Origin of the sequence: Streptomyces sp. NBC_00090, from assembly GCF_045160815.1 — a bacterium.
Taxonomy (GTDB): Bacteria; Actinomycetota; Actinomycetes; order Streptomycetales; family Streptomycetaceae; genus Streptomyces.
In genome coordinates, this window is record NZ_CP108224.1 from 7763696 (window position 1) to 7819636 (window position 55941).

Below are 55941 nucleotides of genomic sequence, written 5' to 3' on the forward strand. Positions count from 1 at the left end.
CTGACAAGACGACCTTCTGACGCTGAGCAGGAAGTGGACAACGTGTTGCGTCGCCGCTCTCTTCGACTCGCCGCTGCTTCGGCTGCCCTTGGCCTGATGGCCTCAGTGGCCGGCTGCAACGCCATCGACGCAGAAGTCACCACGCTGAAGGTGATTGCCGCTGACTACGACCTCACCGGCGGTGACACGAAATCCACCGAGAACTACTGGGCCGAGCTGGCACGGGCCTACGAGGCCGAGCATCCCCGAGTCAGGATCGACGTGCGGGTCGAGCCCTGGTCGGACGTCGAGGGCAAGGTCGCCGACATGGTCAAGGAGGGCAAAGCTCCTGACATCGCCCAGATCGGAACCTACGCAGACTACGCAGCCGCCGGCAAGCTGTACTCGGCGGACGAATTGCTCGCCGTCCCCGTCCAAGCGAACTTCCTGCCCGCTCTGGCAGAAGCCGGGGAGCGGAGCGGGACCTTGTACGGGATCCCATTTGCCGCATCAACCCGATCGCTCTTCTACAACAAGAAACTCTTCTCCGATGCAGGAATTCAGCGACCTCCCACAGACTTTAAGGGGTTGGCTGAGGCGGTCGAGAAGCTCAAGGAGAACGACGTCCCTTATCCCATTGCGCTGCCATTGGCGCCGGAGGACGCTCAGTACGAACTGATGATGTGGCTCCTGAGCGGAGGAGGTGGATATACCAGTGAGACAGGTCGCTACACGATCGACTCGACCAGCAACATCAAAACCCTCGACTGGATCAAGGAAAACCTGGTCGAGAAGGGACTGACCGGCCCGGTCTCGCCCCGGGAGCTCAGACGTTCGGATGCCCTGGCCGCCTTCGTTCGAGGTGAGGTGGGACTGGTCAGTGCTCCTCCGTCGCTCTTGCGGGATGCCGAGAAGAACGGCGTTCGCGTCGGCAGGGTCACTCTGGACGGGCCGGACGGGAGGGAAGCGGTGGGAGTGGGCGCCGCTGACTGGATCATGGGCTTCAAGCAGAACGGGCACCGCGAGGAGATAGGTGACTTCCTAAACTTCGTTTTTACCGACAAGAACGTACTCGATTTCACCGGAAGAAGCGATCTGCTTCCCGTGACAGTCAGTGCCGGCGAGGCCATGGAGGAGGATCCGAAGCGCCGGCATCTCCGCGAGTTTCTGCAAAGAATTCCTGAATCCCGATTTCCGCCCATGAACAAGCCCTCATGGGCTCATGTCAGCAGGGACATACGGATGAGTATGGGAGAGGCCTTCACGCCGCGGACGAGCCCGGCGAGCGTCCTCGTGAAGATAAATCGTGATGCGGTACAACACGAAATGGGCAGTCGATAGGATCGACGTCCCGGCAGCTGCCCGCATCGGAGCCGCCGGTGCGGCGGACGGTCGGCTTGCCGTCGGCAGCCGCGCTCTCGCCGTCGCTCATGCCCTTCGCCTGGTGCGGTGGACAGCGGGTCGCCTCCTGGATCCCCCGCTTCGTGTGAACGGCAACGACCTTGTCAGGTCTACACCGGTGCGTGGACGCACGCGGACCCGAGCGCCGGGTACACGGCGGGCGACCTGTTCGGCACGGAGTCCTTCACCAACGTCACCGGAGCCAAGGCGGAGTTCAGCTTCACCGGCACCCAGGTCGGGTTCTACTCCGCGAAGGCGGAGAACCTCGGCATCGTCGCGATCTCGGTCGACGGCGGGCCCGCCACCGAGGCGGACCTGTACGCCCCTGCCGAGCAGTTCCAGCAGCGCGTCTTCGAACGGACGGGCCTGACCGGAGGCGAGCACACCGTGACCGTCCGGGTGACCGGCCGCAAGAACGCCGCCTCCGTCGACGCCTACCTCAGCCTCGACGCCATCGAGGCGCTCGGCGGGGATCCCTTCGCGATGGACGCGGCCGCCGTCGGCCTGATCGTCAGCGCCCGCGTGAACCACCCCGACCTCGCCTGGGGCAACTACGTGGACCCGGCGATCAGCCTGTCCGCCGGATGGACCGGCCCGGCCCGGGTGCGCCTGCTGGGGTGACGGCCCGCCCGCTACAGGCCGAGGTCGTGACCCGTCTCCGCGAGGTGAACGGTCATGGCCTCGGCCGCACCGGCCTCGTCGCCGGCCGCGACGGCGTCGAGGATGCGCCACCGCCTGGTGGAAGGCGAGATCGGCGGCGATGAAGGCCTCCGTGTCGGCGGCCTCGCGCATCGCGTCCAGCGCCCGCGCGGCATCCTCCGGCGAGCCTTCACCGGCCGCGACCTGTGCCGCGGCCCGCCGGGCCAGCTCCGCTTCGATCACCCGACGGGTGTCCAGCAGGTCCTGGAAGTCCATGGCGTCCTGGCTGAGGCGGAAGTCGAGGATCTGCTCCAGCATCATGTCTCTCCCGCTTCGCCGCAAGGCGGAGCGGCATCGGGTCGGATTCCCGCCGCCCGGCGCTGATGCAGCGGGCCGCTTCGGCGGCCTCGTAGCGCAGCCCGCCGTCGAGTTGTGGGCGGACGAAGCTGTCGCCTCGTGTGAGCCATTCAGCCTTCCAGTGAGGTCCTTGGCGATCGCCGTCGGAGCGTCGGAATGACCTCACAGTTTCGGCAGCAAGATCGAACATTCGGACGTTTGAAAGTGCTCGGACAGTAAAGAAGCTGAACTGATAACGGCTTTATGAGACGACGTGGGAAGGAATCATGGGCATCATTGCGTGGATCCTCATTGGGCTGTTCGCGGGCCTCATTGCCAAGGCGTTGATGCCGGGCAAGGACCCGGGCGGCCTCATCGTCACCATGCTCATCGGCATCGCGGGCGGCCTGCTCGGCGGCTGGCTCGGCAAGGTCATCTTCGGTGTCGACTCCATCGACGGCTTCTTCGATCTCTCCACCTGGATCGCCGCCATCGTCGGCTCCCTCATCCTTCTTGCCCTCTACCGGCTCCTCACCCGCAACAAGCACCGTCGTGCCTGACCCGGCACGTTGATCAGCCCACCACCCGAATCGGCTCCCCCTCCCGCTCGAGGGGAGAGCCGATTCGGGGGTATTCGTGATCGTGCCGAGGCAAGAACAAACCGGCTGCGTGCCCTGAGATCCGGTCTCGCCCCAGAAGAAAGCGTGCTCGTATCGCGCTGGATGAGCAGCTTGGGGCCGGCTCCGGTCGGGCCGGCTCTTCAGGAGGGTCCCGTCGGTCGCGCCACCCTCCCTTGGGCAGGCCGGGCGCTGGAAGACCTTCGAGGTCCTCTCGATGCTTTCAGCGGTTCCGCCGACTGCGGCGCATGAGGAGAAAGACGAGGGTGGCGATCCCCGCTGCAAGCAGTGGGGTCCATTTGGATCCTGCCGCGTGCGCCGCGCGTACAGCCTTTTCACGGACTACGTCGGGGGTTTTGTCGGCTGCGAGGTGGCCGGCTCGGTTTGCGGTGTCGCGGACGTGCGCTGCGGTTTGTGTCGCTGTGTGCAGGATCGGCTCAGGTGTCTTGCCCTTTGCCAGCTCAGCTGTATGGCCGGCCTTCTCGCGGACCTGCGTGGTGGCCTGTTTGGCTTTCGCGATGGTGTGTTCCTTGACCGCGGCAGCCTTCTCCTTGGCCGTGGTCTTGCCGTCGGCTCCGGCCGATGACTCGTCGACCTGGCCGGGTTCGCCCAGTGTGCGCTCGGCCTCCGGCGGCTCTCCAGAGGGGGACGAGGACTCGTTACCGTCGTGCTGACTGGTCATTGGTGTGCTTCTCCATCCCGGCCATAACAGCCACCGGCTTCGTTGCTGGTGCGAGCTGGCCCCGATCCTCAGGGTGAGCCAGCGGTCGAAGGGTCCCCCTTAATGATCGCGCGGTGAGTGGCTGAACGCGCGGCGCCGAGCTGGTGCTCCACTCCGTTCGGGCATGGCGAAGACACGGTGAGCCCGACAGCCACGCCTGTGGCCGCCGAACGGGTGGCGTTGGCCGTTCGCCTGTCGGATAGGGCCGGGAGGCGGCACGGAGGCGTGCTGTGCTGCCTGCAAGGCCCGACAGCCACAGGCGGGATTAGCGCGGACGCGCGGGGCTGTTCTGCCCGACAGCGACGGAGGACTGATGTCTCGTTTCCAAGACGGCCAGCGAACCGGAAGCACCATCCTGGCCCTGCTCTGCGCAGTGCTCCTGAGCCAGGCAGCACTGACCGATTCCGCCGATGCGGCCGCCCACACTTCGAGACCTCGCGTCGACTGGGACGCGATCGCCCAGTGCGAGTCGGGTGGTAACTGGCGTGCCAATACGGGCAATGGGCACTACGGCGGCCTGCAGTTCACCCGGTCGAGCTGGAGGGCCGCGGGTGGCCGTAGGTACGCTGCCCGAGCCGACCTGGCTACGAAATCGGAGCAGATCGCCACGGCCAAGAGGCTGGCTGCGTTGCAGGGTATGGGTGCTTGGACCTGTGCCCGCCGGTAGGGAACCGGTAGACGGCCTCACCGGCCTCGTACCCGTCGTGGGACGGAACGGGGGCGTGCATGTGCCGATCAGGTGCACTTCGATCGTCGCTGCGCCGACCGGTGTCCACCTCCGCCCCCCCGAGCTGGCCAGTCGGTCGGCTGGGCAGTGGGTCGGCTGGGCAGTGGTGCGTCCTACATGCAGAGCTGGGCCTGACGGGTACTGCTTTCCGGGCCGGCTTTGGCCTGTGAGTTTTCAGGTCCGGGGTGGAAGGAGAGGTCCCAGTGGGCCGAGGTCGAGGTTGAGGTCCTCCAGCGCGTAGCCGTGCTGGGCGCACAGGTCGGCCAGCCGGTCGTGGAGCGCCAGGAGCGTGGCTCCCAGCTCCTCCTCCTGTTCGTCCGTGAGGTCTCCCGCGTCCACGCGGCGCAATGCCTGGCGCTCGATGAGCTGACGCAGGAGTTCGACCAGGGTGAGGACGAGTTTGAGTAGGTCCTCTTCCACTGTGTCGCGGTCGGTGTACATGCGGTGAGCTGCGCGCGGGGGTGCGTCGTGCGGCGTGGGAGGCGCCTGAATAAGCCGGAAGGCTTGCGACATCGAGTCACCGACGTCATGGAGGCCGGGACCGGGGTGCGGCGACGGGTCGCGGTGCCGTTCGGGGTGTTCTTCACTCATCATGGCCGCCCTCCTGCGCCGCCGTGCCTGGGCGGTTCTCGGAGCTGACGGACACGATGAGTGCGCGCAGTGAGATCCGTACGAGATCGATGTCGGCGATCGACAGAACGATGTCGCCGGTGATGACCACGCCGCCGCTGAGCAACCGGTCGAGGAGGTCCACCAGCGCCACTTGGCGCCCGGGAAGCGGTTCTCCGTGCTCCGCGAGAGTCATGAGCCGTGCTCCTCGCCAGCGGCTGAGTGCCGGCGCTCGACCGGCGGCATGGCGAAGGAGTAGGGCGCCCAGGGCCCGGTCACTTCGACACGAATGCCATCGAAGACGCCGACAGCCGCTTCGATCGCGGCCCGGAACGGCTCCGCGTACGCGTCGGGGACGAGGTAGGCGTCGTTGAGCACGTTCTCGACGGGCCCGGTCAGGGTGCCGCGCTGGGTGGGGTGTCGCACGTGCTGCGAGGCGTATCGGGAGGCGACGGTTTCGATGATTCCGGCGGCCTCTTGCGCTTGGCCGTACACGGCTTCCTGGGTGTTGTGCTGAGCCCTACGGCGCTGGAGATATGCCTTGCCCGGAGTAGTGGCAGCGCCGGCGTCGGCGTCGGGTCCGGTGCCGGCCGGGGCTGCGGTGGGCGCGAGGTAGATTTTCACGCCGAATTCGGTGTGGGCGGTGAGCTGGGCGAGTCGTTCGGCGAATGCGTCGTGCTGCTCGGCAAGCGCCTGGCCGGCGCGGTCGTCGTCCTGGTAGACGGTGGCCATGCGCAGGGGAAGGACCGTGGTGTGGGTGGAGAGGGCCTGTACGACGTCGTGGTGGGCGCGGGCGACATCCTCGAGCCACTCCAGGTCCTCGAAGTGGTTCTTCAGCGCGCTCTCGTTGAAGTCACGCCGTGGTACGTGGCTGGTGGCGAAGGCCAGGGGCGGCGCCGGGCCGCCCGTGCCGGGTGGTGCGGTGACGAACAGGACAGGGGATCCGTAGATCCCGCGGAGGCCCATCAGAGCGTCTCGGAGGCCTGTCGTGAGCGGGGCCGCGGCGTAGACGTAGGTGAGGGCGTCGTCGGGTGTCGTCATGGCCTAGGCCCCCGTGCGGTCCCACCGCCCGTATCTCCCTCGGGTTCCTCACTGGTGGTGCGGGGTGGGAACTCTTCACCATCGAGGCGTTCACGGCGTAGGGCCTCCAGCTCGGCGCGCAGTCGCCGGTTCTCCTGCTCGAGGGGGCTGCCGGTGTGACGCGAGGAGAGCGAGGGGTCGTGCTCCCACCAGTCGATGCCCATCTCCTTCGCCTTGTCCACGGAGGCGACCAGGATCCGGAGTTTGATCGTCAACAGTTCGATGTCGAGAAGGTTGATGCGAATGTCCCCGGCGATGACGATGCCCTTGTCCAGGACTCTCTCCAGGATGTCGGCGAGGCTGGAGGTGCTCTGCCCGTATGGCATCGGGGCGGCTCGGGACGGGAAGGATCCGAGTCGGCTGGGTAGTGGCTCAGACACGATGACGGCCTCGCTTCCCCGTCAGGGAGATTGTCGGCGGAACTCTGCGATCTCCTCGAGCCGGTCGATCAGCTCGTCCTCCCGGCGGTCGAATGTTTCCTGGTCGATCTCGTCGTTCAGCAGTCGCCGCTCCAGGTCGGCGAGCTCGCGCCACACCGGGGCCGGGTCGTAGTACTCGTCTTCGGCCGTCTCCGCGACCTGCTGGGCGGCCCACACGACTGCCCGCACCGGCGCGATGGGAAGGGTGAGCAGGCCTGTCAACAGTCCCATGGTGAGTGTCCTCCTTCCGTTCTCCGTTCCGAGGTCGCCGGGTCACTGAACGAAGCTGTACGGGGGCAATGGGCCGGTGAGCCGGAAGTCCACGCCGCCCTCGATCTGTTGAGCGAGACTGGCCTCCGCCGCCAGGAAGTCTTCTGTCCGGTCATGGGGCACCAGCAGCGACAGATTGAGGAAGTCGGGGCTGGAGGGCGGATGGGTGGTGTGCTCTCGGCCGTAGGGAATCAGCGCTTGTACGAGTCCGGCGGCCAGCGAATCCTGGCGTTCCTGCACTTCGCGGGCGACCAGTTCCCCAAGCGTGAGGGGCAGCTGCGGGTCCTGCGCGCCGGCACGGATCCGCTCGTTGAGATCCCTCGCCTCAGGGGAATCCTGAAGGATCTGACGCAGCAGCTCGTCCTCGTCCGCCTGGGTTGCCCTCACGTGATACTCGGCGCAGCCGTCAAGTCGCGCGAGGGTGGCGATGTAGCTGTCCGTGTTCTCTTCGAGGGCCTGTTGGACGGTCTGATCGCCGGAGGCGAAGTAGCCGAACTGCAGCGGCAGTACCACGGCATCGGCCATGAGCGATTCCAGCACCTCCTGATGGACTTGGAGGTCCCTGCGCTTGGGCCGGATCTCTTCGGAGATGTCGCTGACCACCGCGCACAGGGGTCCGGCGGCGACGGTACGTACGGGTGAGGGGTGGGAGCCCACTCCGGTCACACCGTCAAGGCGGTGGGGATGGTCCTTACCGGTGATCGCGTACACGTAGAGCGCCATCGGTTACTCCCTTTCCCGGCGGACCGGGCGCCGGGCGGGACGCCGCTTCTTGGGGGCAGGCTCTTCTTCTGGCTCTTCCTCGGGCTCTTCCTCCGGTTCCTCCTGCTTGGCGGAGCGGCCGGTAATCGATTCGGTCACGGCATCGACTGCCCCGCCGATCGCGCCCTTGGCCTTGCCGCTGGCCCCGCCTTCCATCATGGTTCCGACGACCTCGGGGAGCTGGGCGGGTGCCTTTCGGCCTGCTTCGAGATCGAGCCGGTTGCATGCCTCGGCAAACCGCAGGTAGGTGTCGACGCTGGCCACCACGATGCGAGCGTCGATCTTGATGAGTTCGATGCCCACCACCGAGATGCGGACGAAAATGTCGATGACCAGACCGCGGTCGAGGATGAGCTCCAACACGTCATAGAGGCTGCTGCCACCCGTGCCGCCTCCGCTCCTGCTTACGCTGCTGCCGCTCTGCGGCACCATGGTCATGGCGCCTCCTTTCCCGGGCGGCCCGTCTTCAGGTCGGCCGGTCGATCATGCCTCGGCTGTATCGGCGGGTTCGTTCGTAGGACACCAGTTGCCCCTCGGGATCCAGGGCGACCTTGTAGCTGGCCATCACGCTGGTCGTGTCTGGGATGCGTTCCAGTTCCACCACTTCCACCTGTGCCTCCCAGCCGTCCTCGGTGGGCTTGAGCGACGAGACGGAGTCAGGGGGCCTCCCGAGGAGTTGGGCCAGTTGCCCAGCTGCGGAACGCATCGCCGAAGACGCGTTGAGAGCCCCTGACGGCCGCTTGGCGGAAGCGCGGCGTGCCGACGGGCGCTTCTGTTCCTCGGCGTCCTCAGCCGGTCGGGGGCGGACTCTCCTCGGACGTGTGGGTTCTGCTGCGGCCATGTGGTCACTCCACTGGGGGAACACCGCTCGCTGAAACTACAATGTCATCATATAGGGACATATCTCCCGTGTCGGGGGTAGGCGGTGTAGAGACCCCCCTGAGCGGAGCCGCTTCTTCGGCTGCCGGCGCAGAACGCCGCCGCACGGTCCGCAGGCCCGGACGGTATTCCTGGGCGGCGACGTACATCCCGCAAACGCCCTGATGAAGGGATACAGCTCATGCAGGACACGACCAAATACGCGCTTGCGGCCGCCGTGGCCGGGGGCTACGTACTCGGACGCACCAAGAAGGGCCGCCTCGCACTCACAGTGGCCACCTACCTCGCCGGCCGCCGCTTCGGCCTTGAGCCGCGTCAACTCATGATGGAGGGCCTCAGTAGGCTCAAGGAGACGCCCCAGTTCGCTGAAATCAGCGAACAGCTGCGGGGCGAGGCCCTGGACGCGGGCAAGAAGGCTCTGGGAGCCGCGGCAAATCGCAAGCTCGGCGACCTCGCCGACTCGCTCCACAACCGCACGCTCGAACTGACGAGCGTGGGCAAGAGGGAAGACGAAGAGGAACCCTCCGAGTACGAGGACGAGTACGAAACCGAGGGCGAGTACGAGGACGAGGACGAACAGGGCTACGCGGAGCCGGAGGCCGAGGAGGAGGAAGAAGAGGAAGAGGAAGAGGAAGAAGAGCCGGAGGAGGGGGAAGAGGAGGAAGCGGAGGAAGCGTACGAGCCGGAGGCGGAAGAGGAAGAAGCGGAGGAGCCGGAGGAAGAGGAAGAGCCTCAGGAAAAGCCCCGGCCCCGAAGGACACGGAGGCCGAGCGCCTCGAAATCCGCAGCGCCCGCCAAGAAGACGGCGGCCAAGAAGACCGCGGCGAAGAAGGGCTCAGCGGAGAAGCCTTCAGCCCGCTCCGCAGCCGCCAAGAAGGCCCAGCCGGCCAAGAAGGCCGCGCCGGCCAAGACCGCCGGCAAGAAGGCGGCCAAGACGGCGCCGGCGAAGAAGACCGCAGCGCGCCCGTCGGCACGTAAGACGGCGCCGGCGAAGAAGACCGCAGCGCGCCCGTCGGCACGTAAGACGGCGCCGGCAAAGAAGACCACAGCGCGCACACCCGCACGCAAGACGGCGACCAGGAAGACGGCGGCGAAGAAGACGTCAGGCCGCAAGCCGTCCACGCGGAGGTAGGCCATGGCACAGTCAGAACGCGCCAGCGCGCAAGAATCGAAGTCGGGACTGGACCAGCTGCTCGAAGAGCTGACGTCATTCCTGGGAGCCCAAGCAGAGCAGCTTGCGGACAAGGCGTCGGACAAGCTGGGGGAAGTGACCGATCAGCTCACGGACGTGGCGCAAGGCAACGGGAAGCTCTCTGACGTCGCCGGTGTCGGGGGGCGGATGCTGAAGGGCGACTCGCCCATGAAGGCGATGATGGGCCAGGGCCTCAGCGGCCTCAAGGACAAGGTGACCGGCGCCGCCTCCCAGATCTTCGGCAAGGGCAAGAAGGGCCGTAAGAGCGGCGGGAAGGTCATCAACATCGTCGAGTTCATCGACGTCGGCCTGCCGCTGCGCACCGTGTACGACCACTGGTCGCAGTACGAGGACTTCAGTGGCTTCGCCAAGGGCGTTCGCGACGTCTCGCGCAACGACGACACCACCAGCGACTGGAAAGTGAAGGTCGGGCCTTCGACGCGCGGCTGGAAGGCCACCGTCCAGGAGCAGATTCCCGACGAGCGGATCGTATGGACTTCCGAAGGAGCCAAGGGAAGCACCCGTGGCTGCGTCAGCTTCCACGAACTCGCTCCGTCGCTGACCCGCATCGTCGTGGTGGTGGAGTACTACCCCTCCGGATTCTTCGAGAAGACCGGCAACCTGTGGCGCGCTCAAGGCCGTCGCCTGCGCCTGGACCTCAAGCATTTCCTGCGGCATGTCTCACTCACCACCGACGAGCCGGAGGGCTGGCGTGGCGAGATTCGAGACGGCGAGGTGGTCGTCACCCACGAAGAGGCGCTGGAGGAAGAAGGGGAGAACGAAGAAGACGAAGACGAAGACGCGGGCGAGGCGGAAGGGGAGTACGAAGGCGAAGACGACGAAGAGGGCGGCGAGTTCGAGGAAGGCGAAGAGCCCGAGGAAGAAGAGCCCGAGGAAGAAGAGCCCGAGGAAGAAGAGCCGGAGGAGGAAGAGCCTGAGGAAGACGAAGAGGGACCCGACGGTAGTGACGACAAGGGCGAGGAGGAGTACGCCGAGGAGGACGTACCTGACGAGGACGACGAGGACGAAGCCGACGAAGCAAGCCGTCCGCGCCGTCGACGGTAGCGGGGCCGGAGGGTCGGGGGCCCGAGGGGTGCTGCTGAGAAGGGGCGACGTCAAAGTCGCCCCTTCTCAGCAGCACCCCTCGGGATCCATCGGCTGGGGGCCAATGCCTGCTTCGCATCGCCCGCCATCTGTTCGCGGGTCCCCTTCGCCTCCAGGCTTTCGTTGCCGACAACCTGGCCGGTGGTCCCCTTCGCTCCTGTCTGATCTCAACACGCCCCTGGCCACGCCTGTTTGTGCCGTGTGGCGAGACGGCGGGCATCGGGGCGCCCTCGAGAGCGACTGCGATCGGCTTGAACCGGCGCCATACCAAACACCCATGGCGGGATGCAGCGCTCTTCTAGTCGGCGCGGTGGGCTTTGTGAGGTCTTGCCCGCAGCTGCACCGTCGCGGGGAGGCGGATCTGGCCGGTGGATTGGCGAGCGCGTTCCAGAGGACCGTCGCCCAGCGCCTGGAGGACGGGGCCGGGCTCGCTGTCGGAACCAAGGGTGAGGTCGAGGTGGGCCTCCGGATGCTTGACCGAGCCGTCCATCCGTGCCCGGGCCTTGTGGACGCCGGGCTGTCGTTGGGCGTCAGCGGCCAGAGCCTCGCTGAGGGCGCGCTCGCGAAGTTCCACACCATCCACGGCGGGTGATCCTCCCAGGGGTATGTGGCCGGGGTGCGTGCGGCGTAGTTGTGCCAGCAGCCACCAAAGGGCGAGCAGGACGACGATGGCCAAGACGGCGATGACCACGGGCCACCACCATCCTTCATCCGTCCAGCGGGTGCGATCGGCGGTGTCGAGCAGGACGTCGTGGGGAGCGGTCAAGGGCCAGCCGTCGGGTGGCGTCAGCTCCCAGCGCCGGTACAGGTCGAGGCCGCCGGCCAGAATCAGGATGCCTGAGCCGAGCAGGACGATGCCGGTCAGGGCCAGCAGGACCCGGTTGACTGCGGATTGCCTCTTCATGGGATCCGTTCCTGTCTCTTGCTCGGCCGTGGTCCTTCAGGGACGAGTCACTTCCGGCGTGGGCGTACCCGAACGGAAAGCCCAGGGGGGCGGGCGAGGGCAAGCCGGTCGAGTTCCTCCCGCAGAGCGACCAGGAGATCGGCCTTTACGTCGACGGGGGCACGGAAACGCACGTCCGCCCGGGCCCCGATGCGGTGCTTGAAGACTCGGATCCTGGCAGCGCTGACGCCGGGGACGCGCATGGCGGCATCCCGCAGAAGGAGTGCCGCGGCGTCACGATCCAGCACGGCGTGCATCTGCCCGTCGGAGGTCCTGAGGGGCATTTGGTGACGCAGGCCGCGGGTGAGTGCCAGGACGACCAGCCAGAGGCCGAGGAGGCACATGACGGCCGCGCCGATCTGTATCCAGATGTCGTCCAGCGGGCGAGTGGCCAGTTCGTCGACCAGGTGCGTGCGCCATGCTGCGGCGGGTTGGCCTGCGCGGACCCTGACGATGTCGAACAGGAGGGTCCCGGCCGCAGCCCCGATGAGCAGGGCGGTCAGTGCGGCGGGTATCCGGCGTGCGGACCACCGGCGCCTGACGGTCGGCCTTGGGCTGGCCGGAGGCTGCTTCTCCAGCTGCCCCACCGTGCGGGAGGTGATCTCGTCGGTCCCGGTGAGCTGCTCCGTATCGGCCGGGGGGTCTTGGTCCCGTTTCATGCCGGCACTCCTTCCCGCTGTGCCTGCGGACCGGTTCACTGCACGCGTCGGTCTTCCAGGCCGCCGGAGGGAACCAGGTGCTCGATGGCGAGGGTGACTTCAGTGACGCGCATCCCGGTCAAATGGGCGACCCGCTCGCTGACGTAGTGCTGCAGCTCGCGCGAGGTACGGGCGAGGTCTGTCGGGTAGGGCAGGTCCAGTGTCAGCCCCAGCCGGGCTGTGCCGCTCCCGACGGTGACCGAGGCGTGCGGAGCAGCCAGCTTCACGTGAGCGGCTGACGTGTCCGTGTCCGTTTGCGCGGCCAAGGCCTCCCGCGCGGCGCGGGCCGCAATGCGGGCGACCACCTTGTCCGGGATCACCGTGGCGCCGCGTTCGGCAGCCGGTAGCGCCGGCCGGAGGGCTGCCGCTCCGCCCGGCGAAGCGGCGGCAGGCTGCGAGGTCACTGCCGGTCCCGGGAACGCGTGAAGTCGGAGAGCACCAGGTCACCCTGCAGCATGCTGCCGATCACCAGGCCCACCAGGCCCAGGAACGCCACGAGCAGGAACGCCCAGAAGCCGCCGAAGAATGCGGCGAAGCCCAGGGCCATACCGGCAAGCAGGCCCGTGATTGCTGCGCTCATCTCACTCACCTGAATTTCACGTCGATCGCTTCCTTGCCCGGCGGCGGAATGCCGTGGGCTGCGAGAGTCACTGCACGCGGCCCTCGCCTTCCTCGCCTTCCTCCTCGTCGGCCAGGTGGACGTCGTCGACGGTGATGTTCACTTCGACGACCTCCAGGCCGGTCATGCGTTCCACAGACGTGATGACGCTGGTGCGGACGTCGCCGGCGACGTCCACGATGGCAACGCCGTACTCCACGACCACGTCGAGATCGACGGCAGCCTGCCGTTCCCCCACTTCCACCTTCACACCGCGACTCATGCTGGGACGTCCGCCGGGGACCTTGTCCGTCACCGCCCCGAGCGTGCGGGCCATGCCGGAGCCGAGGCTGTGGATGCCTGGCACCTCACGGGTGGCCATTCCTGCGATCTTCTCGACCACGCTGTCGGCGATGGTCGTACGGCCCCGCGTCTCGGGCGCCGTTCCGGCGCCGGTGTGGCCCGTGAGGGCCTTGCCGGCAGTGCCCGACTCGCTCCCGCCCGCGGGGGGGTTGATGGTGTCCGACATGAGGACCTCCCCAGGGTGTCCTTCCGGGCGCCGGTGCGGTGCCCTCATGCTTTAGACACGCCGCATCGACATTCCTCACCCGACTCGCGTGACGCATGCACCGCATACCATCGAGAGTGCGTACGCAGGCCGTGACGCCCCTCTCCGGCAGAAAGCGAGCGGCGGATGCGCGATCGGACCAGATCCCCGCCCTCGTACGGGGCAGACCTCCCGCTGCGGCCGGCGCCGCAGCCGACCGCCGATGTCGCCGCGGACCAGGACAGTCCCAGCGACCTGGACGACAGTGTCCTGGCGGTACGAGCCTCCGAAGGGGATGAAGAAGCCTTCGCCGTCCTGGTCCGTCGGCACGGTGGCCGCCTGCTCGCCCTCGCCCAGCACCTGCTCGGCAACCGGGCAGACGCCGAGGACGCCGTCCAGGACTCCTTCCTCAGCGCCTGGAGACGGCTACCGGAATTCCGCCACGGCGCCTCGTTCGGCACGTGGATGTACCGCATTGTCACGAACCGTTGCCTCAACACGTTGCGTCACCGGCCCCGCCCTCTGCCCCTGGACGTCATCCCCGAACCCGCTGCCGCGGATGCGGACAGCTCACCGCCACGAGTGGCCGAGTCGGACGCAGCCACGGCTGCCCTGGCGCGAGCGCTCTTGGAACTGCGCCCCGAACTGCGCGTGTGCTGGGTCCTGCGGGAGCTGCACGGCCTGCACTACGAAGAGATCGCCCATGTGATGGGCAGCAGCGAACAAACGGTGCGCGGCAGACTCTTCCGCGCACGACGCGCTCTGACGGAGGCGATGCGCCCATGGCGCTGAACGACCCATACCTCACCCCCCACGACGAGCCCACGAACGTGGGCGCCACGAGGGCCGAAGCACCGCCGATCCCTGACGCCGAGCTGTTGGCCGGCGCCGAACCGCTGCCCTGCGGACGCCCCCTCGGGCGCGCCTGGGAGCAGGCCCGCGACCTCGCCGGCGCGGCAGACCCGCACAGCAGCAGCTGCCCCTACTGCCAAGAGGCCGTCGAAGGGCTGGCAGCCCTGGATCGGGCCACCCGTGCACTGCGGGCCGAGGAGCAGCCCGACAGCCACAGCCTCGCCAACCGGGTCGTCAATGCGGTCCGGGCCGAGGTACGACTGGGGGCGATGCTGCTGCTGGACGATCCCGATCACAATCTGCGCATCGCCGAGAGCGCTGCCGCGAAAGTGTTGCGCCGGGCGGCCGACACCGTCCTCGGCGCCCGCGCTGCCAGCTGCCGTCTCACCCCCGTACCGGGCGGCCACTCCATTGCCCTCACGGTGGCCACCGCACTCGACCAGCCGTTGCGGGAACAGGCTCAGAGGATTCGCCAAGCCGTCCTTTATGCAGCTGAGCACACCCTCGGTCTCGCCGTCACAGCCGTCGACCTGGACATCAACGCGGTGCTGGAACTCCCTCGCGTTCCGCGTGGCGAGCGCTTCGAGCTGAGCGAACGATGACCGTCTCCCACCGCGAGGACATTCAGCGGGCCGCAGCCGCAGCAGCCCTCGCGGTTCCCGGTGTCGTAGCGCTACAGCCCGCGCTCGCCGACCGGCTGGCTCTCGCAGCGTCCCGCGTCTACGACGCCACGACGGCAAGCACCGCCTCGCACCACGAGGTGGCCGGCATCCGCTGCCAACACACCCCGGAAGGAGGATGGCACGTGGAAGTGCGCTGCATCCTGCATGTTGACCGCCGAGTCGTCGTCGTCGCCCGGCAGGTGCGCGAGGATGTCCGGACCGCAATCACCGCCTCCGTGACCGGGCGTTGCGCAATCAAACCGGTCACCGTTCTGGTCTCAGTCACCCGCGTCGATTAGACCGTTCGCGCGCCCTGCCTGCCGTGCGCCACCGCACCATCCATCGGGCGGCAGCCGCCGCCGATCTGTCATGGTCAGAGTTTGAACGCGTCCTTGCCCTTTTCCTTTACATGACGGCCTTTGCCGCGGGCTTCCAGCGCGGCACCCTTAGCCGCAGTGGTTTCGTTGCCTAGGGCATGCGCTGCCTTCCTGACCGCCTTCCCGATCACTTGCTCGGCCTTGGCCTTGACCTTCTCGCTGGTGCTCATGTCCGCCCCTTTCTGCATACGCCCCTACCCGGGGCGGGGAAGAACAGGCATACGGCACAGATTCCGGTTGCCCTGCAGCTCGATGGCCAGGTCGTCGCTGGCTGTGGCACCCATGCAGGAGGCAGCCTCGGACCAGCGAGCGCGATGGAGCGGGGCGTCGGCCTCGGACCCGGCGCGCCACCCCGCACGGGCGTTATGGGTCTTCGTTCGGCGCGGGGTGGCTTCCCGGTCCGGAGGTCGGTCCGGCGAGGGGAGTGGGGGAGAGGTCGGAGAGTTCTTCCCCGGGCTCCAGGAGGGTGTCGGCACTACCCACGATCAGGGGGTCGGGCTGCCCGACCACGGCCTCGTCCTTCCGGTCGTAGGCGGTCTGGCAGAGCAGACTGCGCATGGCTTCCAGACGGGCGCGTCGCTTGTCGTTGCTCTTGACGACGGTCCACGGGGCATGAGTGGTGTCGGTCGCGCGGAACATGGACACCTTGGCGCGGGTATAGGCGTCCCACAGGTCCACCGAGGCCAGATCGGTGGGCGATAGCTTCCACTGGCGTACCGGATCGACCTGGCGGATCGCGAAGCGGGTGCGTTGTTCGCTGCGGGAGACGGAGAACCAGAACTTGATCAGGAGAATGCCGTCCTGGACGAGCATGGCCTCGAAGGCCGGGCACTGGCGCAGGAAGAGCTGGTACTGGTCGTCGGAGCAGAAACCCATGACCTTCTCGACGCCGGCGCGGTTGTACCAGGAGCGGTCGAAGAAGACGATCTCTCCCGGGGACGGGAGATGGGCGATGTAGCGTTGGAAGTACCACTGGCCCGCTTCCCGGTCGGTGGGCTTGTCCAGGGCCACGATGCGCGCGCCGCGAGGGTTGAGTCGCTCGGTGAACCGCTGGATGGTGCCGCCCTTGCCCGCGGCGTCCCGGCCCTCACAGATCACCACGACCCGGGAACCGGTCGCCCTGACCCAGCTCTGCATCTTGAGCAGCTCGATCTGCAGAATCCGCTTCTCCCGCTCGTACTCGCCTCGTCGGATCTTGCGGTCGTAGGGGTAGTTCTCCCGCCAGGTGCGGATCGGAGCGCCGTCCGCGTCGAGCAGCACGGGCTGCTCGGGACGGCTCGTGTCGACACTCAACCCGGTGAGCAGGTCCTCGCCCTCTTCCTTCGTCCGCTGATCGTCCATGCTCGGCACCTACCCGCTCACTCGCCGATCAGCGTCCCTTCTGCGTGCATCGTCCGGGTTCGAGCCCGGACGGAAGCACCGGGCCGACCGTGTGGCGTCGCTGCCGGGCGCGTGCTCCGAACCGATCCCCGTTGGAGTGCGGCCGGTCAGCAGCGGGAGGCGCGGCGGCGACGGTGAAACGGGGCAGGCCGCCACTTACGGGTCGCGCCTACTCTGGAAGGTACCCACGAGGCCGGAGGCAATCATGATCATTCTCGGGGTCATTCTGCTTCTCGTCGGGCTTGTGGCCAGCATTTCCATCCTGTGGACCATCGGGATAATCCTGATCGTCATCGGAGTCATCCTGTGGATCCTCGGGGCGGTCGGTCACGCGGTCGGCGGACGCCGTCACTATTGGTAGGCCACTCGGCTCCCGCGCTGATGCAGCCCCCGTAGTCCAGTTTCCATCGCCGCCATGCCACAAGGAGGGTGTAGCGCGATGCTCCTCTTGCTGATTCTGCTCAGCAGCGCCGTTGCGCTGATCATCATCGGCGCTGTCGTGGACGGGATGCTGTACCTGCTCTCCATCGGGGTGCTGCTTCTGGTCGTCGCCGTGCTGTACCTGCTCGTGCGCTCGGTATTGCGCCGTAGAAGCCGGCCCACGACGCTCTGACGGTAGATGCGGCCTCCACGTTCAAACGCGGTTCGGCCCGGTCCACGTTCCTGGCGGCAAGGACCGCGTCAAGGTCGCACGGGCACGCCCCGAACGAGTGGTCCGTGGAGCGCTTCGATGCGCCGCGGCGCGCTCGTCGTAGGTGATGTGTCGGTAGTCGCTGCCGAGATCGGCCCCTCAGCCAGTCGCTTGGGGGCGGCTACCTCTGATCCTCCGGGCCGTGAACTGCCTGCGCCGCAGCCATAGATCGGAGTGGGACTGCACGACTTGACGGGTCAGACCTTGCGCCACTTGGCGACGCCGAAGGAGAACAGTCCGAACAGCGCCAGGCCTACCGCCACGGCGAGCAGCAGCCAGCGGCCGGCCGGTGTGTAGGCGAAGGAACGGATCGCGTCGTCCATGCCCTTGGCCTCGGCCGGATCGAACTGGACGGCCGCCTTGAGGGCGAAGAAGCCGACCGCCGCGAAGACGAGGCCCCGGGAGACGCCGCCGGCGACTCCGGTGACGTTCATGAAGCGGCGCTGGCTCTTGGACAGCTGTGCCCACTTCAGGCGCTTGCGGTACGTCCGTAGTCCCGCGCTGCTCGCGATGCACACGCCCGCGACGACGATGCCGACCGCCACCGCGCCGACCCACCACTGTCCGCCCGGCAGGCCCAGCACCCGGCCGGTGACATCCTGGCTCTGCCGGTCGCTCGAACCCGCCCCGCTGCCCCGGTCGCCGACGGCGAAGGAGAACACGAGGAAGGACACGACCGCGTAGAAAACGAACCGGAAACCGGACATCGCCCGCTCGGTCGCACGGTCTCCGTCCGGTCCGGCGGCGCCGAACACGGCTTCCGTCAGGCGCCACAGCGCCATGCCGGCGAGCCCCACGCCGAGGGCCCAGAGCAGGACGGCGCCGAAGGGCGTGGAGGTGATCTGGGCCAGGGCTCCGCCCCGGTCGGCCTGCTCGTTCGTGCCCGTCCATCCGATGCGTACGGCCAGGACGCCGATCAGCAGATAGAGCACTCCCCGCGCAGCGAAACCCGTCCGGGCACCCGCCCGCACCGCGTCGCCGCGAGCCGCTCGTCTCGCCACCGCCGCAGCTGACCCCACTCCAGTCATATCGGGTCCTCCCTGCCTGGAGCTAGCGACTGCCCTGACCCGCGGGTCGCAAACCCTCCGCCGCCGGGTCGGGGCCACGCCTGCGTGTCGAGCCGGTCCTCCACGCAGCGCTGGGCGTACTCGACACCAAGGTCTGACCAGCCGGTGGGGCTGGGGCCGGTGTCGACCATTCGCATCGTCTGCTTCCAATATCCAGTCTCATTGGCCGCCGGCCAGTCGACGGTCGAGCCTGCTGGGATCTGGGCGGCTTTCGGAACAGATGCCGAGGGAATGATCCGCATCACGCAACCATCCAAGTAACCCTGGACATCAGCCCGATCGAGATCAGCACACCACCGCCGAGGTCATCCACCTCCGGCCGGCCCACACCCGCGGACTGCACCGCGAGCCGCACCCGGCCCGGCCCGGCGGCCGGACGCTCGGAGGGGCGGGAGGCCGCCGACCGGCCACCGACCGGCCGGGACGAGCCCGGAGCCGGCAAGATCGGGGGATCGGTGATGACGGATCAACGGTGGTTGCTAGCCTTGCGGGGCCTCGTCCGATGACCGCGGGAGTTCTTGTGAGTGGTGGGCCTGCTCAGGACCTGATGGGCACGGTGCGTGGGATCGACGCGCTGTTGGACCGCATGGGATTGCACCGCGAGGACGTGCTGAGAGTGGAGGGCGAGGGCGGGCTGTCGTATGCCTCCGGGCTGGCCGCGGAGGAGGTACGGGAGCTGCTGCGTGGCGAGCGGTCCGCTGAGCCCGGCCCGGGTGTGGACGTGGTCGAGGCGCGACACCGGCGCGTGGTCGAGCGGATCCTGTTCCTGCGCGCGACGCGGCTGCGCTCGGCCCCGGACGGCAGCAGACGGGCTCACTCCATCGCGGAGATAGCGGCCGGCGCGGGAACGAGTGCGCAGTGGCTCGACAAGATGATCAAGACAGGCAGGGCGCCGAACCTCGACCACGCCGCCGGGATCGCGGCATTCTTCGGAGAGAAGATCGAGTTCCTGGTGGCCGAGCCGGCCGAGGCGCTGGACCGGGTGTTGCAGCAGATCCACAAGGACCTGCTGGAGCGGACCGTGGAGCGCCAGGACCAGGATCTGCGGCGCCTGCGAACCGCTGGGACCGCAAGCGGGGTGGATCCCTCGCTCGGCGTTGTCGCGTACGCTGCCCGCGCTCTGGCCGACGTACCGGACGACACCGCCCAGCCCCTGATCGCCCTGATCGAGTCCGTCGCACGGCGTTCCCGGGAGGAGCGCGCCCGGGAGGCCCGCGCGGCCCTCGAGACCGGGGTGGGGCACAATGACGTCGATTGAGCGCGGCGGCGTGGAAACGACGTCTCACCAGCGATAGCGCGCAAGGAACGATGCATGGGGGGCTGTGCATCATCCGTTACGAGGGGACGGGTGGCACGGGGTGGGGGTCTCGCGAGAGATGAGGCGGTATCGCGACGCGCTGTTCATGGGTCTGCCGCAGCCGGCCCCCGATCGACCGGTGGAGCTGCTGAAGGCGTTCTGCGCGTGTGCGGCGCGGAGCAGCGGGCGCGAAGTACGCCTGATGCTCGAAGAGTTCCCGCCGGACACGGTGACGGGCCTGTGGCTGGACATGGGCGACCACGATCTGATCGTCCTCGAGGCGAACACCTCACCCCTGCACCAGGTCGTGATCCTGGGGCACGAGTTGTGGCACCTCAAGGAGGGGCACTGCGGTCATGGCGGCGCGGCCGGCGCGACGGCCGCGGCCCGCATGCTGGGGGACCGCTGGAGCCTTGCCGACGCAGTCACCCACGTCGCCGCCCGTACGGAGCCGGACCTCGAGGAGGAACGGCGTGCGGAACAGTTCGGCCGGATGCTGGCCGACCGGGTCAGGCCCTATCTGGAGCGCAGGCGTAGCACGGCCCCCTCCGGCGGAGTGCCCGGCCGCATCTGGGCTTCGCTCAGAGGATGACGGGCGAGAAGGCGTGAATCTCTACATCCCGGCCGCCGCGCTCGGCATCGTGCTGGTCGTCAAACTTCCCTCGTTGGTGAGGCGTTGGCCGAGCCCCGTGGTCCGCAGCGTCAACGCCGTGATCTTCCTGCAGGCCGCGGCGTTCTTCTTCTCGGCGCCCCCGACCATCGCGGTCGTCAACGAGTTGACCGGCGTCAGCAACTTCTCGGCGGTCCTGGTCTACTGCATCCTCTCCGCCTACGCGTGTGCCTGCCGGGTCCTCATGGAGAACTGGCGTGAGGACGTGGAGGTTCTCCCCCGCACCCGCCGCCGGGTCAGGCGTTGGATCTGGGGCCACGGTGTCGTGACCGTCCTGCTCATCGGCTGTTTCGCTTGGGGCGAGGCGCCGGTCGAACGGCAGCGTGACTTCGAGACGTATTACGCCAACACCCCCTTCATACGCGAGATGGTGCTGCTCTGCCTGTTCGCCGTCACCGCCGCTGCCGCCGCGGCGGCAGCGGCGTGCTGGAAGTGGGCGCGTGACATCCGCAGGGAGCTCCCCGAGCGGAAGACACCGGCCGGAGGCCTGCTGCGCATGGGGCTCACCGTCCTGGCCGTCGGCTTCCTGACCAACGTCACCTACGGTACGGCCAAGCTGGCCGCGGTCGTGGCAGCCTGGAGCGGCCGGGACTGGGAACCGCTCAACCGGGTGGCCATGTCCTTCGCCTGCCTCGGCACCCTCCTCGTCGCCGTCGGCTTCCTCATCCCCATCGTCGGACCCTGGATCACCTCACAGGTCTTCGGGCCGCTGCGGACTCTGCGCTCCCTGGGCCCTCTGCGGCGAACCATATGTCGCGACGGCGGTCCCCGTGGCCGGATGCGGCTCCCCACTGCCTGGTACGCGGGCCCCGGCCGGCGCCTCACGGACCGGATGACCGACATCCACGACCGGATGCTGGAGCTGGGGGCGTACTGTTCGGAGGAGGTACGGGCGGACGCCTACGCCCGGGCCCGCGAGGGGGGCAGGACGGAGGCCGAGAGTGTCGCCTTCGGCCTGGCCGCCATGTTCAGTGCGGCGGCGGACGCCCGCGCCCTCGGGATCCCCGCCGACAAGGAGCAGGGCGTGGCGGCGGTTCGGGCGCTACGGGCTGCCGAAGCCACGTACCGCGACCTTTTGGTCGGCATCTCCCGGGCTCTGCCGGCCGGGCCGTCATGCCGCACGGGGCTCCTGCCGGAGCGGCAGATTCCCCGAGTCCGGACCGGCACTCCTCCGGGCAGTCGCCGGACGGGGCCGCCGGCATGGAGGCCGCCTGGGCTGGACCGACACGCGCGCCCTTGAGGACGACCGGGTTCTGCCTGACGGATCCGATCCACGAGGCGAGGTCGTCGGTGCTCGCGGCGACGGCTCCCGTTTGGCCGCCGTACGCGCGGCGGAGGACCGCAACCTCCTGGTGTCGATCTCCCGGGCCCTGAAGGCGCCCCGCGAACGGCAACCCGTGGGAAAGGGCCGCCGCTCACGGAGGTTTCGTACGCCGCACCCGGCGACTCGCCCGGGACGGTCCGCGGGCGGGCACCCGTATGTCGTGCCGGACACGGCGGGGCCGCCGGTCACACCGGCGGCCCCGCGCTGTTTCACTCGGTCCTGCGATCGTCGGCTAGGACGCCGACGGGTCGTACGCCTCCAGTTCGACGAACTGCATCCGGTAGTGGCCGGAGGAGTCCTTGGAGAGGTTGGTGCCGGTCACCCGTATGTACCGGGCGTTCTGGGTCGGGAACGGGAACTGCTGGACGGCGTTGCCGGGCTTGGGGTAGCCGGTGCGCTGGGCCACCTTGGTCCAGGTCGTACCGTCCTGGGAGACCTCGACGGCGAAGTCGACGGGGAAGCCGCTGCCGGTGTCGGCGGCGCTGTCGTTGCGCGGGTAGAGGTTGATCCAGCCCACCGGCAGGGACGCGCCGAGGTCGACCTTGGCCCACTCCTGGTGGTTGGCCGTGAGCGTGTTGTCGCTGCTCCAGCCCTGCAGGCCGGGCAGTGCGGAGGGGTTGCCGTCGGTGAGCGCGGCGGCCGTCCAGCCGGGGCCGGCGTAGCTGCTGCTGGCGGTCACCGCCGCGCCCTTCGCGACGTTTCGGCTCTCCCGGGGCAGCGACTTGCCGCTGTACGCCCCCAGCCCGCTGAACTGCATGTGGTACTCGCCGCGGCTGTCCGTGCTCAGCTTCGTCCCGGTGATCCGGACGAACCTGCCCGGCCGCGGCTCGAAGAGGAAGTGCTGCGGCGAGGCATCGGGCTTGGGGTAGCCGGTGCGCTGGGCCACCTTGGTCCAGGTCGTACCGTCCTGGGAGACCTCGACGGCGAAGTCGACGGGGAAGCCGTTACCGGCGTTGGCCCCGTCCGTGCGCGGCCGCAGCGTGATCCAGTTGAGGCTCTGGAGGGTGCCGAGGTCGGCCGTCACGTGCTCGGTGTGGCTCGCGCCGGTGTCGTTCGCGCTGCTCCAGCCGGTGGCGGTGTTGTTGTCGACCAGGCCGCCCGGGCTCCAGGTCGCGTCCACGTAGCTGCTGCTGGCCGTGACCGCGGCGCCCAGGGCCAGGTTGGGCTGCGCCGAGTTGAAGGCCTTCTGGCCGTACACCTCGAGCTCGGCCAGCTGGAGCCGGTAGTCGCCGGGAACCGCCAGCTTGGTCGCGCTGACCTTGACGTAGCGCGCGTTGCGATTGTTGAACGGGAAGGGCTGGACGGCGTTCCCGGGGCGGGGGTAGCCGGTGCGCTGGGCGACCTTGGTCCAGGTGGTGTTGTTCTCGGACACCTCGATGGTGAAGTCGACCGGGAAGCTGTAGCCCGTGGACTCCGGTGTGCCCGTGCGCGGATAGAGGCTGACCCAGTTCACCGACTGGCGGGTGCCCAGATCCACGGTGACGGACTCGCTGTGGTTTGCGCCGGTGTTGTCGTTGCTGCTGAAGCCCTGCGACGCAGCGGTGGAGTCGCGCTTGCCGTCCACGATGTTGGAGCGGCTGAAGCCGTCGGCCTCGTAGCTGCTCGTTGACGTGACCGGGGCGCCCTTGGTGAGGTTGACGGCGGAGGAGAGGAGGTAGCGGCCGCCGCTCGCCTCCAGCGCGGCCAGCTGCATCTGGTAGCGGCCGAAGTTGTCCTGGGACAGCTTGGTGCCGGTCACCTTGATGTAGCGGGCACTTTGCGCCTGGAACCAGAAGGACTGGCCGGCGTCACCGGGCCGGGGGTAACCGGTCTGGCTGACGACCGGGGTCCCCCAGGTGGTGCCGTCGCCCGACAGCTGGACGGTGAAGTCGACGGGGAAGCCCATGCCGGTGTTGGCACCGTCGTTGCGCGGGCGCAGGTTGACCCAGTTGAGCGACTGGCTCGCGCCGAGGTCCACCGTCACGGATTCGGTGTGGTTGGCCAAGTACGTGTTGCTGCTCCACCACGTGGAGGGGTTCGCGTCGACGAGGGCGCCGGCGGGTCCGCTCGCGGCACTGCTGCTCGCGGTCACGGCCGTGCCCACGGCGAGGTCCGGGACCCGCGGATCGTAGGCCTGGTCGCTGAACGCCTCCAGCTCGGCGAACTGCATGTGGTAGTTGCCGAGATTGTCCTTGGAGAGCTTCGTGCCGGTGACCTTGATGTAGCGGATCTGCTGGGTGTCGAAGGGGAATTCCTGCGCGGCGGCGTCCGGGCGCGGGTAGCCGGTCCGCTGCACCACCTTGGTCCAGGTGGCGTTGTCCGGGGAGACCTCGATGGTGAAGTCGACAGGGAAGCCGGCTCCGCTGTTGGCACCGTCACCGCGCGGACGCAGGTTGATCCAGTTGACCGAGCGCGGTGCCCGCAGGTCGACGGTGACGGACTCGGTGTGGCTGACACCCATGTTGTCGGCGCTGCTCCAGCCGCCCTTGGTGCTGCCGTCCACCAGGCCGTTCAGGGTCCATCCGGAGCCTTCGTAGCTGCTGCTGGCCGTGACGGTCATGTCCTTGGCGAAGTTGAAGGCACCCGTCGCGAGCTTCTGGGGTCCGTAGACCTCCAGCTCGGCGAACTGCAGGTGGTAGTCGCCGTGCGGGTCGGTCGACAGCTTCGTGCCGGTGACCTTGACGTACCGGGCGTTGGCGGTTTCGAAGGAGAAGGACTGGTCGGCGTTGCCCGGCTTGGGGTAGCCGGTGCGCTCGATCACGCTGTCCCAGGTGGTGCCGTCCTCGGAGACCTCGATGGTGAAGTCGACGGGGAAGCCCATGCCGCTGTTGGCGCCGTCGTTGCGCGGGTACAGGTCGACCGAGTTCAGGGCCTGTCGGACGCCGAGGTCCACGGTCACCGATTCGGTGCGGTCGCTGTTGGGGCTGGCGGTGGTGGTGCTCCAGCCGTTCGAGCCGGGCTGGGAGTCACGCCGGCCGTCCACCAGGGCGCTCTTGCTCCAGCCGTCGGCCTCGTAGCTGGCGGTGGCGGTCACCTGGACGCCCTTGGCGAGGTTGGGACCGGTGTGGGTGGAGCCGGCGGTCAGCGGGGCGTCGAACGTGTAGCCGCCCTGGGTGGAACCCTTGCCGGGCCAGACGGTCAGGGAGTTGCCCTGTGCGCGGCCCCAGAGGTCGGGGCGGCCGTCGCCGGTCAGGTCGGTGCTGGAGGACAGCTCGGGGTAGGTGGAGGCGCCGGCCCCGGTGAGGATCTTCACGGGCTGGGCGGACTCGCCCCAGGATCCGAGGTCGAAGCGGCCGTCGGGCGTCTTCTTGCCGACGTACTGGTAGACGTCACCCGAGTCGTCCTGGCGCACCCACAGGTCGGCGATGCCGTCGCCGGTGGTGTCGCCGGGAGCGATCAGGGTGTGACCGCGCCAGCTGTTGCCGCCGATCTGGATGGGGTCGCTCTGCTCGTCCAGGTACCGGCTCTCGGAGCCGTAGTAGAGCCACAGCTTGTCCCCCTCGCGGACCAGCAGGTCGGCGAGGGCGTGGGTGCCGTTGAGGGAGCGCGGTCCGCCGGTGAGGTCGTCGATGGCCAGGATCTGGGTGTCGTCGTCGTGCCAGAAGTCCGTTCCGGGGCCCTGGCAGTCGCCTGCCTCGGCGGCGTGGCGCGGGCAGGCCACGGTGAGCTCGTAGGCGTCCTCGGGGCGCACGATGCCGTAGCCCGTGTTGGGGTAGACGTACAGCTTCTGCCGCTTGTCCACGTCGTCGTACCGGCGGACCAGGAGGTCCTCGATGCCGTCGTTGTCCCAGTCGCCGCGGTGGCTGATCAGGCCGCCCTGCAGGGCGGCACCACCGTAGGCGGCCGTGCCGAACTTGCCGTTGCCCTGGCCGAGGTAGCTGCGCAGGGTGCCGGAGGGGTCGAGCGACCAGGCGTCGGCGTTGCCGTCGCCGTTGAGGTCGCCGGGGCGGTCCTTGGCGCCGGTGCCGTTGGCGTACAGCAGGTACGCGCGCTCGTCCGAGCGGTTGCCGACCCGGTCCAGGCTGTACGCGTAGACGTAGCCGGGGCCGACGGCGGGCGGGGTGATGGTGACGGTGGCCGAACTGCCCGGCGCGCTGCTCACGTTGACGCCGCGCTCCTGCGGGTCCCAGCTGGTGCGGTAGCGGTACGCGACGACGTCGCCGATGCCGGCCGCGCCGAAGGTGAACTTACCGGCGGTGACCCGCGCCTTGCCCGTGACGGCGGGCCAGCCCGCGTCGCCGTTGGGGTACTCGGGAGAGGCCACCGTCGGCGGCTTGCTGGGCCGTTCGCGGTCCACCTCGAAGGACTTGACCGCGCTCCAGCCGGAGTACGCGCCGTCCTGGTCCTTCGCGCGAACCCGCCACTGGTAGGAGCCGGTGGGGATCTTCGCGTCGGGCAGGGCGAGGGTGGCGATGCGGCCGCGCTGGGCGGAGATGTGCTCGTCGACCACGGGGGCCTGGCCGGGCTGCCACACCTGGAAGTTGGCCTGGAGGTTTCCGGCGTCGGCGTCGTTGATGAGCGCGTGGACGCTGATGTTGGTGTTGCCGATCAGCGGGTTGCTCGGGTTGGTGCCCAGTTCCGTCGGGACGTCCGGAGCGGTGTTGTACTCGGTGGACAGGACGGCCGTCTTGGGGTCGAACTTCTTCCAGGCGAAGGTGTCGCTCTCGTTGGCGGCGTACATGCCCAGGGTGATCGAGTTGTCACCGGCCGCCGCGACCTGGCGGATCCTGTTGGTGACGTCGAACTCCAGGTTGCCCTCGGGGCAGTCGGAGCTGCCCTTCCAGCCCTTGGACTCGTTCTTCCAGTCCAGCAGCGTCTTCTGGGTCGGCTGGTTGTACCAGTTGGTGCCCGCGTGGATGCCGCCTGTGGTGTCCCAGAGCTGGACGACACGGGCCTGGCAGGACCAGGACCAGGTGTTCTTGATCCGGAAGGTGGACGCCTTCACGTCCTTGCCCTTGATGTTGGAGGTGTCCAGCTGGAAGAAGGAGCGGGACAACCCGTTCGTCTTGTTCTCGTAGCCGACTCGGGCTACGTCATTCGCGTTCCAGTACGAGTTGCCCTTGTACACCGCCGAGACCCGGGTCCAGTTCTGCCGCTTGCCCTCGGCCCAGGACGGGTCGATGAAGACGGGGTAGACCGTCTCGGGGTCGGTCAGCAGGTCGCGGTCGGGGGTGATCTCCAAGGACTGCCCCACGACCCGGGTGGTCATGAGCGCGTCCTTGGCGCCGGGGCCCGGCTCGAAGGGGTCGTCGGAGCCGTCCCCGGCCGCCGCCTGCGCCGTCCCGGCCGTACCGGAGCCCGTCGCGCTGATCTCGGAGGAGTCCCACATCATCGGCGCGGGGCTGACGAAGGCGGCCTGGCCGGCGGGGTTGCGGGCGTAGAGGTTGCCGGTGGTGTCGGCGGTGACGGAGAGCCCCACCGTGTCGATGCCGAGCTTGAGGGTGGCCAGGTCCGGATGCGCGGCCGCCGCGGGGGTCTTGACGACCAGCAGCTGGGAGAAGCCGTCGACGTCCGCCTTCAGCTGAAGGTCCACGTCCGGGAGGATGTTCGCGTACGTCGCGACGTTGCCGTCCAGGGTCGGCTTGGGCAGCGGCTTGGGCCAGCTCAGCTCCATCCGCCGGCCGTCCTCGGCGACATGGGCCATCGGGCCCGCGCCGCCGGAGAAGGACATGGCCACCGTGGCGGCCGTGGGAACGACCCGGCCGTCCGCGGCGAAGGTCAGGGTGGGGTCGGTGGGCACCCAGTCCTGGCCCACCAGAACCCGGACCGCCGATCCGTAACGGTCCACCGAGAAAGAGCCGTTGGGATTGGCCCAGGTGTCCGAGTTCTCGGTCCGGCGGGAGAGCAGCTCGACGCGCTTCCCGGTCGCCTTCGCCTGGGCCGAGGCCGTCTCCGCCTCGGTGGGTTCGGCCCCGGTGGGGGCGGCGTCGGCGACGGGGAGCAGGCGCGATGCCTGCGGTACCGGGGGCTGCAGGGCGGCGACGGCGCCCAGCACGGCGGTCGCCAGTCCGGCGGCCACGACCCGGCGGCCGAGGAACCGCAAGGACGGTCTTTCTCGCAAGGCAGACACCTACTGCTCCTTTGTGGGCTGATGTTGCAGCGGACCATGACCGCCCCACCATGGATTGCGCCGATCGCTTACTTTCGGCTGTCCCATATGGAGGTCATCAATTCCAGTTGTAATGGAATCAACTACGGTTGATCCGGCGGTGTTAGCGTACCTGCCTCCAACCATGTGGTTCAGCCTGGGAGTTGAAGTGAGAAGGTTCACAAGTCGTTCCGCGGGGGGCTCTCCCCGGGTACGCAGGCCACTGAGCTGGGCCCTACGGCCCGCTCTCGCCTCCACCCTGGTGATCGTCGGGCTCGCCCCGGCGGGCGCCTCAGCCGTGACCGCCTCGGGCTGGGCGCCGCCACAGCTCAAGCAGGCCTCGGCGATACCTGTCGGCCCGGCCAAGAGCGGCCACAGCGCCGCCCTCAGCAAGCCGGACCAGACGGCGCAGGCCCTGGCCGAGGCGGCCAAGTCGCGCCATTCGCATGCGAGTCACCTTCTGTCGAAGCCGTATTCCGCAGAGCTGACGGCCAGTGGCGCCGAGGCCACCGGGTCCTTCCCCGTCACCCTGGTCTCGCTCTCCGACCGGGCGCCCTACGCGGCACCCGCGAAGCCCTCGCAGCGCGTGAAGGTGACCGTCGCCGACCACAAGGCCGCCCAGCGCTCCGGAGTCCAGGGTCTGCTGTTCAGCATGGCCGGCACGTCGACCGCCCCGGGCCGGGCGAAGATCCGCGTCGACTACTCCGCGTTCCGGGGCGCCTACGGCGGCGACTGGGCCTCCCGCCTGCGCCTGGTCCAACTGCCGGGCTGCGCGCTGACCACCCCCGCCGTGCCCCGCTGCCGCGTGCGCACCCCCCTGCCCACGGTCAACGACACCCATACCGGCACTCTGACCACCACGGCCCCGGTGGCCGTGGCCCCCAAGGACGGGACCTCTTCCGCCCGTTCACTCGTCTCCAGCGCTGGGGCGACCGTTCTGGCCGCCGAGGCCGGCAGCTCCGGCACCAACGGCGACTACAAGGCCACCTCCCTGCAGGCCTCCGGTTCCTGGAGCGCGGGCAGCTCCTCCGGCGGCTTCAGCTGGACCTACCCCCTCGCCTTCCCCGCCGTGCCCTCCGGCCTGGCGCCCAAGCTGTCGTTGAACTACTCCTCGCAGAGCGTGGACGGCCGCACCTCCGCCTCGAACAACCAGCCAGGCTGGGTCGGTGACGGCTGGTCGATGGAACCCGGGTTCATCGAACGCCGCTACCGCTCCTGCAACGACGACATGGAGGGCGGCACCAACACCGAGAAGTCCGGTGACCAGTGCTGGTTCACCGACAACGCCACCCTGAGCCTCGGCGGCCGGACCACCGAACTCGTCTTCGAGCAGGGCAAGGGCTGGCACGCCCAGTCCGACAACGGCGAGCGGATCGAGAAGCTCACAGGCGCCTCCAACGGCGATGACGACGGCGAGTACTGGAAGGTCACCGGGACGGACGGCACCCAGTACTTCTTCGGGCTCAACCGCCTCCCGGGCTGGTCCGACGGCAAGTCCGAGACCAACTCCGCCTGGACCGTGCCGGTCTACGGCAACCACGCCGGGGAGCCCTGCCACAACAGCTCCTTCGACGCCGGCTGGTGCAAGCAGGCCTGGCGCTGGCAGCTGGACCACGTGGTGGACGTGCGCGGCAACGCGCAGACGTACTACTGGAACGCCGAGACCAACAACTACGACCGCGGAGCCGTCGCCGGCGCGGACAAGGGCACGCCCACCGCGTACACCCGCGGCGGCTGGCTCGACCGGATCGACTACGGTCTGCGCTCGGACTCCGTGTACTCCGCCCCGGCCATGGCGCAGGTGAAGTTCGACGTCGCCGACCGCTGCACCGATGAGTGCGGGCTGTTCGACAAGGACCACGCCGAGAACTGGCCCGACGTACCCGTCGACCAGAACTGCGCCGACGACGCCGCCCAGTGCGAAGGCCAGTACAGCCCGACCTTCTGGTCGAAGAAGCGGCTGACCGGCATCACCTCCAAGGTGCTGACCGGCGGCGCGTACAAGGACGTCGACACCTGGGCCCTGGAGCAGACCTTCCCGCCCTCCGGTGACGGCACCGCACGCCCGCTGTGGCTGTCCACCATCCAGCGCACCGGCCATACGAACGGCAGCATCACGCTGCCCAAGGTCACCTTCCTGGGCCAGCAGCTCGCCAACCGCGTCGACAAGCTCGGCGACGGGCTCGCGCCCTTCATCCGCTACCGCGTCTACCAGATCAACACCGACACCGGCGGCAGCATCGGCATCACCTACTCCGCCCCCGGCTGCACCGCCACCACCCTGCCACCGGCCGACGCGACGAACACCACCACCTGCTACCCGGTGAAGTGGGCCTTCGAGGGCGAGACCGCGAAGCTGGACTGGTTCAACAAGTACCTCGTCGAAGAGGTCGACGAGGGCGACAACCTGGCCGAGACCCCGGACGTCGTCACCCGCTACAGCTACCTCGGCGGCGCCGCCTGGGCCAAGGGCGAGGACGAGTTCACCAAGCCCGAGGACCGCACGTACGGAGACTTCCGCGGCTACGGCCTGATGCAGGTCCGCAAGGGCGACGGCCTCGACCGCCGTACCCTCACCGAGTCCCGCTTCTTCCGCGGGATCGACGGCGCGGAGGTCGCCGACTCGACCGGTGCCGTCGTCACCGACCGCCCCGAGTTCGCCGGCCAGACCCGCGAGACCGTCTCGTACGACGGGGAGGGCGGCGCCTGGATCAAGGCCACCTCCAGCGTCCCGTGGCGGTCCGCCGTGACCGCGACCCGGCAGCGGGACGGGCTGCCCGACCTGGAGGCCCGGTTCGGCGGAGTGGAGAAGGAGATCACCCGGGTCAAGACCTCCACCGGCGAACGCAAGGCCTCCACCACCCGTACCTTCGACTCCGTCGGCATGGAGGTCACCTCCGCCGACTCCGGCGACGAGTCCAAGAGCGGCGACGAGAAGTGCACGCGCACCGAGTACGCCCGCAACACCGGACTGAACCTGCTGTCACTCCCGGCCCGGGTCGAGACGGTGGCCGTCTCCTGCGACTCCGCCGTCACCCGCCCGGACGACGTCATCTCCGACAACCGCAACGTGTACGACGGCGGCTCCTTCGGCGGCGCGCCCACCCAGGGCAATGTCACCCGCACCGAGGTGATCAACCCCGACGGCAACGGCTACTCGCCCAAGGGCAGCACCACGTACGACGTGTACGGCCGCCCGACCACCGTCACCGATCCCTACGGCAAGAGCACCCGGACCGACTACACGCCGGCCACGGGCGAGGTCGCCACGAAGACGGTGGTGACCAACCCGCTCAACCATGTCGCCACTACCACCTACGAGCCGCTGCGTGCCCAGCCGATCCTCCAGGAGGACCTCAACAGGAAGGTCTCCACAACCCGGTACGACGCTCTCGGGCGGGTGACCAAGGTCTGGCTCCCCGGCCGCGCGGCCGCCACGTACCCGGACAGCCCGCACCTCTCCTACAGCTACCTGGTACGCACCGACGGCCCGATCGTCGTGGCGACCAGCACCCTCACGGAGACCAGCGGCTACCGCACGACGTACGAGTTCATGGACGGCCTGCTGCGCAGCCGGCAGATCCAGGAGCCCTCGCCCGGCGGTGGCCGGCTGGTCACCGAATCGTCGTTCAACACCCTCAACCAGAACTGGAGGAACTCCGGCAAGTACTACGCCGCCGGGGACCCCTCCAACATCCTGGTCACGGGGGCGGAGCTGAGCTACCCGGCCGCCACCGAGACCGTCTTCGACGGCGCCGGCCGCGTCACCGCCGTCGTCAGCAAGAAGTTCGGTGACGAGCAGAGCCGGATCACCACGATCGACGAGGGCGACCGGACCACGATCGTCCCGCCGGCGGGCGGCACCGCCAGGACCACCCTCACCGACAACCTGGGCCGGACCGTCGAGACCCGGGAGTACACGAACGCCGCACGCACGGCCTACGAGTCCACCCACTACGGCTACGACCGGCTCGGCCGCCTGGCGAAGGTCACCGACGCGGCTGGGCGGAACTGGACGTACGGCTACGACGTACGGGGCCGCAAGACCTCCGTCAAGGACCCGGACACCGGCACCACCCTGATCACGTACGACATCGGGGACCGGGAGACCGACACGAAGAACGCCCTGGGCACCGTCCATCACACCGACTACGACGCCCTGGGACGCAAGACCGCGGTCAAGGTCAACGGCGTGCTGACCACCGAATACGTCTTCGACACCGTGGCCAAGGGCAAGCAGAGCGCGGCCAAGCACTACGTCGACGGCCACGCCTACGTCTCCGAGGTGACCTGGTACAACAACCGCTACCAGGCCACGGCGTCACAGCTCACGATCCCGGCCGTGGAGGGCGCCCTGGCCGGCGTCTACAAGTGGACCGCCGGCTTCAACGCCAACACGGGCAAGCCGGAGTACTCCGAGGAGCCCGCGGTCGGCGGCCTCCCCAAGGAAAGGGTCGCGATCCGCTACGACGGCGACGGTCTGCCCGTCGCCACGACGGTCGGCGGTGCCATGCTGGCCGGTGCCACCACCTTCGATCACTACGGGCGGACCATCAGCACCGAGCTGGGCGAGGTCGGCAGGAAGGTCCGGCAGGTCAACGAGTACGACGAGCACACCGGCCGGCTGACCCGCACGGTCACGGACCGCGAGACCGCTCCGCAGCGCCTGGACGACACCCGGTACGGGTACGACCTGGCCGGGAACCTGACCAAGGTCGTCACCGCCTCGGGCCAGGACGCCCAGCTGACCACGGACACCCAGTGCTTCGGCATCGACGGCCTGAGCCGCATCACCGAGGCGTGGACGGCGAACGACGGCTGCGCCGCCGCCCCGTCGGGCACCACCGTCGGGGGCCCGGACGCGTACTGGACCTCGTACACGTACGACGCCATCGGCAACCGCAAGACCGAGGTGCAGCACAAGGCACCGGGCGGTCCGACCGCCGATGTCACCCGCACCTACGGCACGCCGGTCACCGGAAGCCGGCTGCCGTCCGTCTCCATCTCCGGCGGCCCGGACAACGGGAAGACGGAGGCCTACACCTACGACAACGGCGGCAACACCGTCCGCAGGCAGCTGCCGTCGGGCGACCAGGCGCTGGCATGGGACAAGGAGGGGCACCTGGCCAAGGTCACCGAAGGCGCCAAGACCACCTCGTACGTGTACGACAGCGAGGGACAGCGGCTGATCCGCAAGGACGCCTCCGGGTCCACGCTCACCCTGCCCGGCGGCACCGAGGTGCTGATGAAGCCGGACAACACGCTGGTGGGCACGCGCTACTACGCTCACAACGGTGGCACGGTCGCGGTTCGCAGCCAGGGCAAGCTGTCCTTCACCCTCACCGACCACCACGGCACGGGCACGCTCCAGGTGGACTCCGCCACGAACGCCGTCACCAAGCGGCGGACGACGCCCTTCGGGGCTGCCCGGGGTGCCCAGCCCGCCGGGTGGACCGGGGACCGGGGCTTCATCGGGGGCACGCGCGACGCGTCCACCGGACTGACCCACCTCGGGGCGCGTGAGTACGACCCGGCGATCGGCCGATTCATCTCCGCCGACCCGGTGATGGACCTCAGCGACACACAGCAGATCAACGGGTACGCGTACGCCCACAACAACCCGCTCGCCTCCAGCGATCCGACCGGTCTGTACGACCCCGACCTGAGGGACTACTGCCGGCAGAACCGGTCGGAGTGCGCCGGGGACCGCCTCAAGCAGGAAGAAACGGTGGACGACGAGTGGGAAGAGGTCGTGGAGCTCTTCAACGACCACCCGGAAGGCTCCCGGTGGGCGCCGTTCGAGGTCGGCCCGGGAGAGGACCGCGGCATCATCATGGTCCGCTTCTACATCCACACGAAGAAGGCCGCCCTGGGCATGCTCGCCGGCGACGACCGCGGAACGACCTCCGATGCGAACGCGCCGTACCGGATGACACTTCTGTGGGACACCGCCACGGGCCAGTGCCTGTTCACCATCACCGCGTCGGAGACACCGTCGAGGAATGTGGCCAAGAAGGTGGCCGCGGATCCGGGGAGCAAGGCGCCCTGGAAGTGGGAGACGGAGACCATCCCCGGCAGAATGATTCCGGCCCGCCCGATGGACGTCGACGGATACACCGATAACACCGTCATCAAGGGGCACAACGTCGTCAACCTGCACAATCGGGGGGCGAGTGTGTCCCCGGAGAAGCTCGACGTGGGCATCCACGCCGTCAACAGCCTCCTGAGGCTCTTCGCGGTGGACGCCAACCTCACGGTCGAGGCGACGAAGACGGACGTGAAGATCACGCGGACGGGCGACCCCTATCCGGACATGGAAGTGTTCCAGTACCGCAAGGGCATGACGCCACGGGTGATCGCCCATGACAGCATGGCCAGCCCGACCGGGCTGGACTCCATCCCCGCAGATCCGAAATTCAAGATCAACCGCTCGTGGGTGAACGGCCAATGCGTCAGCGGCTGCTGATCCCCGCCCGATGAACCAGCGGCCCGGTACTCCTCTCGTGGAGGGGTACCGGGCCGCTGTCATACGCTCCGGCTCACTCCACCGATTCCCGTCCGGGGTGAAGTGGTACTTCGTCTCCGCCTCGTCCTCCATCAGCCGTAGGCTGTTGCAGGAAACAAGGGGAGACGATGATCGACTACCGCAAGGCGACTGTTCCGGTGTGGACGCTGGCGACCGGTGACGTCCGGGTGCCCGCATTGACCGGAGAGAAGCCGATGACTGCTGAGCGTTTGAGTGAACTGCGCAGCGTGCTGGCCGCCCTTGCCGACGAGCCGATCGCCACACTTGAGGTGCATCCGCTGCCCGACAAGGTGGACCGTAGCCGAGGCATCCCGCTCGATGCCGTGAGTCCGCTGGCACAGCACTTGTCGCAGCTCGTCACGCAATCAGCGCGAGGTTCCTCTACTGCGGCTAAGGCGACCGCTGCAGGCGAAGGCCTGTATCGCATGGTGGTTCCAGCGAAGGTTGCCGCCCAGTTCGGTCAGGGCATCGTTCGCCCGATGGCGGCGAAGGCGGTGGCCGGTGGCATCCGGGGGCCACTCGTGAACTCAACGGGCGGCATCGTTGCCGGCGCTACCTTCGTGCCGGTCGGGAGAGCGGCAGCAGCAGGCACGGTCGGTGGGGCCGGTGCGACAGCCGGCGTCGCGGTCGCCGGCAGCGCGGCGCTCACCGTGGCCGCGCCGCTCGTGCTCATGGCCGTAGCGGTGGGAGTGAGCGCGAATGCCGACGGAAAGCGCCAGCAGGCCATCGAACGCATCACAGAACTGCTGGAGCAACTACACGAAGAGAAGCTCGAGGATGAGCACAGTGAACTCGACGGCTGCCGCGATGCCATCGACAAAGCCACTGCCATTCTGCTTGACCAGGGCAAGCTCGGTGCCTCGCTGGGACTGGACTCGGCAGTGCATGCCATCAATTCGGCGCTGGGCGCCGCTGACCGCCGCCTTGCCCGGTGGCAGAGCGCACTCGACAAACTGCCCGACGGCCAGGCCGTCGAGATCGGCACGCTGACCAAGTCGTTCCCCGGCATCGACGATCACGGCGGCGAGTTCCGAACCCACCTCGAACTCGCTGCCCTGGCCATTGCGCTGAAGCAGCGGGTCAACGTCCTGCAGGCCGTCGAGCACGCCCAGAACGACCCTGACAACTTGTTCGAGAACTTCACTCGCGCACTCAAGCGCGACCAACAGCGCCTCGAAGAAATGGAGTCGAGCATCGCCAGTGTCCTGCTGCGCTTGTCGGTGCTGGAGTTGGCACGCCCGCAAGGGTTGCGGCCTGTCTTCACGACCGGTGAAGTCGATCGCCTGATGGGCGCGATACACCGGATCCACCAGTTGGGTGATGGCGTCTCGGTCAACAGCCGCACGACGGACGTGGCGATCGAGATGGTCCGCGACAGGGACGGCTCGTTGGTCGTGTTCCCTGCGCTGCCCGCTCAGTCGTAGGCGCGCTCTGGCACCTTCAAGGTGGAGCACACGGAGTTGCATCGCCCCCTCACCGTTCTGGGAAGTACACCGCGCAGGGTGAGCGCAGCGCCTCGGGGATGCCCGGCGCACACCAGGCGGGGGCCGGACCCGCATCCGCATCTCCGTGTGTGGAAGAAGACGCCGTTTCATCCGCGGGGGTGTTCCGCGCGAGATCCATCCGGACGTGGCAGGATGCCGAGCTCGCCGCCGTCGACCACATGCACGGTCTCGGTTTCACCGACGCGCAGATGACGGGTGCCGGCGCCGATGGGGGCATCGACGTGATCGCCCGCGACGCGATAGCGCAGGTGAAGCACTACAGCCAACCGGTCGGTGTCGGCCCGTTCGAGAACTGCGGGGAGTGGCGGACTCGCACCGGCACCTGCTGTCCGTAGCCGTCGCGGACTTACCCTCCGATGCGGAACATCAGTGAGCGGGTGACTGCGTCGGTACGTCAGCGGGAAGATCTCCTGCCCGCAGGTGTTCCTTGAGGCTCTGCTCGGTGTTGCTGACGTGCATCAGGGCGGCGGCGCGGCTCAGTGAGGCGTCGCGGCTGGCGAGCGCCTGGTAGATCGCGTCGTGTTCCGCGAGGGTCCTGTCCGCGGCTTCGGCGTCGAGGCGTCCGCGCCAGATGCGGGCGCGCAGCGTGCGTCCGGAGATGGCGTCCAGGAGGGTGAGCAGCGCGTCGTTGCCCGTGGCCGAGACGACGGCGCCGTGGAAGGCTGCGTCGTGGGCGTTGAGTCGTTCGACGTCGTCCCGGGCGTCCCGCATCGCGTCGAGGTGCCGCCTCACCTCGGTGAGCTGCTCGTCGGAGATCCGCGTGGCCGCGAGTTCGGTGGCGGCCGGCTCAAGCAGGCGGCGGACCTCCATGAGGTCCTGCAACGCCCGCGAGTCGCCTTGGAGCAGCTCCACCGCTCCGCCGAGGCTCTCGAAGAGGAGGGTGGGCTCCAGGCTGGTGACGTAGGTGCCGTCGCCGCGCCGGATCTCCAGGACACGGGCGACGGCAAGGGCCTTGACCGCCTCGCGGGCGAGGTTGCGTGAGAGACCCAGCTGAGCGGCCAGTTCCTGTTCGGGAGGCAGTTTCGAACCCGGCGGCATGACTCCGGTGCGGATCAGCTCACGGATCCGCGCGATGGCCTTGTCGGTCAGCGACAACGCGAACTCCTTCGACGACGGTTCTCGGCGGGTACGTCCGGTCTGATCAGTCCTTGGGCGCGAAGGTCGTCCCAGAGGCTCTCGGGAACGTGCCGACGGTGAAGCTCCGTGTTGCGGGTCACCTGCGCGGCGCTTCTCATGCCCGGGGTGACGTTGATGATACTCGGGTGACTCCAGGCGAAGGCGATGGCGGCCGCCGGCAGCGTCGTACCGTGCGCGGCGCAGACCTCGGCGATAGCCCTGGCGCGGGTCAGCAGCTCGGACGGCGCGTGGCGGTAGTCGTACATCATGCCCTCGGTCGGCCGGTCCTGGGAGAGCAGCCCGGAGTTGAACACGCCGACCGCCACCACGCTCTTGCCGCGTTCCTGTGCCGCGGGCAGGACGTCGTCCAGAGCAGACTGGTCGAGCAGGGTGTAGCGCCCGGCGAGCATGACCACGTCGGCCGGGGTCTCGCGCAGGAAACGGGCGAGCATGGCCGACTGGTTCATGCCGACCCCGACGGCCCCGACGACTCCCTGGTCGCGCAGGTCCGCCAGGGCCGGCATGGCCTCGTCGGCGGCCTGCCTCCAGTGGTCGTCGGGGTCGTGCAGATACACCACGTCCAAGCGGTCCAGGCCCGTGCGCTGCAGGGTGGCCTCGATGGAGCGCAGTACGCCGTCGCGGCTGAAGTCCCATTCCCGGCGCAGGTCGTCCCGTACGACGAAGCCCTCGGTGTCGACGCCGCGCGGGTGTTCGTTGGGCACGAGCAGGCGCCCGACCTTCGAGGAGACGGTGTACTCGGCGCGGGGCCGGTGGCGCAGGGCCGCACCGAGCCGGCGTTCCGAGAGACCCAGGCCGTAGTGCGGCGCCGTGTCGAAGTACCGGATGCCGCCCTCCCAGGCCGCCTCGACCGCGGCGGCGGCGTCCACGTCGGGGGTGGTGCGGTACAGGTTGCCGAGGCTGGAGGCGCCGAAGCCGAGTTCGGTGAGCTCGACGGCGGTGTCCGTGATCTTTCGATGTTTCAAGGCGTGCTCCTGGAGTCGGGGTGCGGGAAGGTGTCGGCCGGGGCTCAGCGGCTGACCGAGGCCGAGCCGCCCGCGACGAGCGCTTCGACCTCGCGGATCGATGCCATGGAGACGTCGCCGGGCGTGGTCATGGTGAGAGCCCCGTGGACTGTGCCGTAGGCGAGCGCGCGCCGCACACCGTCGGTGGTGAGGCCGTTGCCTGTCCCGTCGCCCGCGGCCAGCAGCCCGTAGATCAGACCGGCCGCGAAGCCGTCTCCGGACCCGATCCGATCAAGGACCTGGAGGCCGGGCATCTCGGGGCCGGCGACGAAGCCGGTGCTGCCGGACCAGGCCGCCGATCCCCAGTCGTTCACGCCGGCGGACGGTACGCGGCGCAGCGTGGTGGCGAGCAGTCTGGCTCCCGGCAGCAGACCGGCCACGTCGGCGAGCGCGTCCGGTACCTCGTCGGGTGCGAAACGGACGGCGTCGGCGTGCGCGCCGGCCAGTCCCAGGGCACCCACGACGACGTCCGCGTGCCGGGCGAGCCGGAGGTCGACCTCGCGGGCCCGGGCGGCTCCGCCTCGGCCGTGCCAGAGACTGGCGCGGTAGTTGGGGTCGTACGACACCGTCACACCGTGCCGCCGGGCCGCGGCCATGGCCTCGTCCGCGACGTCCACGGTGGTGTCGGACAGTCCGGCGAAGACGCCCCCGGTGTGGAACCAGCGGGGCCCGGCGGAGAAGACGGCGTCCCAGTCGATGTCGCCGGGCCGGAGGCGGGAGACGGCCGTGTGCGCGCGGTCGCTGACGCCGAGTGCGCCGCGCACGCCGAAACCGCGCTCCACGAAGTTGAGGCCGTTGCGCACATCGCGGCCGGCGCCGTCCGCGGCGACCCAGCGGATCAGGGAGGTGTCGACTCCGCCTTGCAGGATCAGGTCCTCGACCAGCCGCCCCACCGCGTTGTCGGCCAGCGCTGTCACGACGGCGGTGTTCAGGCCGAAGCAGCGGCGCAGGCCGCGGGCGACGTTGTACTCGCCGCCGCCCTCCCACACCTGGAAGGTCCGGGCGGTGTGGATGCGGCCCTCGCCCGGGTCGAAGCGGAGCATCACCTCGCCGAGCGCGAGCACGTCCCAGGGGCGGCCGGTCATGTGACGCTCCGGGCCACAGCCAGAGCCGTCAGCCGCTGGATCTCCGCGTAGTCGCCGCGCTCCAGGTGGTCGGCCGTGGCCATCCAGCTGCCGCCGACCGCGAGGACCGCGGGAACGCCGAGGTAGGCCGGCACGCGGTCAGCGGTGATGCCTCCGGTCGGTACGAAGCGCATCCCGGGGAAAGGCGCGGCGAGAGCCCGGAGGGCCGCCGGCCCGCCCAGCGTCTCGGCCGGGAACAGCTTCACCGTGTCGAGACCGGCCCGCAGGGCCCGCATCAGCTCCGTCGCCGTCGCCACACCCGGTACGACGGGCACCCGCAGCTCCCGGCACTTCTCCACGACGTCCGGGTCGAAACCGGGCGAGACGACGAAGCGGGCACCGGCGGCCACGGCGCGTTCCGCCTGCTCAGGGGTGAGAACCGTGCCCGCGCCGACGGTGAGACCGCCGTGCGCCGCCATCGTCCTCAGGACCTCCTCGGCGTCCGGGGTGCGCAACGTGACCTCGGCGCACCTGGCCCCGCCCGCCGCGAGTGCCTCGGCGAGCGGGCCGGCCGTCGCGGCGGACGGCACGGACAGGACCGGCAGGAGCCTGGTCTCCGCGAGGACGGACGCGAAGTTGTCGGTCATCGGCCCAGCCATCCGCCGTCGACGGGCAGGACGGTGCCGTGGACGTACGCGGCGGCGTCCGAGGCCAGGAAGACGGTGGCGCCCGCGAGGTCGTCGGCGCCGCCCCAGCGCCCTGCCGGGATGCGGCCGAGGATCGCCGCGCTGCGGGCCGGGTCGTCCTGGAGCGCCTGGGTGTTGTCGGTGGCGATGTAGCCGGGGGCGATGGCGTTGACGTTGACACCGTGGGGCGCCCATTCGTTGGCCAGTGCCTTGGTGAGGCCGGCGATGCCGTGCTTGGCCGCCGTGTAGCCGGGGACGGTGATCCCGCCCTGGTAGCTCAGCAGTGAGGCGGTGAAGACGATCTTTCCTCGGCGGCGGGTCACCATCCCGGCGCCGATCGCACGGGTGAGGGCGAACTGGGCGCTGAGGTTGACCTGGAGGACCAGGTCCCAGTCCTCGTCCGTGTGCTCGGCGGCGGGTGTGCGCCGGATGGTGCCGGCATTGTTGACCAGGATGTCCACCGGCCTTTTCCGGCCGGCGAGTTCGGCGCCGAGGGCGCGTACGGCCTCCGGGTCGGCGAAGTCGGCGCGGATCGCCTCGAAGCCGCGACCGGCCGCCAAGACGTCCTTCTCCACGTCGCTGCCGGTCTCCTCCAGGTGGGCGCTGACGCCGATGACGTCCGCGCCGGCCCCGGCGAGCGCGCGGGCCATGGCGCGGCCGATGCCCCGCCGGGCGCCGGTGACGACGGCGAGCCGTCCGGTCAGGTCGAATGCCGTCATGCCGTGCCTCCGGGGGTGTCGTCGCCGCAGTCGACGAGGATCTTCATCACGTCGCCGCCGCCCTCCAGGGCCGCGAACGCGTCGGCCGCCTCGATCAGCGGAACCACCTTGCTGATCAGCCGCTCCACGGGGACGGTCCCGTCGGCGACCAGCGTCACCGCGCGCTCGAAGTCCGCGCGGTCGTAGAGCCGGGCGCCGACGAGCGTGAGTTCGCGCCAGAAGAAGCGGTGCAGGTCGATCTCGCGGGGCCGGGGGTGGATGGCCACGAGACAGAGCCGTCCGCGCACGCCCAGGACGTCGACGGCGGTCGTCACTCCGCCGGCCGCGCCGGAGACCTCGAAGGCGACGTCGGCGCCGGCGTCGCCGGTCCACTGCCGGACGGCCTCGGACACGTCGACGGCGGCCGGGTCGAGGGTCACCAGGCCCAGCTCCTGGGCACACCGTCGGCGGTGGGCGCTGAGCTCGACGAGCCGGATGTCCGCGCCGGCGGCCTGTGCCACCAGCGCGATGAGTACCCCGACGGGCCCGCCGCCGACCACGACGACCTTCTCCCCGGCGCGGACGTCGGCCCGGCCGACGTCGTGCACGGCGACCGCCGTGGGTTCGACGAGCGCGGCCCGGTCCAGGGGGAGCGAGGCGGGCAGGGGGACGAGGGTGTCCGCGGGTACGGTCCACCGCTGCTGCATCGCGCCGGGGGAGTCGATGCCCATGAAGTCGAGGTGCCCGCAGACGTGCCGGTGACCGGCGCGGCAGGCCGGGCAGGTGCCGTCCCAGCGCAGCGGCATCACGGTCACCGCGTCCCCCGGCGTCGGACCGTTCACGCCCGGCCCGACGCGCAGGACCCGGCCGGACATCTCGTGGCCGAGGACGGCGGGCCTGCTGACCCGGGCGTCCATGTCGCCGTGGAATATGTGCAGATCGGTGCCGCATATGCCGACGTAGGCGGGGGCCAGTTCTACTTCGCCGGGGCCGGGGGCGGATGTCTGCGCGGGTGCCGTGCCCAGGGCACGTGGGCCGGTGTAGTGGACTGCGAGTGTCATGGTGAGGTCAGGGTCCCTTCGGGGCGGACGCCGATGGTGAGCAGGAGGTTGGCGTAGGTGCGGATGTCGGCCGTGACGACGGTCAGGGCGAGATCGGGGGAACGTACGGCGTCGTAGAAGTCGAGGCGCCCGAGCGTGCCGACGGGGACGTGAGCCAGCCGGGCGCGGTACTCGGCGATCGCCGGCGGTTCCGGTGCCCCTTCCGGCGGCGCCATCACCTGCGCCGACTCGATGGGGAGTACGGGCAGCAGCGCGTCGAGCACGGTGGTGACGTCGAGCAGGCCCGGCGTCAGGTTCAGATGGACGGTTCTGGCCCGCTCGCCGACGGCGGTGCTCGCCGGGTAGTGGCCGTCGGTGATCAGGACACGGGCGCCGTGTCCGGCGCCGGCGAGCGCTTCGAGGATGCCGGGGTGCAGCAGTCCGGTCAGGAGCACGGCGTCCGCTCCTTCCGGACGGCGGGGGTGAGGCGGTAGAAGTCGGTCGCGGTGCCGGAGAGGACCGCCGACACCTCGGCGGGCGTGCGGTCGGCGAGGAGTTCCTCCACCGTGGCGGTCCAGCGGTTCCAGCCGCCCGCGAGGACGCACACCGGCCAGTCCGAGCCGAACATCAGCCGGTCGGGCCCGAAGGCGTCGAGCAGGACGTCCCACACGGGGCGGATGTCGTCGAGGGTCCACGTGGCGTGATCCGCCTCGGTGATCAGACCTGACAGCTTGCACCGCACCTGCGGGTGTGCGGCGAGCCGTCGCACGTCCCGCTCCCATCCGTTCAGCGAGCCCCGGGCGAGGGGCGGCTTTCCGGCGTGGTCCAGGACCAGCGGCAGCTGGGGCAGCCGCTCCGCGAGCCGGACCGCCTGGGGGAACTGGTCGCTGCGGATCAGCAGGTCGTACGCGAGACCGCGAAGGCCCACGGCGCGCAGCCCCCGTTCCACCTCCGGCCGCTGCAGCCAGCGGGGGTCCGGCTCGTCCTGGACGAGATGGCGTACGGAACGCAGATAGGGACCGCCGCGGTCGGTGAGCAGTGTGTCGAGCACGTAGCCGATCGCTGGGCAGGTGAGGTCGGCCCAGCCGACGACCGCCCGGATCATCGGGTCCCTGTCGGCCAGGTGCAGGAGCTCGCGGGTCTCCGTCACGGACGGCACGCACTGGACGACCACCGTGCCGTCCAGCTGTCGGCCCGCGAGGGGCCGGGTGGCTGCCGCCCGCAGGTCCTCGGTTGTGAAGTCGCGGCGGATCGGTGCGTGGCCGGGCGCGTCGAGCCAGGGCTGGGGGCGGCGTCGGAGGTCCCACACGTGGTGGTGGGCGTCGATGAGCCGTGGTGCGTCAGACACGGGCGGTCCAGGTGGGGCCGTCGGGGTAGACGTACTCCTTGAGGGACTCCGGGTGCATCTGCGCGCTCAGCCCGGGCAGTGTCGGCGCGAGGTAGTGCCCGTCGGCGATGCGGACCGGGTCGACGAAGTGCTCGTGGAGGTGATCGACGTACTCGAGGACCCGGTCCTCGACCGTCCCGGTGACGGCCACGTAGTCGAACATCGACAGGTGCTGCACCATCTCGCACAGGCCCACCCCACCGGCGTGCGGGCAGACCGGCACGCCGAACTTCGCGGCGAGCAGCAGGATCGCGATGTTCTCGTTGACGCCTCCGACCCGGGCCGAGTCGAGCTGCACGATGTCCACCGCGCCTGCCTGGAGCAGCTGCTTGAACACCACCCTGTTGGCGATGTGCTCACCGGTCGCGACCTTGATGGGACGCAGCGCGGCACGGACGGCGGCGTGGCCGAGGATGTCGTCGGGGGACGTCGGCTCCTCGATCCAGTAGGGGTCGTAGGGAGCCAGGGCCCGCATCCATTCGATGGCCGGCTGGACGTCCCATCTCTGATTGGCGTCCACCGCGATGCGGATGTCGGCGCCGACCGCCTCGCGGGCGGTCCGCATGCGCCGGATGTCGTCCTCCAAGGACGCGCCGACCTTGAGCTTGATCTGGGTGAAGCCCTCGGCGACGGCCTCGCGGGCCAGCCGGGCCAGCTTCTCGTCGGAGTAGCCGAGCCAGCCGGGAGTGGTGGTGTAGGCCGGGTAGCCCTTCTCCAGCAGGCGGGCGACGCGCTCCCGGCGGCCCGGCTCGGCGCGGCGCAGGATCTCCAGCGCCTCCTCGGGGGTGAGGGCGTCGCTGAGCCAGCGGAAGTCGACCTGGGCGACCAGCTCCTCGGGCGTCATCTCGCCGAGCAGGCGCCAGACGGGCTTGCCCGCCCGCTTGGCGGCGAGGTCCCACGCGGCGTTCACGACGGCGCCGGTGGCCATGTGGATGGCGCCCTTCTCCGGGCCCAGCCACCGCAGCTGGGGGTCGTGGACGAGGGTGCGGGAGAACGCCCCGAGATCGGCGCAGAGCTCGTCGACGGAGAGGCCGACCACATACGGGGCGAGGGCGGCTATGGCAGCGGCCTGGACGTCGTTGCCGCGGCCCGTGGTGAAGGCGAGCGCGTGCCCCTCCACCTCGTCACCGGCGTCGGTGCGCAGGACGACGTAGGCGGCCGAGTAGTCGGGTTCGGGGTTCATCGCGTCCGAACCGTCGAGATGCTCGGAGGTGGGGAAGCGTACGTCCAGCACGTCCAGGGCGGTGACGCGGGCGGATGCGGGCAGCGGGGAGGACATGGTGACTCCTTCGGGGGCAGGGCAGGGCAGGGCCTGCGACGAGTGGGGCGGCGGCGCGAGGGGGGCCGGCGGCCGATGGTCCGTGGGGCGGCGGCCGCCGGGCTCATTCCTGGACCTTGCCGCCCGTAATACGGGAGAGGGTGAGGGCGACCAGGATGATCAGGCCGTTGAGGGCGCCGATCCACTGGGCGGGTACGCCGGCCAGGGTGAGCACGTTCTGGATCATGAAGAGCAGCAGGATGCCGCTGAAGGCTCCGAACATGGTGCCCTTGCCGCCGTTGAGGCTGATCCCGCCGATGACGGCGGCGGCGAAGACGGTGAAGATGTAGCCGTTGCCCTGGGCGGAGGCGACGGAGGCGAGGCGCCCCGACAGCAGCAGTCCGGCGAGGGCGGCGAGCACGCTGCCGACGACGATGACGATCCACAGCACCCGGTCGGTGCGGATGCCGGCTGCCTTCGAGGCGTCGACGTTGCCGCCGATGGCGTACAGCGAGCGGCCGAAGCTCGTCCACCCGAGCACGACGACGGCCACGGCGAACAGCACCAGGCAGATCCAGATGGAGGCGGGCACGCCCAGCCACTGGGCGGTGCCGAGGTAGAGCATCGACGGTGGGAGCTGGAAGAACGTCTGCCCTCCGGAGACGCCGGTCAGGACACCGCGGAGCACGATCAACATGCCGAGGGTGACGATGAAGCCGTTGAGTCCGAAGCGGATGATCAGCAGGGCGTTGACCACGCCGACCAGGGCGCCCACGGCGAGCGTGACGGCGACGGCCCAGGCGCCCGGCAGGAGGCCGAGCCCGTGGCCCGCGCCGACCGGCACCACCAGCCAGGCGGCGATCCCGGGGGCGAGGCCCATCGTGGACTCCAGGGACAGGTCCATCTTCTTGACGATCAGGATCATCGTCTGCGCGAGGACCAGGAGGGCGATCTCCGACATGGTCTGCAGCACGTTGATCAGGTTGTCCGGCTGCAGGAAGACGGGGTTGACGATCTGGCCGACGATCGCGATCACCACGATCGCGGGGACGAGGGCGAGATCACGTAGCCGGGCCAGGGGGATCCGGCCGCCGATCAGGCCGGGTCGAGGGGAACGGACCTCGGCGTCCTTCGGCGAGGGCGTGCCCGTGAGGACGGTCTCAGGCATGGAGGTCCACTCCTTCCATCGCGGCCACGAGGTCGTGGTCGTGCCAGCCGCGGGCGATCTCGGTCGTGACCCGGCCCTGGAACATCACCAGAACCCGGTCGCACATGCGCAGGTCGTCGAGCTCGTCGGAGGCGATGAGCACACCGGCTCCGGATTCGGCGGTCTCCTCGACCTTGCCGAGGAGGAACTCCTTGGACCGCACGTCCACACCCGCGGTCGGGTTGATGAGGACGAGCAGCCGGGGGTCGTCGGCCAGGGCCCGGGCCATGACGACCTTCTGCTGGTTGCCTCCGGACAGCGCGGAGACGGGCAGGTCGGGGCCGGGGGTCTTGACGGCCAGTTTCTCGATCATCGCCGCAGCGAGCCGGTCCCGGCGGGTGCGGCTCAGGAATCCGTAGCGGCCGAGCCTGCCGGGTACGGACAGGGTGGCGTTGTCCGCGATCGACATGTCGGGTACGAAGCCCTGGTGGTGGCGGTCCTGCGGTACGAATCCGGCGCCGGCGGCCAGGGCCGCAGGCACGCTGCCGGGGCGGGGGCGCCGGCCGGCGATCGCCACCTGGCCGTTCTCCGCGGACCGCAGGCCCACGACCGTCTCGGCGACCTCCGTGCGACCGCTGCCGGCGGCCCCCGCGAGTCCGACGATCTCGCCGGCGCCCACCTGCAGGGTGACATCGTCGTACGCGGCGCCCCCGAGCCCCTTGACGCTCAGCGCGGCGGGCGCGGTGGCGTCGAGCGTGCTCCGCCGCTCCTCGCGCCGTTCCCCCGCCGCCTCGCCGGTCATGGCGGCCACGAGCTCGGTACGGGGCAGGTCGGAGACGGGCGCGGTCAGGATGTGACCGGCGTCCCGGAACACCGTCACCATGTCGCAGATCTCGTAGACCTCCTGGAGGTGGTGACTGATGAAGAGGAACGTCACGCCTTGCCGTTGCAGGTCGCGGATGCGGTCGAAGAGCCGGCTGATGGCGGCTCCGTCGAGCTGGGCCGTCGGTTCGTCGAGGATGATGAACCTGGCCCCGAAGGACAGGGCCCGGGCGATCTCGACGAACTGACGCTGCTCCACGTCGAGCTCACCCGCCAGGGTCTGCGGATCCACCTCCACCGACCAGGTCGACAGCAGGTCCTGCGCCCGTCGGCGTACCTCCCGCCAGCCGATGAGCCTGCCTCGGGCCTGTCCGTACCGGTTGAGGAAGAGGTTCTCGGCGACGGTCAGGGTAGGGATGATCGTCGACTTCTGGTAGACGCAGGCCACGCGCTCCCGCCAACCGTCCCGGTCGGCGAGCCGGGGTGCCGGGGCGCCGCCCAGGTTCACCGTCCCCTCGTCCGGTGCCTGCAGGCCGGTGAGCACCGACACCAGGGTCGATTTGCCGGCTCCGTTACGCCCGACGAGCGCGTGCGTCTCGCCCTGCCGGATGGTGATCCGGGCGCCGTTGAGCGCCACGGTGGGGCCGTACCGTTTGACTATGCCCGTCGCCTCGACGACGGGCGGGTCCGTCCGGACCCGTCCGCCGCCCGCAGGGGCGGGCCCGGGGGTGATGCTTCGCTCCCCGTCGCTCATGTCAACCGCCTTGTACTCGTGATCGTCGAAGCAGTCGGGTGCCGTCAGCCGAGGTTGTTGCCCCACAGGGACGGGTCGTCGCTCTTGAGGCTGGGGACGCCGCCGTAGGTGCCGCCGTCGGCGGTGACGAGGGGGGCGGAGAGCTGGTCCTCCAGCAGTCCGTCGCGGACCTGCACGATGGTGCTGTCGTGGTCGGTCCTGCCCGGCTTGAACGTCTTCCCGTCGATCGCGGCCTTCAGGTAGTGCAGGGCGTACTTGGCGTAGAGGTCGGCCGGCTGGGAGACGGTGGCGTCGATCCTGCCCTCGGCGATGGACTTGAGCTCCTCGGGAATGCCGTCGTTGGAGACGACGAAGACGTGCTTCTCGTCCTCGGGGCCGACCAGCAGCCCCTTCTGCTTGAGCACCTGGAGCGTGCCGGCCAGGGCGAAGCTGGACTGCATGTAGACGCCCTTGATGTCCGGGTGGGCGGTCAGGTCCGTCTGGAGCTTCTGCGCGGCGACGGCGCCGTCCCAGTTGGTGGCCTCGCCGAGGACGGTGATGCCGGGGTAGTTCTTCTTCATGCAGTCGTTGAACGCCTCGGTGCGGTCACGGCCGTTGATGGAGGCGAGGTCGCCCTGGAGCATCACGACCTTGCCCTTGCCCTTCAGCTTCGTCCCGAGGTACTGGCAAGCCTTCTCGCCGTAGGCCCGGTTGTCGGCGCGGACGACCATGAAGACCTTGCCGCTGTCGGGGCGGGTGTCCACCGTGACGACGGGGATCTTCTTCGCCTCCAGCTGCGCGAGGGTCGGCGCGATGGCGGCGGTGTCCTGGGGAGCCATCGCCAGACCCTTGACGCCCTGGCTGATGAACGTCTGGGCGTTGGCGGTGAGCTTGGCGACGTCGCTCTGCGAGTTGGTGGTCTTGAGTGAGAGACCGAGTTCGCCGGCGTAACGGGGGGTGTACGTGATGTAGGAGTTCCAGAAGTCGGTGTCGGAGCGGGGGTAGTCGACGCCGATGAGCGGCCCGCCGTTCGACGAGGCGGTCGTGCCGGCGCCGCAGGCGCTGAGCAGCGCGAGCGTGGACAGGACGGAGGTGGTGGTGATCAGGGTGCTTCTGAGTCTCATCGGTTCTTCCTCGCGCTGGTTCCCGAAGCGGGCGACGTCTCGCGTGGGCGTCAGCCGTGTGACGCCGACATGAAGAGATGGGATGTATATAACGATCCCCGATGGGCACGTGTCTACCCTTCGGCTCAATCCTTTCGAAGAATGAGTCCTATAGCGCCCGAATGAGACAGAGCCGGCAGGCGTGCTGCGCAAGCCATCCCATCAATTGGCTGCAAGCGCATTGACGCTCCCGAGAGGCGCGTGCTCCACTGGCGGCGCGCGGCTGGGATCGCGCAACGATGTTTACGCTCCCATGAAGGGTGAGCCTACGCGGACGGGACTCCGCCGGCTCAGCCTCCTCCCTCGCCGAGCCGACGCCTCGGCACTCCCCCCTCACCTCCTGCCGAAGGAGTCATGTCATGGCTTCCCCCGACGCCCCCCTCAACCGCAGAAGCTTCATCACGGCGGCCACACTGACCGCGGGCGCGGTGATGCTGCCCAGCATCCTGTCCACGAGAGCCGTAGCCGCCGTTCCGTCCCACGTCACGCTCCCGCAGCGAGGCATGTACGACACCGCGCCCGCCTCGGAGTGGACCGACGGCTTCGTCACCGGCAACGGCGAGTACGGCGCGGTGCTCCACGGGGCGCCGACGCTGGAGAAGGTCGTTCTCAACCATCACCGCTTCGTGCTGCCCAACGGCACCCGCGACGTGGCTCCGCCCCTGACCGCCGGCCGTCTGGGTGCGGCCCAGGACAAGGCGCTGGCCGGCGACTACTGGGGCGCCGCCGAGACCTTCGCGGACGGCTGGTCCCTGCGCTGGACCCAGAGCTTCCACCCCGGCTACGAACTCCAGCTGAGCACGCCCGGCGCGACCACGGCCAACGGCTACGCCCGGATCACCGACTTCCGCACCGGCGAGGTCACCCACACCTGGACCGACAGCGCTGGCGTCTGGAAGAGGCGCGTCTTCGTCTCCCGGGCGGACAAGGTCGTCGTCCACGAGCTGCTGCCCGCCGCGGGCCGCACCGTCGACACCACGATCAAGGTCAACACCGCGCTTGAGGGCGCCCCCGGCAACGTCACCTTCAGCACGATCGCGACGGCATCGAGCGGCGGCGGGTACCTCAATCTGCGCGGTACGTATCCGTCGGGTGAGGGCGCGTACGGGTACGAGGGCGTCACCCGGGTCGTGGTCACCGGCACCAAGGCCTCGGTCCAGGCCGGCGGGGGCACACTGGTGGTCTCCCGCGCGGCCAAGGTCGTACTGCTGACCAAGCTGGGACGCTACGAGAACGCCGGAGACTGGAACGCCAAGCCGCTGCACGCCGCTCTGGCCGCGCTGCCCGCCGACTACGCCGCCCTGCTCGGGCGCCACGCGCCGCTGCACCAGGCCATGTTCGACGGGTCGAGCCTGGACCTCGGCGTCTCCGCCGCCGACCGGCAGCTGTCCACGTCCGAGCTGACCTCACGGCAGAACAACAACCGGTGGACCGTCGACCTCGCCCTCCTCGAGCGGATGTACGACTCCGGGCGGTACCTCTTCGTCAGCTCCAGCGGCGTGCTTCCACCGCGCCTGACCGGCATCTGGGCCGGCAGCTGGAACGGCGCCTGGGCCGACGACTTCACCACCGACGCCAACGTGAACCTCCAGGTCGCCGGCGGCAACATCCTCAGCCACGGCAACGCCATGCAGGGGTACTTCGACCTGGTCCTGGGGCAGCTCGACGACTGGCGCAGGAACGCCACCAACCTGTACGGCACACGGGGCTTCCTCGTGCCGTCCCGTACCGACGGCGAGCACGGTCACATGCTCCACTTCAACGGCACGGGCTTCCCGGGCCAGTGCTGGACCGGTGGCGCCGACTGGATGCTGTACCCGCTCCTCGAGTACTACCAGGTGACCGGCGACAACGCGTTCCTCCGGGACAAGCTGGGCCCGGCCCTGATGGAACTCGCCCTGTTCTACGAGGACTTCCTCACCCGGACCGACTCCCAGGGGAAGGCGGTCTTCGTTCCGTCGTTCTCGATGGAGAACTCGCCCTCCAACACCGGGCAGATGTTCTCCATCAACGCCACCGGCGACATCATGGCCGGGCGCCACGCCCTGCAGGCCGCCATCGACGCGGCGAACACGCTGAACGTGGAGCAGGGCGGTGGGCAGGGCGTGTCCCGCTGGACCGCGCTCCTGGCCAAGCTGCCCGACTACACGGTCAACGGCGACGAAGCCCTGTCCGAGTGGTCCTGGCCCGGGCTGAACGACCGCTACAACCACCGGCACGTCCAACACCTCTACGGGGCCTGGCCCCTGCACGAGATCAACCCCGAGGAGGAGCCCGACCTGATGCGCGCCGCGCGCAAGGCGCTCAGGCTGCGCGGTGACGAGAACTACTCGGCCCACGGCAGCCTCCACCGGGCTCTCGCCTGGAGCCGGCTGAAGGACGGCGCGGCCGTCTACGACAACATCCGCAAGGTCCTCGGCAGCAACATGGTGTTCCGCTCGCTGGTGACCTCCCACAATCCCGACCTGCACATCTACAACACCGACGCCGCCAACGCGCTGCCGGCGATCATCGCCGAGTCCCTGCTCTACACCCGGCCGGGCCTGCTGGAGATCCTGCCGGCACTGCCCGAGCAGCTGACCCGGGGCACGATCCGCGGCGTGCGGGGACGCAACCGCGTCCTCGTCGAGAGCCTCACCTGGGACACCGCGGCCCGCACCGCCACCGTCACCCTCGTCTCCGACATCAGCCAGACCCTCGACTTCGTCTGCCGCCGCGGCATCACCTCGCTGTCCACCACCGCGGCCGTGACGTCCTCCCCGCTCGGCGACCACGCCAGGAAGCTGTCCCTCACCGCGGGAGTCCGGACCCAGGTCACCGTCGGCATGCTCACCGGGACCTTCCGGGTGGTGAACCGTGCCAGCGGCAAGGTGCTCGACGTCGCGAACCAGTCGACCGGCGACGGCGCCTCGGTCATTCAGTGGCCGTGGTCGGGCGGGACCAACCAGCAGTGGCGGCTGCTGCCCGACTACGACGGCACCTTCCGCCTGTCCAACGTCCACAGCGGCAAGGTCCTCGACAACCCCGGCACGTCCATGAACTCCGGCCATGCGCTGGACCAGTGGACGGACACCGACAGCCCCAACCAGTGGTGGAAGCTGGTGCCTTCCGGGGCCAGCGGCCACTACCACCTCGTCAACGGTGCGAGCGGTCTCCGGGTGGACGTGGAGAACGCCTCGACGAGCGACGGCGCCAAGATCGTCCAGATGCCCGCCAGTAGCTCGGCCAGCCAGGAATGGGCGATCGTCAGCCTCTGACAGCGGTCGCCTGGATGCGCACACGTACCGACCGCGGATCCAGGCAGACGCCGATGACCCCAGACGCGGTAGCGGCCCACCCGGCATGCCGGGTGGGCCGCTCCGTTCGTGCGGTGTACCTCGGGCATGCCCCGGAGCACCGCAATCACTCGCAAGCTCCACGAGGCCGTCGACCGGTGGCCTACGCGTACTCCTGAAGAACCCAGGGAAAGCTGATCGAACATGCGAATGGTTGTAATCTGCGGAGACAGCCCTTGACCTGCAATGAGCGGGCAGGGAGCAGATATTTCGGGAGTTTCTTCATGTTCCGGACAATGTCCAAGTCCAAGATCTGACTATTTGGCGTCGCCGCAGGTCAGGGGCATCATGTGCCCCCCTCAGGTCAGCAAACGGTCAGCATGTGTCCCGGACGTGTCCCCGCTTGCTGACCGCGACTATAGTGCGGCGCCTGAGCAGGTTCTTGGGCTGGAACGGATGGTGCGTGACATGGCCCGACAGCTCGCCCGCGGCATGGGGTCCTTCTTCAAGGACTGCGGCTGCGCGAAGCCCACCCGCTGCCCTCACCCGTACTCGATCCGTTTCCGCGACGCGCTCGGCAAGCAGCGCGAGGAGTCCGGATACGACACGCAGGACGCGGAGAAGAAGACGACGGCGCCGTCCGTGGCGGCGGCCCGCCGCGAGCTGGGTCAGCTGACGGTCGAGGAGTACGCGAAGCAGTGGCGGCCCCGGCAGCGCAGGATGACGGACTACTCCACCGGCTGGCACGTCGGGTTGTCCTTCGCGCTCGGACGGTGGGTCGCCCCCCGCCCTGCCCCAGGCCGTACTCGTCCTTCAATACGCGGCAGCGCGAGGTTGGAAAAGGCTCAATATCACCTAACGTAACGAAGCGCTACGAGTCCTCGGTGGCATTGGGAAAGTAGGACCGGAGTCAGGTGCCAGGAAACTGCAGGGCTCTCAAACGCGTGGCAACATGTGGATGGAAGCACCCGTGCCGCAGCCGGCGGAGGCAGGTGACCAGATGGAAGCCCCTTTGGCCTGTGCAGCAATGGTTCTACTGAACCGGGACACGGTTCTGGGCTGGACCGAGACGGCCTTGGCGCTGCTCGGAACGAGTCACCAGAGAATGGCAGCTGCTCGCGCTGTCGACATGCTTGAGCCCTGGCCTCAAAGCCACGACGGGCACTCGTCCGTAACCGAATGGAAGGCTGTTGTCAGACGCACCGGCACCACAGTGCGGTGCTGCACGACGCCTGTCGACGGGGCCGATCCCTCCCTGACCCTCCTCCAGCTACTCACCGAGTCGGACGCTGAACGCATCGACCAGGATGCGACGTTGCTAAGAGCGCTCTTCTCGCAAGCGAGGGTCGGCCTTGCGATTCACGATCGTCAGCTCAAGGTGACCAGAGTGAGCCTCACCCCTGAGTTCCAGGCTCGTCAAGGATCCATGCTGGAGCCAGCCGGAGGGCACGAACTGAGCCAGACGCTACTTGCAGATGACGCCGCAGAGATCAATAGCAGGCTCCGTGACGTGCTGGATACCGGCGAAGCCCTCATGGACGCGCCCCAACGCGCACGTCCACGCGACCAGCCCGACATGGAACGGTTCGTGTCGCTCTCGGCGATCCCTTTGAAAGACCCCAAGGGTTATCCCAGCGGAGTTGTCGCGACCTTCACCGACATCACCGAGGAACACAGAGCGAGAGAGGGACGACTGCTCATCGGTGACGCTGCGCAGCGTATCGGCTCCAGCCTGGCCCCGATCGCATGTGCACAGGAGCTCGTCGACGTCGTCGTACCTGCCTTCGCCGACGCCGCAGCAGTTGATCTCGACGGGTGCGTTCTCTCCGGTGAACAGCCAACCTCCGGACTCGCAGAGCGACCGATCAGGCGAGTAGCCAACCGCGGAGCGGCCGACCTGCTGCCCCAGCCACTCGTCCCCGGCGAGACACAAGGCATCGCCCTGCAGCCCTTGGGGAGTGAAGTGCCTCGGAGGGCAACGATCGTCATCGCTCTGCGAGCACGGGGACAGACACTCGGGCAGGTAGTGATGGCACGCCTCCCCAAGCGGCCGGCATTCGACTCGCTGGATACGGAGATCGCCGAGGAGATCATCTCCCGCACCGCCCTGATTATCGACAATGCCCGTCAGTACATCCGTGAACGCCGCACCGTAGAAATGCTCCAGCGCAGCCCCTTGCCCCCGCCGCCCGACGAGATCAGCGCAGCACAAGTAGCGCTATGCAACCGGCCGGCCGCAGACTCGGGCCGGGACGGCAGCGCATGGGCGGACGTCATCCCCCTTTCCTCGGCGCGCGTCGCCTTCGTCGCCGGCACGACCGTCGGGCACGGCATCGAAGCGGCCGCTGCAGCGGGCCGTCTGCGCACCACTGTCCAGACCCTCTCCGACCTGGACCTCACTCCCGAGGAGCTTCTGACCCACGTCGACGAACTTGTCCGCCGCCTGTATCCCACCAGCGCCCACATCACTGGACGCGAGGTGGGTGCGACATGCCTCTACGCCGTATACGACCCGGTGACGGGCTGCTGCACGATGGCAAGTGCAGGCCACCCCGCACCGGCGATCCTCACCTCTCGAGGCCCCACCACGGTCGCTCTCACCCCAGGACCCGCGCTCGGAATCGAAGGAGATCCCTACGAGCTGGTCGAGTTTGCCCGGCAGCGTGTTTCTCCTGCTCGCGGATCGGGCTGAAAATCTGAACGCGGGCAAGCTCCCCCAGAAGCTCGCGCAGAGCACAGGACTAGCCGATTTCCTCGAAACTATCATCGAGAGCCTCCCTGCGGTGAGGACAGGTGGGGGAGGCGTCGGGGTCGCTGCACGCCTGCGCTCGCTCGCGGAGGACAGCACGGCATCCTGGCAGTTCGAAGCCGATCCCTCGGTCGTAGGGCAAGCACGTGAGATGGTGGCCCAAAGCTTGGCGGCGTGGGACCTGGACGATCTGGCTTTTTCAACAGAACTGATCGCCAGCGAGCTGGTCACGAACGCCATCCGATACGCGGGAGGCCCCATCGGGCTACGGCTCATCAAAGACCGATCACTCATCTGCGAGGTGGCGGACCCCAGCCAGACGCAGCCGCACCTTAGGCACGCCAAGCTTATGGACGAGGGTGGACGCGGACTGTTCCTGGTCCACCAGCTCACCGACCAGTGGGGCAGTCGGTACACCAGCGCAGGAAAGACCATTTGGACCTCTCAAGACATCACCAACGCAACAGCCGCTTCGTAGCCGCTCCGGCCCGTTTGCTGGTTGGCACGCGGTCACTCAGCCAGCCATAAGAACTACCTCCAGGGTCCGTGGGCCATGGACGCCCTCTACCCGGTCCAGCTCGATGTCGCTGGTTGCGGATGGGCCGGAGATCCACGTCTGCGGACGTGCTGGATCGAGCCGCACCAGTGCCTGCGGCACCGAGGCGACCACCTGATCGGGCACACGTACCACGCAGACGTGGTGGTCGGGCATCAGCGTGATCCGTCGCCGACCCTGATCTGGTCCGCCGTCGAGCACGATGGTGCCGGTCTCCGCCACGGCGACCGCGCAGGCCGTTACCACGCTGTGCACCTGATTCAGTTCATGCGGCGTGCTGCTGGCCTCGTCAAGAACCTGCTCGACGGTCGCGGCGGACATCCAGGAGGGGTCCAGGCCCGAGGGAACGAGGGTTGATCGCGAGCCGTGGCCGGCAAGAAGAGTCGCGATCTTCACCGGCAGCTCCTGCGCCGTGCATCGGTGCACGATCGCCCGGTAGTCCGCCAGGTTCTCGGCGAGCAGCTCAATCTGCTCCTCGATGCCAAGTCCGCCGTGCTCTGTCAGGTAGCCACGACCGATGGCCTGCTCATACGGCACGTCTTCGCACGCGGGACCTGCCAGAGCCTTGCGAACCCGGGTGAGGATCTGCTCCTTGCTGCTCACTTCTCGTTCTTCTTCCCACTCTGAGTGCGCTGCCACCAACCCCTGAACGGTTCTGCTGGCATCTCGGGCAGATCGCGGCTCTCGGTCCACTGGCGGGCGCCGGGGCCGGGCAGCTTTCTGGGATGGAGTTTTCGGGTCTTCGAGGCGAGGCGTTCTCCGGCTGCGAGGGCGGCGGGGTGGTCGAGGACCCAGCTGACGGCCTTGATGGCGGCCTTCTCCAGGCGGTGGCCCTTGCCGCCCTCGCCAGCGACCCGTTCGCGCAGGTGCACCAGGACTTCGGGGATGTCGATGGCGACCGGGCAGACGTCGTAGCAGGCGCCGCACAGCGAGGAGGCGTACGGCAGCGAGGCGTCGACCTCGCTCGTGGTGCCCCGCAGCTGCGGGGTGAGGATGGCGCCGATCGGACCAGGGTAGACCGAGCCGTACGCGTGGCCGCCGGCCCGCTCGTACACCGGGCAGACGTTGAGGCAGGCCGAGCAGCGGATGCAGCGCAGCGCCTGCCGGCCGACCTCGTCGGCGAGGGCGTCGGTGCGGCCGTTGTCGAGGAGGACCAGGTGGAAGGCGCGCGGCCCGTCGCCGTCGGTCGTTCCCGTCCACATGCTGGTGTAGGGGTTCATGCGTTCGGCGGTGGAGGAGCGGGGGAGGGTCTGGAGGAAGACCTCCAGGTCCCGCCAGGTCGGTAC

The 55941-nt window shown here is 69.0% G+C and carries 53 protein-coding genes and 1 pseudogene (1 of these 54 running past the window's edge); 21 read left to right on the plus strand and 33 right to left on the minus strand.

Annotated features, from left to right (window positions below; genetic code table 11):
* Positions 1-96: 96 nt before the first annotated feature.
* On the plus strand, positions 97-1320 hold the full coding sequence (locus OG361_RS34545; protein ID WP_405859883.1) for an ABC transporter substrate-binding protein: 1224 nt from the start codon (positions 97-99) through the stop codon (positions 1318-1320).
* A gap of 108 nt (positions 1321-1428) precedes the next feature.
* Positions 1429-2001 carry a hypothetical protein gene (locus OG361_RS34550; RefSeq protein ID WP_405862743.1) on the plus strand — a complete coding sequence of 191 codons (573 nt, stop codon included), beginning with the start codon at positions 1429-1431 and terminating at the stop codon, positions 1999-2001.
* A 162-nt stretch (positions 2002-2163) separates the two neighbouring features.
* Here the strand turns inward: OG361_RS34550 and OG361_RS34555 are convergent.
* Positions 2164-2340: pseudogene (locus tag OG361_RS34555) on the minus strand (hypothetical protein); the annotation flags it as partial.
* 302 nt (positions 2341-2642) lie between these two features.
* On the opposite strand from OG361_RS34555, the gene OG361_RS34560 reads away from it, so the two are divergent.
* Positions 2643-2915: a GlsB/YeaQ/YmgE family stress response membrane protein gene (locus OG361_RS34560; RefSeq protein ID WP_405859885.1), complete on the plus strand. Its 273-nt coding sequence runs from the start codon at positions 2643-2645 to the stop codon at positions 2913-2915.
* 280 nt (positions 2916-3195) lie between these two features.
* On the opposite strand, the gene OG361_RS34565 is transcribed toward OG361_RS34560, so the two are convergent.
* Positions 3196-3654 (minus strand): hypothetical protein, encoded by a 459-nt coding sequence (locus tag OG361_RS34565; RefSeq protein WP_405859887.1) that lies wholly within the window; start codon positions 3652-3654, stop codon positions 3196-3198.
* 352 nt (positions 3655-4006) lie between these two features.
* Here OG361_RS34565 and OG361_RS34570 point away from each other — a divergent pair, with 352 nt between their 5' ends.
* On the plus strand, positions 4007-4360 hold the full coding sequence (locus tag OG361_RS34570; protein ID WP_405859889.1) for a transglycosylase family protein: 354 nt from the start codon (positions 4007-4009) through the stop codon (positions 4358-4360).
* Positions 4361-4594: 234 nt separating this feature from the next.
* Here the strand turns inward: OG361_RS34570 and OG361_RS34575 are convergent, their stop codons facing one another.
* From OG361_RS34575 to OG361_RS34610, 8 genes are all read right to left on the minus strand, one after another.
* On the minus strand, positions 4595-5011 hold the full coding sequence (locus OG361_RS34575) for a gas vesicle protein K (RefSeq protein ID WP_405862604.1): 417 nt from the start codon (positions 5009-5011) through the stop codon (positions 4595-4597).
* Positions 5004-5225, minus strand: coding sequence for a gas vesicle protein (locus tag OG361_RS34580; protein ID WP_405859891.1), 222 nt, complete (start codon positions 5223-5225; stop codon positions 5004-5006). The genes OG361_RS34575 and OG361_RS34580 overlap by 8 nt, the downstream gene beginning before the upstream one ends.
* Positions 5222-6070, minus strand: a complete 849-nt coding sequence (locus OG361_RS34585) for a GvpL/GvpF family gas vesicle protein (RefSeq protein ID WP_405859893.1) — start codon at positions 6068-6070, stop codon at positions 5222-5224. The genes OG361_RS34580 and OG361_RS34585 overlap by 4 nt, the downstream gene beginning before the upstream one ends.
* On the minus strand, positions 6067-6435 hold the full coding sequence (gene gvpJ, locus OG361_RS34590) for a gas vesicle protein GvpJ (RefSeq protein WP_405859895.1): 369 nt from the start codon (positions 6433-6435) through the stop codon (positions 6067-6069). Before gvpJ (OG361_RS34590) ends, OG361_RS34585 begins: the two co-directional genes overlap by 4 nt.
* A 75-nt stretch (positions 6436-6510) precedes the next feature.
* Positions 6511-6759, minus strand: coding sequence for a gas vesicle protein GvpG (locus OG361_RS34595; protein ID WP_405859897.1), 249 nt, complete (start codon positions 6757-6759; stop codon positions 6511-6513).
* 42 nt (positions 6760-6801) lie between these two features.
* Positions 6802-7521, minus strand: coding sequence for a GvpL/GvpF family gas vesicle protein (locus tag OG361_RS34600; protein WP_405859899.1), 720 nt, complete (start codon positions 7519-7521; stop codon positions 6802-6804).
* Positions 7522-7524: 3 nt separating this feature from the next.
* Positions 7525-7998, minus strand: coding sequence for a gas vesicle protein GvpJ (gene gvpJ, locus OG361_RS34605; RefSeq protein WP_405859901.1), 474 nt, complete (start codon positions 7996-7998; stop codon positions 7525-7527).
* A gap of 28 nt (positions 7999-8026) precedes the next feature.
* Positions 8027-8401: a gas vesicle protein gene (locus OG361_RS34610; protein ID WP_405859903.1), complete on the minus strand. Its 375-nt coding sequence runs from the start codon at positions 8399-8401 to the stop codon at positions 8027-8029.
* A 219-nt stretch (positions 8402-8620) separates the two neighbouring features.
* Between OG361_RS34610 and OG361_RS34615 the strand changes: the two genes are divergently transcribed.
* A complete protein-coding gene (locus tag OG361_RS34615) occupies positions 8621-9571 on the plus strand; it encodes a histone protein (protein ID WP_405859905.1) in 951 nt (316 codons plus the stop codon).
* A 3-nt stretch (positions 9572-9574) separates the two neighbouring features.
* A complete protein-coding gene (locus OG361_RS34620) occupies positions 9575-10696 on the plus strand; it encodes an SRPBCC family protein (protein ID WP_405859907.1) in 1122 nt (373 codons plus the stop codon).
* A 337-nt stretch (positions 10697-11033) separates the two neighbouring features.
* Here OG361_RS34620 and OG361_RS34625 read toward each other — a convergent pair whose 3' ends face one another.
* The 5 genes from OG361_RS34625 to OG361_RS34645 all read right to left on the minus strand — a co-directional run bounded on the left by OG361_RS34625 (position 11034) and on the right by OG361_RS34645 (position 13503).
* Positions 11034-11639 carry an alkaline shock response membrane anchor protein AmaP gene (locus OG361_RS34625; RefSeq protein ID WP_405859909.1) on the minus strand — a complete coding sequence of 202 codons (606 nt, stop codon included), beginning with the start codon at positions 11637-11639 and terminating at the stop codon, positions 11034-11036.
* A gap of 47 nt (positions 11640-11686) precedes the next feature.
* A complete protein-coding gene (locus tag OG361_RS34630; protein ID WP_405859911.1) occupies positions 11687-12337 on the minus strand; it encodes a DUF6286 domain-containing protein in 651 nt (216 codons plus the stop codon).
* A 35-nt stretch (positions 12338-12372) separates the two neighbouring features.
* A complete protein-coding gene (locus OG361_RS34635) occupies positions 12373-12780 on the minus strand; it encodes an Asp23/Gls24 family envelope stress response protein (RefSeq protein WP_405859913.1) in 408 nt (135 codons plus the stop codon).
* Entirely contained in the window at positions 12777-12956 is a 180-nt protein-coding gene (locus tag OG361_RS34640) for a DUF2273 domain-containing protein (protein WP_266976499.1), read from the minus strand. Before OG361_RS34640 ends, OG361_RS34635 begins: the two co-directional genes overlap by 4 nt.
* 67 nt (positions 12957-13023) lie before the next feature.
* The gene (locus OG361_RS34645; protein WP_405859915.1) at positions 13024-13503 is read right to left on the minus strand and encodes an Asp23/Gls24 family envelope stress response protein; all 480 of its coding nucleotides are present in this window, start codon (positions 13501-13503) and stop codon (positions 13024-13026) included.
* 165 nt (positions 13504-13668) lie between these two features.
* On the opposite strand from OG361_RS34645, the gene OG361_RS34650 reads away from it, so the two are divergent.
* From OG361_RS34650 to OG361_RS34660, 3 genes are read left to right on the plus strand one after another with little or no spacing between them, the layout of a single operon-like run.
* A complete protein-coding gene (locus OG361_RS34650; RefSeq protein ID WP_405859917.1) occupies positions 13669-14313 on the plus strand; it encodes an RNA polymerase sigma factor in 645 nt (214 codons plus the stop codon).
* Positions 14304-14975: a hypothetical protein gene (locus OG361_RS34655; protein ID WP_405859919.1), complete on the plus strand. Its 672-nt coding sequence runs from the start codon at positions 14304-14306 to the stop codon at positions 14973-14975. The genes OG361_RS34650 and OG361_RS34655 overlap by 10 nt, the downstream gene beginning before the upstream one ends.
* Positions 14972-15334, plus strand: a complete 363-nt coding sequence (locus OG361_RS34660) for a hypothetical protein (RefSeq protein WP_405859921.1) — start codon at positions 14972-14974, stop codon at positions 15332-15334. Before OG361_RS34655 ends, OG361_RS34660 begins: the two co-directional genes overlap by 4 nt.
* Positions 15335-15408: 74 nt before the next feature.
* Here the strand turns inward: OG361_RS34660 and OG361_RS34665 are convergent, their stop codons facing one another.
* Positions 15409-15582, minus strand: a complete 174-nt coding sequence (locus OG361_RS34665; RefSeq protein ID WP_405859923.1) for a hypothetical protein — start codon at positions 15580-15582, stop codon at positions 15409-15411.
* Positions 15583-15775: 193 nt separating this feature from the next.
* Positions 15776-16753, minus strand: coding sequence for a polyphosphate kinase 2 (gene ppk2 / locus OG361_RS34670; RefSeq protein ID WP_405859925.1), 978 nt, complete (start codon positions 16751-16753; stop codon positions 15776-15778).
* Positions 16754-16997: 244 nt separating this feature from the next.
* Between ppk2 and OG361_RS34675 the strand changes: the two genes are divergently transcribed.
* Both OG361_RS34675 and OG361_RS34680 read left to right on the plus strand, forming a co-directional pair.
* Positions 16998-17153 carry a DUF6131 family protein gene (locus tag OG361_RS34675; RefSeq protein WP_405859927.1) on the plus strand — a complete coding sequence of 52 codons (156 nt, stop codon included), beginning with the start codon at positions 16998-17000 and terminating at the stop codon, positions 17151-17153.
* A gap of 78 nt (positions 17154-17231) precedes the next feature.
* Positions 17232-17405 carry a hypothetical protein gene (locus OG361_RS34680; RefSeq protein ID WP_405859929.1) on the plus strand — a complete coding sequence of 58 codons (174 nt, stop codon included), beginning with the start codon at positions 17232-17234 and terminating at the stop codon, positions 17403-17405.
* Between the two features lie 275 nt (positions 17406-17680).
* On the opposite strand, the gene OG361_RS34685 is transcribed toward OG361_RS34680, so the two are convergent.
* Positions 17681-18511, minus strand: a complete 831-nt coding sequence (locus OG361_RS34685) for a DUF1206 domain-containing protein (protein WP_405859931.1) — start codon at positions 18509-18511, stop codon at positions 17681-17683.
* Positions 18512-19097: 586 nt separating this feature from the next.
* On the opposite strand from OG361_RS34685, the gene OG361_RS34690 reads away from it, so the two are divergent.
* From OG361_RS34690 to OG361_RS34700, 3 genes are all read left to right on the plus strand, one after another.
* On the plus strand, positions 19098-19808 hold the full coding sequence (locus OG361_RS34690) for a hypothetical protein (RefSeq protein WP_405859933.1): 711 nt from the start codon (positions 19098-19100) through the stop codon (positions 19806-19808).
* 118 nt (positions 19809-19926) lie between these two features.
* Positions 19927-20439, plus strand: coding sequence for a toxin-antitoxin system, toxin component (locus OG361_RS34695; protein WP_405859934.1), 513 nt, complete (start codon positions 19927-19929; stop codon positions 20437-20439).
* A 13-nt stretch (positions 20440-20452) separates the two neighbouring features.
* Complete coding sequence (locus tag OG361_RS34700) at positions 20453-21757, plus strand: DUF6545 domain-containing protein (protein ID WP_405859936.1); 1305 nt, start codon at positions 20453-20455, stop codon at positions 21755-21757.
* A 316-nt stretch (positions 21758-22073) separates the two neighbouring features.
* Here OG361_RS34700 and OG361_RS34705 read toward each other — a convergent pair whose 3' ends face one another.
* A complete protein-coding gene (locus OG361_RS34705; RefSeq protein WP_405859938.1) occupies positions 22074-27890 on the minus strand; it encodes a discoidin domain-containing protein in 5817 nt (1938 codons plus the stop codon).
* Between the two features lie 280 nt (positions 27891-28170).
* Here OG361_RS34705 and OG361_RS34710 point away from each other — a divergent pair, with 280 nt between their 5' ends.
* The 3 genes from OG361_RS34710 to OG361_RS34720 all read left to right on the plus strand — a co-directional run bounded on the left by OG361_RS34710 (position 28171) and on the right by OG361_RS34720 (position 36274).
* Positions 28171-34374: an RHS repeat domain-containing protein gene (locus tag OG361_RS34710; protein WP_405859940.1), complete on the plus strand. Its 6204-nt coding sequence runs from the start codon at positions 28171-28173 to the stop codon at positions 34372-34374.
* Positions 34375-34541: 167 nt separating this feature from the next.
* Positions 34542-35858 carry a hypothetical protein gene (locus tag OG361_RS34715; RefSeq protein WP_405859942.1) on the plus strand — a complete coding sequence of 439 codons (1317 nt, stop codon included), beginning with the start codon at positions 34542-34544 and terminating at the stop codon, positions 35856-35858.
* Positions 35859-36007: 149 nt separating this feature from the next.
* Positions 36008-36274 (plus strand): restriction endonuclease, encoded by a 267-nt coding sequence (locus tag OG361_RS34720; RefSeq protein ID WP_405859944.1) that lies wholly within the window; start codon positions 36008-36010, stop codon positions 36272-36274.
* A gap of 31 nt (positions 36275-36305) precedes the next feature.
* Here OG361_RS34720 and OG361_RS34725 read toward each other — a convergent pair whose 3' ends face one another.
* The 12 genes from OG361_RS34725 to OG361_RS34780 all read right to left on the minus strand — a co-directional run bounded on the left by OG361_RS34725 (position 36306) and on the right by OG361_RS34780 (position 48036).
* Positions 36306-37034 carry a FadR/GntR family transcriptional regulator gene (locus OG361_RS34725; RefSeq protein ID WP_405859946.1) on the minus strand — a complete coding sequence of 243 codons (729 nt, stop codon included), beginning with the start codon at positions 37032-37034 and terminating at the stop codon, positions 36306-36308.
* Complete coding sequence (locus tag OG361_RS34730; RefSeq protein ID WP_405859948.1) at positions 37025-38038, minus strand: aldo/keto reductase; 1014 nt, start codon at positions 38036-38038, stop codon at positions 37025-37027. Before OG361_RS34730 ends, OG361_RS34725 begins: the two co-directional genes overlap by 10 nt.
* A gap of 44 nt (positions 38039-38082) precedes the next feature.
* Positions 38083-39162, minus strand: a complete 1080-nt coding sequence (locus OG361_RS34735; RefSeq protein WP_405859950.1) for a PfkB family carbohydrate kinase — start codon at positions 39160-39162, stop codon at positions 38083-38085.
* Positions 39159-39788 (minus strand): bifunctional 4-hydroxy-2-oxoglutarate aldolase/2-dehydro-3-deoxy-phosphogluconate aldolase, encoded by a 630-nt coding sequence (locus tag OG361_RS34740; RefSeq protein WP_405859952.1) that lies wholly within the window; start codon positions 39786-39788, stop codon positions 39159-39161. Before OG361_RS34740 ends, OG361_RS34735 begins: the two co-directional genes overlap by 4 nt.
* On the minus strand, positions 39785-40546 hold the full coding sequence (locus tag OG361_RS34745; RefSeq protein ID WP_405859954.1) for an SDR family oxidoreductase: 762 nt from the start codon (positions 40544-40546) through the stop codon (positions 39785-39787). The genes OG361_RS34740 and OG361_RS34745 overlap by 4 nt, the downstream gene beginning before the upstream one ends.
* Positions 40543-41586 carry a zinc-binding dehydrogenase gene (locus tag OG361_RS34750; RefSeq protein WP_405859956.1) on the minus strand — a complete coding sequence of 348 codons (1044 nt, stop codon included), beginning with the start codon at positions 41584-41586 and terminating at the stop codon, positions 40543-40545. Before OG361_RS34750 ends, OG361_RS34745 begins: the two co-directional genes overlap by 4 nt.
* Entirely contained in the window at positions 41583-42020 is a 438-nt protein-coding gene (locus OG361_RS34755) for an RbsD/FucU domain-containing protein (RefSeq protein WP_405859958.1), read from the minus strand. Before OG361_RS34755 ends, OG361_RS34750 begins: the two co-directional genes overlap by 4 nt.
* Positions 42011-42913: an amidohydrolase family protein gene (locus OG361_RS34760; RefSeq protein WP_405859960.1), complete on the minus strand. Its 903-nt coding sequence runs from the start codon at positions 42911-42913 to the stop codon at positions 42011-42013. The genes OG361_RS34755 and OG361_RS34760 overlap by 10 nt, the downstream gene beginning before the upstream one ends.
* Positions 42906-44231 (minus strand): L-fuconate dehydratase, encoded by a 1326-nt coding sequence (locus OG361_RS34765; RefSeq protein ID WP_405859962.1) that lies wholly within the window; start codon positions 44229-44231, stop codon positions 42906-42908. The genes OG361_RS34760 and OG361_RS34765 overlap by 8 nt, the downstream gene beginning before the upstream one ends.
* Positions 44232-44334: 103 nt before the next feature.
* On the minus strand, positions 44335-45378 hold the full coding sequence (locus OG361_RS34770) for an ABC transporter permease (protein ID WP_405859964.1): 1044 nt from the start codon (positions 45376-45378) through the stop codon (positions 44335-44337).
* Positions 45371-46933, minus strand: coding sequence for a sugar ABC transporter ATP-binding protein (locus OG361_RS34775; RefSeq protein WP_405859966.1), 1563 nt, complete (start codon positions 46931-46933; stop codon positions 45371-45373). Before OG361_RS34775 ends, OG361_RS34770 begins: the two co-directional genes overlap by 8 nt.
* 44 nt (positions 46934-46977) lie before the next feature.
* A complete protein-coding gene (locus OG361_RS34780; protein WP_405859968.1) occupies positions 46978-48036 on the minus strand; it encodes a sugar ABC transporter substrate-binding protein in 1059 nt (352 codons plus the stop codon).
* A gap of 398 nt (positions 48037-48434) precedes the next feature.
* Between OG361_RS34780 and OG361_RS34785 the strand changes: the two genes are divergently transcribed.
* The 4 genes from OG361_RS34785 (at position 48435) to OG361_RS34800 (ending at position 54577) form a co-directional block, all read left to right on the plus strand.
* Positions 48435-51332, plus strand: a complete 2898-nt coding sequence (locus OG361_RS34785; RefSeq protein ID WP_405859970.1) for a glycosyl hydrolase family 95 catalytic domain-containing protein — start codon at positions 48435-48437, stop codon at positions 51330-51332.
* A gap of 486 nt (positions 51333-51818) precedes the next feature.
* The gene (locus OG361_RS34790; RefSeq protein ID WP_405859972.1) at positions 51819-52214 is read left to right on the plus strand and encodes a hypothetical protein; all 396 of its coding nucleotides are present in this window, start codon (positions 51819-51821) and stop codon (positions 52212-52214) included.
* Between the two features lie 94 nt (positions 52215-52308).
* Positions 52309-54042 carry a SpoIIE family protein phosphatase gene (locus tag OG361_RS34795; RefSeq protein WP_405859974.1) on the plus strand — a complete coding sequence of 578 codons (1734 nt, stop codon included), beginning with the start codon at positions 52309-52311 and terminating at the stop codon, positions 54040-54042.
* The gene (locus OG361_RS34800) at positions 54014-54577 is read left to right on the plus strand and encodes an ATP-binding protein (RefSeq protein ID WP_405859976.1); all 564 of its coding nucleotides are present in this window, start codon (positions 54014-54016) and stop codon (positions 54575-54577) included. Before OG361_RS34795 ends, OG361_RS34800 begins: the two co-directional genes overlap by 29 nt.
* A gap of 36 nt (positions 54578-54613) precedes the next feature.
* Here the strand turns inward: OG361_RS34800 and OG361_RS34805 are convergent, their stop codons facing one another.
* Together OG361_RS34805 and OG361_RS34810 are read right to left on the minus strand one after the other, a co-directional pair.
* Positions 54614-55258: a lactate utilization protein C gene (locus OG361_RS34805; RefSeq protein WP_405859978.1), complete on the minus strand. Its 645-nt coding sequence runs from the start codon at positions 55256-55258 to the stop codon at positions 54614-54616.
* Positions 55255-55941 carry the final stretch of a LutB/LldF family L-lactate oxidation iron-sulfur protein gene (locus tag OG361_RS34810; RefSeq protein WP_405859980.1) on the minus strand. The gene runs 756 nt beyond the window's last position, so 687 of the gene's 1443 nt are visible here — the last part of the coding sequence; the start codon falls outside the window, past its right edge — the gene reads right to left on this strand; it ends in the stop codon at positions 55255-55257. The genes OG361_RS34805 and OG361_RS34810 overlap by 4 nt, the downstream gene beginning before the upstream one ends.

Excerpts from the sequence above, each read along its gene's own strand:
- OG361_RS34575 (WP_405862604.1), bottom strand. The coding sequence starts at position 5,011 with ATGAGTGAAGAACACCCCGAACGGCACCGCGACCCGTCGCCGCACCCC.
- OG361_RS34660 (WP_405859921.1), top strand. The coding sequence starts at position 14,972 with ATGACCGTCTCCCACCGCGAGGACATTCAGCGGGCCGCAGCCGCAGCA.
- OG361_RS34580 (WP_405859891.1), bottom strand. The coding sequence starts at position 5,225 with ATGACTCTCGCGGAGCACGGAGAACCGCTTCCCGGGCGCCAAGTGGCG.
- OG361_RS34685 (WP_405859931.1), bottom strand. The coding sequence starts at position 18,511 with ATGACTGGAGTGGGGTCAGCTGCGGCGGTGGCGAGACGAGCGGCTCGC.
- OG361_RS34745 (WP_405859954.1), bottom strand. The coding sequence starts at position 40,546 with ATGACGGCATTCGACCTGACCGGACGGCTCGCCGTCGTCACCGGCGCC.
- OG361_RS34645 (WP_405859915.1), bottom strand. The coding sequence starts at position 13,503 with ATGTCGGACACCATCAACCCCCCCGCGGGCGGGAGCGAGTCGGGCACT.
- OG361_RS34715 (WP_405859942.1), top strand. The coding sequence starts at position 34,542 with ATGATCGACTACCGCAAGGCGACTGTTCCGGTGTGGACGCTGGCGACC.
- OG361_RS34795 (WP_405859974.1), top strand. The coding sequence starts at position 52,309 with ATGGAAGCACCCGTGCCGCAGCCGGCGGAGGCAGGTGACCAGATGGAA.
- OG361_RS34740 (WP_405859952.1), bottom strand. The coding sequence starts at position 39,788 with ATGACCGACAACTTCGCGTCCGTCCTCGCGGAGACCAGGCTCCTGCCG.
- OG361_RS34610 (WP_405859903.1), bottom strand. The coding sequence starts at position 8,401 with ATGGCCGCAGCAGAACCCACACGTCCGAGGAGAGTCCGCCCCCGACCG.
- OG361_RS34665 (WP_405859923.1), bottom strand. The coding sequence starts at position 15,582 with ATGAGCACCAGCGAGAAGGTCAAGGCCAAGGCCGAGCAAGTGATCGGG.
- OG361_RS34600 (WP_405859899.1), bottom strand. The coding sequence starts at position 7,521 with ATGGCGCTCTACGTGTACGCGATCACCGGTAAGGACCATCCCCACCGC.
- gvpJ (WP_405859901.1), bottom strand. The coding sequence starts at position 7,998 with ATGACCATGGTGCCGCAGAGCGGCAGCAGCGTAAGCAGGAGCGGAGGC.
- OG361_RS34565 (WP_405859887.1), bottom strand. The coding sequence starts at position 3,654 with ATGACCAGTCAGCACGACGGTAACGAGTCCTCGTCCCCCTCTGGAGAG.
- OG361_RS34770 (WP_405859964.1), bottom strand. The coding sequence starts at position 45,378 with ATGCCTGAGACCGTCCTCACGGGCACGCCCTCGCCGAAGGACGCCGAG.
- OG361_RS34570 (WP_405859889.1), top strand. The coding sequence starts at position 4,007 with ATGTCTCGTTTCCAAGACGGCCAGCGAACCGGAAGCACCATCCTGGCC.
- OG361_RS34735 (WP_405859950.1), bottom strand. The coding sequence starts at position 39,162 with ATGACCGGCCGCCCCTGGGACGTGCTCGCGCTCGGCGAGGTGATGCTC.
- OG361_RS34765 (WP_405859962.1), bottom strand. The coding sequence starts at position 44,231 with ATGTCCTCCCCGCTGCCCGCATCCGCCCGCGTCACCGCCCTGGACGTG.
- OG361_RS34690 (WP_405859933.1), top strand. The coding sequence starts at position 19,098 with ATGGGCACGGTGCGTGGGATCGACGCGCTGTTGGACCGCATGGGATTG.
- OG361_RS34585 (WP_405859893.1), bottom strand. The coding sequence starts at position 6,070 with ATGACGACACCCGACGACGCCCTCACCTACGTCTACGCCGCGGCCCCG.
- OG361_RS34785 (WP_405859970.1), top strand. The coding sequence starts at position 48,435 with ATGGCTTCCCCCGACGCCCCCCTCAACCGCAGAAGCTTCATCACGGCG.
- OG361_RS34615 (WP_405859905.1), top strand. The coding sequence starts at position 8,621 with ATGCAGGACACGACCAAATACGCGCTTGCGGCCGCCGTGGCCGGGGGC.
- OG361_RS34650 (WP_405859917.1), top strand. The coding sequence starts at position 13,669 with ATGCGCGATCGGACCAGATCCCCGCCCTCGTACGGGGCAGACCTCCCG.
- OG361_RS34750 (WP_405859956.1), bottom strand. The coding sequence starts at position 41,586 with ATGACACTCGCAGTCCACTACACCGGCCCACGTGCCCTGGGCACGGCA.
- OG361_RS34595 (WP_405859897.1), bottom strand. The coding sequence starts at position 6,759 with ATGGGACTGTTGACAGGCCTGCTCACCCTTCCCATCGCGCCGGTGCGG.
- OG361_RS34790 (WP_405859972.1), top strand. The coding sequence starts at position 51,819 with ATGGCCCGACAGCTCGCCCGCGGCATGGGGTCCTTCTTCAAGGACTGC.
- OG361_RS34640 (WP_266976499.1), bottom strand. The coding sequence starts at position 12,956 with ATGAGCGCAGCAATCACGGGCCTGCTTGCCGGTATGGCCCTGGGCTTC.
- OG361_RS34680 (WP_405859929.1), top strand. The coding sequence starts at position 17,232 with ATGCTCCTCTTGCTGATTCTGCTCAGCAGCGCCGTTGCGCTGATCATC.
- OG361_RS34695 (WP_405859934.1), top strand. The coding sequence starts at position 19,927 with ATGAGGCGGTATCGCGACGCGCTGTTCATGGGTCTGCCGCAGCCGGCC.
- OG361_RS34620 (WP_405859907.1), top strand. The coding sequence starts at position 9,575 with ATGGCACAGTCAGAACGCGCCAGCGCGCAAGAATCGAAGTCGGGACTG.
- gvpJ (WP_405859895.1), bottom strand. The coding sequence starts at position 6,435 with ATGCCATACGGGCAGAGCACCTCCAGCCTCGCCGACATCCTGGAGAGA.
- OG361_RS34630 (WP_405859911.1), bottom strand. The coding sequence starts at position 12,337 with ATGAAACGGGACCAAGACCCCCCGGCCGATACGGAGCAGCTCACCGGG.
- OG361_RS34675 (WP_405859927.1), top strand. The coding sequence starts at position 16,998 with ATGATCATTCTCGGGGTCATTCTGCTTCTCGTCGGGCTTGTGGCCAGC.
- ppk2 (WP_405859925.1), bottom strand. The coding sequence starts at position 16,753 with ATGGACGATCAGCGGACGAAGGAAGAGGGCGAGGACCTGCTCACCGGG.
- OG361_RS34545 (WP_405859883.1), top strand. The coding sequence starts at position 97 with ATGGCCTCAGTGGCCGGCTGCAACGCCATCGACGCAGAAGTCACCACG.
- OG361_RS34655 (WP_405859919.1), top strand. The coding sequence starts at position 14,304 with ATGGCGCTGAACGACCCATACCTCACCCCCCACGACGAGCCCACGAAC.
- OG361_RS34780 (WP_405859968.1), bottom strand. The coding sequence starts at position 48,036 with ATGAGACTCAGAAGCACCCTGATCACCACCACCTCCGTCCTGTCCACG.
- OG361_RS34560 (WP_405859885.1), top strand. The coding sequence starts at position 2,643 with ATGGGCATCATTGCGTGGATCCTCATTGGGCTGTTCGCGGGCCTCATT.
- OG361_RS34625 (WP_405859909.1), bottom strand. The coding sequence starts at position 11,639 with ATGAAGAGGCAATCCGCAGTCAACCGGGTCCTGCTGGCCCTGACCGGC.
- OG361_RS34775 (WP_405859966.1), bottom strand. The coding sequence starts at position 46,933 with ATGAGCGACGGGGAGCGAAGCATCACCCCCGGGCCCGCCCCTGCGGGC.